The sequence below is a fragment of the Photobacterium piscicola genome, from assembly GCF_900166965.1.
GTDB classification, from domain to species: domain Bacteria; phylum Pseudomonadota; class Gammaproteobacteria; order Enterobacterales; family Vibrionaceae; genus Photobacterium; species Photobacterium piscicola.
In genome coordinates, this window is record NZ_FUZI01000002.1 from 1 (window position 1) to 57671 (window position 57671).

Annotated in this window: 58 protein-coding genes and 5 tRNA genes (1 of these 63 running past the window's edge); 29 read left to right on the forward strand and 34 right to left on the reverse strand. The window is 37.7% G+C overall.

What is annotated here, in order from left to right; genetic code table 11:
- Nucleotides 1–75: 75 nt before the first annotated feature.
- Both CZ809_RS21155 and dtpA read right to left on the reverse strand, forming a co-directional pair.
- The gene (locus tag CZ809_RS21155) at nt 76–231 is read right to left on the reverse strand and encodes a hypothetical protein (RefSeq protein WP_159447938.1); all 156 of its coding nucleotides are present in this window, start codon (nt 229–231) and stop codon (nt 76–78) included.
- An 86-nt stretch (nt 232–317) separates the two neighbouring features.
- Complete coding sequence (gene dtpA, locus CZ809_RS06235) at nt 318–1796, reverse strand: dipeptide/tripeptide permease DtpA (RefSeq protein WP_080156581.1); 1479 nt, start codon at nt 1794–1796, stop codon at nt 318–320.
- A 525-nt stretch (nt 1797–2321) separates the two neighbouring features.
- Between dtpA and CZ809_RS06240 the strand changes: the two genes are divergently transcribed.
- Nucleotides 2322–2633 (forward strand): high-potential iron-sulfur protein, encoded by a 312-nt coding sequence (locus CZ809_RS06240; protein ID WP_080156582.1) that lies wholly within the window; start codon nt 2322–2324, stop codon nt 2631–2633.
- 74 nt (nt 2634–2707) lie between these two features.
- Here the strand turns inward: CZ809_RS06240 and yegD are convergent, their stop codons facing one another.
- Nucleotides 2708–4060, reverse strand: a complete 1353-nt coding sequence (gene yegD, locus CZ809_RS06245; RefSeq protein ID WP_080156583.1) for a molecular chaperone — start codon at nt 4058–4060, stop codon at nt 2708–2710.
- Nucleotides 4061–4295: 235 nt separating this feature from the next.
- Between yegD and CZ809_RS06250 the strand changes: the two genes are divergently transcribed.
- Together CZ809_RS06250 and CZ809_RS06255 are read left to right on the forward strand one after the other, a co-directional pair.
- Nucleotides 4296–4919 (forward strand): thiol:disulfide interchange protein DsbA/DsbL, encoded by a 624-nt coding sequence (locus CZ809_RS06250; RefSeq protein ID WP_080156584.1) that lies wholly within the window; start codon nt 4296–4298, stop codon nt 4917–4919.
- A 296-nt stretch (nt 4920–5215) separates the two neighbouring features.
- Nucleotides 5216–6874, forward strand: a complete 1659-nt coding sequence (locus tag CZ809_RS06255) for a putative transporter (RefSeq protein WP_080156585.1) — start codon at nt 5216–5218, stop codon at nt 6872–6874.
- Between the two features lie 85 nt (nt 6875–6959).
- Here the strand turns inward: CZ809_RS06255 and btuD are convergent, their stop codons facing one another.
- The 6 genes from btuD to pheS form a co-directional block, all read right to left on the reverse strand.
- A complete protein-coding gene (gene btuD / locus CZ809_RS06260) occupies nt 6960–7721 on the reverse strand; it encodes a vitamin B12 ABC transporter ATP-binding protein BtuD (protein ID WP_080157167.1) in 762 nt (253 codons plus the stop codon).
- Between the two features lie 48 nt (nt 7722–7769).
- On the reverse strand, nt 7770–8762 hold the full coding sequence (gene btuC / locus CZ809_RS06265) for a vitamin B12 ABC transporter permease BtuC (RefSeq protein WP_080156586.1): 993 nt from the start codon (nt 8760–8762) through the stop codon (nt 7770–7772).
- 96 nt (nt 8763–8858) lie between these two features.
- A complete protein-coding gene (locus tag CZ809_RS06270) occupies nt 8859–9923 on the reverse strand; it encodes a succinylglutamate desuccinylase (RefSeq protein ID WP_080156587.1) in 1065 nt (354 codons plus the stop codon).
- Nucleotides 9924–10143: 220 nt separating this feature from the next.
- Complete coding sequence (gene ihfA / locus CZ809_RS06275; protein ID WP_036795089.1) at nt 10144–10440, reverse strand: integration host factor subunit alpha; 297 nt, start codon at nt 10438–10440, stop codon at nt 10144–10146.
- Between the two features lie 457 nt (nt 10441–10897).
- Nucleotides 10898–13297, reverse strand: a complete 2400-nt coding sequence (gene pheT, locus CZ809_RS06280; protein ID WP_080156588.1) for a phenylalanine--tRNA ligase subunit beta — start codon at nt 13295–13297, stop codon at nt 10898–10900.
- Between the two features lie 20 nt (nt 13298–13317).
- Nucleotides 13318–14301, reverse strand: coding sequence for a phenylalanine--tRNA ligase subunit alpha (gene pheS / locus CZ809_RS06285; RefSeq protein WP_080156589.1), 984 nt, complete (start codon nt 14299–14301; stop codon nt 13318–13320).
- A 294-nt stretch (nt 14302–14595) separates the two neighbouring features.
- Between pheS and CZ809_RS06290 the strand changes: the two genes are divergently transcribed.
- The 3 genes from CZ809_RS06290 to CZ809_RS06300 all read left to right on the forward strand — a co-directional run bounded on the left by CZ809_RS06290 (nt 14596) and on the right by CZ809_RS06300 (nt 15934).
- Nucleotides 14596–14868, forward strand: a complete 273-nt coding sequence (locus CZ809_RS06290) for a hypothetical protein (protein WP_080156590.1) — start codon at nt 14596–14598, stop codon at nt 14866–14868.
- A gap of 179 nt (nt 14869–15047) precedes the next feature.
- Nucleotides 15048–15299 (forward strand): phenylalanyl-tRNA synthetase subunit alpha, encoded by a 252-nt coding sequence (locus tag CZ809_RS06295; protein ID WP_080156591.1) that lies wholly within the window; start codon nt 15048–15050, stop codon nt 15297–15299.
- A gap of 152 nt (nt 15300–15451) precedes the next feature.
- Nucleotides 15452–15934, forward strand: coding sequence for a GNAT family N-acetyltransferase (locus tag CZ809_RS06300; protein ID WP_080156592.1), 483 nt, complete (start codon nt 15452–15454; stop codon nt 15932–15934).
- Between the two features lie 109 nt (nt 15935–16043).
- On the opposite strand, the gene rplT is transcribed toward CZ809_RS06300, so the two are convergent.
- The 5 genes from rplT to yqfB all read right to left on the reverse strand — a co-directional run bounded on the left by rplT (nt 16044) and on the right by yqfB (nt 19753).
- Nucleotides 16044–16397 carry a 50S ribosomal protein L20 gene (gene rplT, locus CZ809_RS06305; RefSeq protein WP_036795101.1) on the reverse strand — a complete coding sequence of 118 codons (354 nt, stop codon included), beginning with the start codon at nt 16395–16397 and terminating at the stop codon, nt 16044–16046.
- Between the two features lie 46 nt (nt 16398–16443).
- Nucleotides 16444–16638 (reverse strand): 50S ribosomal protein L35, encoded by a 195-nt coding sequence (gene rpmI / locus CZ809_RS06310; RefSeq protein WP_005367387.1) that lies wholly within the window; start codon nt 16636–16638, stop codon nt 16444–16446.
- 101 nt (nt 16639–16739) lie between these two features.
- On the reverse strand, nt 16740–17291 hold the full coding sequence (infC, locus tag CZ809_RS06315) for a translation initiation factor IF-3 (RefSeq protein WP_080156593.1): 552 nt from the start codon (nt 17289–17291) through the stop codon (nt 16740–16742).
- Between the two features lie 3 nt (nt 17292–17294).
- Nucleotides 17295–19226: a threonine--tRNA ligase gene (gene thrS / locus CZ809_RS06320; protein ID WP_080156594.1), complete on the reverse strand. Its 1932-nt coding sequence runs from the start codon at nt 19224–19226 to the stop codon at nt 17295–17297.
- A gap of 200 nt (nt 19227–19426) precedes the next feature.
- Nucleotides 19427–19753 (reverse strand): N(4)-acetylcytidine aminohydrolase, encoded by a 327-nt coding sequence (gene yqfB / locus CZ809_RS06325; RefSeq protein WP_080156595.1) that lies wholly within the window; start codon nt 19751–19753, stop codon nt 19427–19429.
- A gap of 284 nt (nt 19754–20037) precedes the next feature.
- On the opposite strand from yqfB, the gene CZ809_RS06330 reads away from it, so the two are divergent.
- Nucleotides 20038–20907: a fructosamine kinase family protein gene (locus tag CZ809_RS06330; RefSeq protein ID WP_080156596.1), complete on the forward strand. Its 870-nt coding sequence runs from the start codon at nt 20038–20040 to the stop codon at nt 20905–20907.
- Between the two features lie 182 nt (nt 20908–21089).
- Complete coding sequence (locus tag CZ809_RS06335; protein ID WP_080156597.1) at nt 21090–21293, forward strand: CPXCG motif-containing cysteine-rich protein; 204 nt, start codon at nt 21090–21092, stop codon at nt 21291–21293.
- Between the two features lie 5 nt (nt 21294–21298).
- Here the strand turns inward: CZ809_RS06335 and CZ809_RS06340 are convergent, their stop codons facing one another.
- Nucleotides 21299–21904 carry a riboflavin synthase subunit alpha gene (locus CZ809_RS06340; protein WP_080156598.1) on the reverse strand — a complete coding sequence of 202 codons (606 nt, stop codon included), beginning with the start codon at nt 21902–21904 and terminating at the stop codon, nt 21299–21301.
- Nucleotides 21905–22135: 231 nt separating this feature from the next.
- Between CZ809_RS06340 and CZ809_RS06345 the strand changes: the two genes are divergently transcribed.
- The 12 genes from CZ809_RS06345 (at nt 22136) to CZ809_RS06400 (ending at nt 29598) form a co-directional block, all read left to right on the forward strand.
- Complete coding sequence (locus CZ809_RS06345; RefSeq protein ID WP_080156599.1) at nt 22136–22786, forward strand: hypothetical protein; 651 nt, start codon at nt 22136–22138, stop codon at nt 22784–22786.
- Entirely contained in the window at nt 22783–23781 is a 999-nt protein-coding gene (locus CZ809_RS06350; protein ID WP_080156600.1) for a glycosyltransferase family 2 protein, read from the forward strand. Before CZ809_RS06345 ends, CZ809_RS06350 begins: the two co-directional genes overlap by 4 nt.
- 27 nt (nt 23782–23808) lie before the next feature.
- A complete protein-coding gene (locus tag CZ809_RS06355; RefSeq protein WP_080156601.1) occupies nt 23809–24189 on the forward strand; it encodes a GtrA family protein in 381 nt (126 codons plus the stop codon).
- Complete coding sequence (locus tag CZ809_RS06360) at nt 24186–25340, forward strand: hypothetical protein (RefSeq protein ID WP_080156602.1); 1155 nt, start codon at nt 24186–24188, stop codon at nt 25338–25340. Before CZ809_RS06355 ends, CZ809_RS06360 begins: the two co-directional genes overlap by 4 nt.
- Nucleotides 25341–25547: 207 nt before the next feature.
- A complete protein-coding gene (locus CZ809_RS06365; protein WP_080156603.1) occupies nt 25548–26918 on the forward strand; it encodes an MATE family efflux transporter in 1371 nt (456 codons plus the stop codon).
- A gap of 107 nt (nt 26919–27025) precedes the next feature.
- Nucleotides 27026–28084, forward strand: coding sequence for a DUF3080 family protein (locus tag CZ809_RS06370; protein WP_235865849.1), 1059 nt, complete (start codon nt 27026–27028; stop codon nt 28082–28084).
- A 93-nt stretch (nt 28085–28177) separates the two neighbouring features.
- Nucleotides 28178–28438, forward strand: a complete 261-nt coding sequence (locus CZ809_RS06375; protein WP_036795114.1) for a DUF5062 family protein — start codon at nt 28178–28180, stop codon at nt 28436–28438.
- Nucleotides 28439–28669: 231 nt separating this feature from the next.
- A tRNA-Val gene (locus tag CZ809_RS06380) sits at nt 28670–28746 on the forward strand.
- 45 nt (nt 28747–28791) lie between these two features.
- Nucleotides 28792–28868 (forward strand) — tRNA-Val (locus tag CZ809_RS06385).
- A gap of 44 nt (nt 28869–28912) precedes the next feature.
- Nucleotides 28913–28989, forward strand: a tRNA-Val gene (locus CZ809_RS06390).
- Between the two features lie 44 nt (nt 28990–29033).
- A tRNA-Val gene (locus tag CZ809_RS06395) sits at nt 29034–29110 on the forward strand.
- Nucleotides 29111–29253: 143 nt separating this feature from the next.
- Nucleotides 29254–29598, forward strand: coding sequence for a hypothetical protein (locus CZ809_RS06400; protein WP_045036162.1), 345 nt, complete (start codon nt 29254–29256; stop codon nt 29596–29598).
- A gap of 87 nt (nt 29599–29685) precedes the next feature.
- On the opposite strand, the gene CZ809_RS06405 is transcribed toward CZ809_RS06400, so the two are convergent.
- A complete protein-coding gene (locus tag CZ809_RS06405; RefSeq protein WP_080156605.1) occupies nt 29686–30747 on the reverse strand; it encodes an FAD:protein FMN transferase in 1062 nt (353 codons plus the stop codon).
- A gap of 293 nt (nt 30748–31040) precedes the next feature.
- On the opposite strand from CZ809_RS06405, the gene CZ809_RS06410 reads away from it, so the two are divergent.
- From CZ809_RS06410 to CZ809_RS06420, 3 genes are all read left to right on the forward strand, one after another.
- Nucleotides 31041–32585 carry an AbgT family transporter gene (locus CZ809_RS06410; protein WP_080156606.1) on the forward strand — a complete coding sequence of 515 codons (1545 nt, stop codon included), beginning with the start codon at nt 31041–31043 and terminating at the stop codon, nt 32583–32585.
- A 16-nt stretch (nt 32586–32601) separates the two neighbouring features.
- Nucleotides 32602–33822 carry a peptidase T gene (gene pepT, locus CZ809_RS06415; protein ID WP_080156607.1) on the forward strand — a complete coding sequence of 407 codons (1221 nt, stop codon included), beginning with the start codon at nt 32602–32604 and terminating at the stop codon, nt 33820–33822.
- Between the two features lie 164 nt (nt 33823–33986).
- The gene (locus CZ809_RS06420) at nt 33987–35564 is read left to right on the forward strand and encodes an alkaline phosphatase (protein ID WP_144396169.1); all 1578 of its coding nucleotides are present in this window, start codon (nt 33987–33989) and stop codon (nt 35562–35564) included.
- Nucleotides 35565–35661: 97 nt separating this feature from the next.
- Here the strand turns inward: CZ809_RS06420 and CZ809_RS06425 are convergent, their stop codons facing one another.
- Genes CZ809_RS06425 through CZ809_RS06440 form a run of 4 tightly spaced genes read right to left on the reverse strand, consistent with a single transcriptional unit; the run spans nt 35662 to nt 39348 of the window.
- Nucleotides 35662–36771: an ABC transporter permease gene (locus CZ809_RS06425; RefSeq protein ID WP_080156608.1), complete on the reverse strand. Its 1110-nt coding sequence runs from the start codon at nt 36769–36771 to the stop codon at nt 35662–35664.
- On the reverse strand, nt 36768–37694 hold the full coding sequence (locus CZ809_RS06430; RefSeq protein WP_080156609.1) for an ABC transporter ATP-binding protein: 927 nt from the start codon (nt 37692–37694) through the stop codon (nt 36768–36770). Before CZ809_RS06430 ends, CZ809_RS06425 begins: the two co-directional genes overlap by 4 nt.
- Nucleotides 37687–38649: an HlyD family secretion protein gene (locus tag CZ809_RS06435; RefSeq protein ID WP_080156610.1), complete on the reverse strand. Its 963-nt coding sequence runs from the start codon at nt 38647–38649 to the stop codon at nt 37687–37689. The genes CZ809_RS06430 and CZ809_RS06435 overlap by 8 nt, the downstream gene beginning before the upstream one ends.
- Nucleotides 38650–38691: 42 nt before the next feature.
- On the reverse strand, nt 38692–39348 hold the full coding sequence (locus tag CZ809_RS06440) for a TetR/AcrR family transcriptional regulator (RefSeq protein ID WP_080156611.1): 657 nt from the start codon (nt 39346–39348) through the stop codon (nt 38692–38694).
- Nucleotides 39349–39706: 358 nt separating this feature from the next.
- On the opposite strand from CZ809_RS06440, the gene CZ809_RS06445 reads away from it, so the two are divergent.
- A complete protein-coding gene (locus tag CZ809_RS06445) occupies nt 39707–41107 on the forward strand; it encodes an APC family permease (protein ID WP_080156612.1) in 1401 nt (466 codons plus the stop codon).
- Nucleotides 41108–41180: 73 nt separating this feature from the next.
- Here the strand turns inward: CZ809_RS06445 and CZ809_RS06450 are convergent, their stop codons facing one another.
- On the reverse strand, nt 41181–42470 hold the full coding sequence (locus CZ809_RS06450; RefSeq protein ID WP_080156613.1) for an L-cysteine desulfidase family protein: 1290 nt from the start codon (nt 42468–42470) through the stop codon (nt 41181–41183).
- A 50-nt stretch (nt 42471–42520) separates the two neighbouring features.
- Nucleotides 42521–42901 (reverse strand): Rid family detoxifying hydrolase, encoded by a 381-nt coding sequence (locus CZ809_RS06455; RefSeq protein WP_080156614.1) that lies wholly within the window; start codon nt 42899–42901, stop codon nt 42521–42523.
- A gap of 327 nt (nt 42902–43228) precedes the next feature.
- Here CZ809_RS06455 and CZ809_RS06460 point away from each other — a divergent pair, with 327 nt between their 5' ends.
- Both CZ809_RS06460 and CZ809_RS06465 read left to right on the forward strand, forming a co-directional pair.
- Nucleotides 43229–44014, forward strand: coding sequence for an AzlC family ABC transporter permease (locus tag CZ809_RS06460; RefSeq protein ID WP_080156615.1), 786 nt, complete (start codon nt 43229–43231; stop codon nt 44012–44014).
- 11 nt (nt 44015–44025) lie between these two features.
- Nucleotides 44026–44409 carry an AzlD domain-containing protein gene (locus CZ809_RS06465; protein ID WP_080156616.1) on the forward strand — a complete coding sequence of 128 codons (384 nt, stop codon included), beginning with the start codon at nt 44026–44028 and terminating at the stop codon, nt 44407–44409.
- Between the two features lie 68 nt (nt 44410–44477).
- On the opposite strand, the gene CZ809_RS06470 is transcribed toward CZ809_RS06465, so the two are convergent.
- Nucleotides 44478–45320 (reverse strand): DMT family transporter, encoded by an 843-nt coding sequence (locus tag CZ809_RS06470; protein ID WP_080156617.1) that lies wholly within the window; start codon nt 45318–45320, stop codon nt 44478–44480.
- A gap of 83 nt (nt 45321–45403) precedes the next feature.
- On the reverse strand, nt 45404–45832 hold the full coding sequence (locus tag CZ809_RS06475) for a lysozyme inhibitor LprI family protein (RefSeq protein WP_080156618.1): 429 nt from the start codon (nt 45830–45832) through the stop codon (nt 45404–45406).
- 254 nt (nt 45833–46086) lie between these two features.
- Between CZ809_RS06475 and CZ809_RS06480 the strand changes: the two genes are divergently transcribed.
- A complete protein-coding gene (locus tag CZ809_RS06480; RefSeq protein WP_080156619.1) occupies nt 46087–47397 on the forward strand; it encodes a hemolysin family protein in 1311 nt (436 codons plus the stop codon).
- A gap of 50 nt (nt 47398–47447) precedes the next feature.
- Here CZ809_RS06480 and CZ809_RS06485 read toward each other — a convergent pair whose 3' ends face one another.
- The gene (locus tag CZ809_RS06485; RefSeq protein ID WP_080156620.1) at nt 47448–47951 is read right to left on the reverse strand and encodes a carbohydrate-binding protein; all 504 of its coding nucleotides are present in this window, start codon (nt 47949–47951) and stop codon (nt 47448–47450) included.
- Nucleotides 47952–48075: 124 nt separating this feature from the next.
- A complete protein-coding gene (locus CZ809_RS06490) occupies nt 48076–48357 on the reverse strand; it encodes a hypothetical protein (protein WP_080156621.1) in 282 nt (93 codons plus the stop codon).
- Nucleotides 48358–48645: 288 nt separating this feature from the next.
- On the opposite strand from CZ809_RS06490, the gene CZ809_RS06495 reads away from it, so the two are divergent.
- Nucleotides 48646–49017 carry a hypothetical protein gene (locus CZ809_RS06495; RefSeq protein ID WP_080156622.1) on the forward strand — a complete coding sequence of 124 codons (372 nt, stop codon included), beginning with the start codon at nt 48646–48648 and terminating at the stop codon, nt 49015–49017.
- A gap of 451 nt (nt 49018–49468) precedes the next feature.
- On the opposite strand, the gene CZ809_RS06500 is transcribed toward CZ809_RS06495, so the two are convergent.
- From CZ809_RS06500 to htpX, 6 genes are all read right to left on the reverse strand, one after another.
- Nucleotides 49469–49559 (reverse strand) — tRNA-Ser (locus CZ809_RS06500).
- Nucleotides 49560–49639: 80 nt separating this feature from the next.
- A complete protein-coding gene (locus CZ809_RS06505) occupies nt 49640–50434 on the reverse strand; it encodes an ATP adenylyltransferase family protein (RefSeq protein WP_080156623.1) in 795 nt (264 codons plus the stop codon).
- A gap of 21 nt (nt 50435–50455) precedes the next feature.
- On the reverse strand, nt 50456–50845 hold the full coding sequence (locus CZ809_RS06510; RefSeq protein ID WP_080156624.1) for a hypothetical protein: 390 nt from the start codon (nt 50843–50845) through the stop codon (nt 50456–50458).
- Between the two features lie 109 nt (nt 50846–50954).
- Nucleotides 50955–51794 carry a TPR end-of-group domain-containing protein gene (locus tag CZ809_RS06515; protein WP_370738015.1) on the reverse strand — a complete coding sequence of 280 codons (840 nt, stop codon included), beginning with the start codon at nt 51792–51794 and terminating at the stop codon, nt 50955–50957.
- A gap of 537 nt (nt 51795–52331) precedes the next feature.
- Entirely contained in the window at nt 52332–53480 is a 1149-nt protein-coding gene (locus CZ809_RS06520) for a polysaccharide export protein (protein WP_080156626.1), read from the reverse strand.
- A gap of 1499 nt (nt 53481–54979) precedes the next feature.
- On the reverse strand, nt 54980–55864 hold the full coding sequence (htpX, locus tag CZ809_RS06525; protein WP_080156627.1) for a protease HtpX: 885 nt from the start codon (nt 55862–55864) through the stop codon (nt 54980–54982).
- Nucleotides 55865–56247: 383 nt separating this feature from the next.
- Between htpX and CZ809_RS21245 the strand changes: the two genes are divergently transcribed.
- The gene (locus CZ809_RS21245; RefSeq protein ID WP_162841594.1) at nt 56248–56412 is read left to right on the forward strand and encodes a hypothetical protein; all 165 of its coding nucleotides are present in this window, start codon (nt 56248–56250) and stop codon (nt 56410–56412) included.
- Between the two features lie 66 nt (nt 56413–56478).
- Here CZ809_RS21245 and bioD read toward each other — a convergent pair whose 3' ends face one another.
- The gene (bioD, locus tag CZ809_RS06530; RefSeq protein WP_080156628.1) at nt 56479–57156 is read right to left on the reverse strand and encodes a dethiobiotin synthase; all 678 of its coding nucleotides are present in this window, start codon (nt 57154–57156) and stop codon (nt 56479–56481) included.
- On the reverse strand, nt 57149–57671 hold the 3' portion of the coding sequence (gene bioC, locus CZ809_RS06535; protein ID WP_144396170.1) for a malonyl-ACP O-methyltransferase BioC. It continues 302 nt past the right edge of the window; 523 of the gene's 825 nt are visible here — the last part of the coding sequence; its start codon lies beyond the right edge, outside the window — the gene reads right to left on this strand; its stop codon occupies nt 57149–57151. Before bioC ends, bioD begins: the two co-directional genes overlap by 8 nt.

Sequence of the window (57671 nt, forward strand, 5' to 3'; positions counted from 1 at the left end):
ACCAACTTACACTCAACAATCTCGCTCAATCTAACTCTCCTACATCTACTTCACTTCTACACTAGTATCAATACACTACCCTTCCTGCTCTTCCTGCTCTTCATGCTCTTCCTGCTCTTCCTGCTCTTCCTGCTCTTCCTGCTCTTCCTGCTCTTCCTGCTCTTCCTGCTCTTCCTGCTCTTCCTGCTCTTCCTGCTCTTCCTGCTCTTCCTGCTCTTCCTGCTCTCGCATTATTAACAAAAAAAACGGATGCCAATGACTTTATCAGTCGGCATCCGTTTAATTTTATACTTTTAACTTATGAGATTAGCTTATGATTATGCTGCGGTTACTGCCGCTGGTGTATCTTCACCACGCATAACACGTGTTAGCTTAGGCGCAATAATCATAGTGAACAGAGCAATACCCGCAGTAGAGTAACCAATAATACCAAACACATGGCTATATAACATTAGTGTTTGATGCGGTTCAATAACGTTTGCAGGCGCTGCAGTTAGCGTCGCAACCCAACCAGCAACAACCGCAGCAGTTGCTGATGTTAGGAACCACATACCCATTGCAAAGCCCATCATACGTTGTGGTACAAGTTGAGCTACCATTGCTAAACCAAGACCAGATACGAATAACTCACCGATAGATTGGAATCCATAAGAAACAATAAGCCAGTTTGAATCAACAATACCATCGCTATTGGCAAAATGCGCACCAAGTACTAACACTAAGAATGACAAGCTACATAGCACCATGCCCAATGCAAATTTAAATGGCATAGAGAAACGATCGCCATATTTATTGTAAATCATCGCAAGTACTGGGCTGGCAATCATGATCCATAATGGATTAAGTGCTTGAAACTGTTCAGGCGCAACACTGATACCAAATAAGTCATGAGAAATATTATGGATAGCAAAAAAGTTCAGTGATGTCGGCATTTGGAAATAAAGAACAAAGAACACTACACCTTGTAGCATTAATATAAAGGCAACGAACATTTTTGCACGTTCAATACCTGATGTTGAGAATAGCTCTTTAAAGTACAAACCAACAATTGTACAACCAACAACAATTAAAATAGCATGTGCATAAAATAGGTGCTGTAATAATACTGAGCTAACAAAACTTAATACAATAGTACCGATAACAACGCCAAGGTAATATGTTTTGTTAACAGGCTTCATATCCGGCTTAGAACCGATAGTTTTAACAATATGACCACTAATAAAGAAGTTAATAAGAGTAATAACCAGGCCTGCAGCACTCACACCAAAAGCAAAGTCATAACCAAATCTCTCTGCGATCCATGGTGATAATAGCATTGAGAAAAACGAACCTAGGTTGATAGCCATATAGTACATTGTAAATGCACCATCCAGGCGGGGATCGTCTTTACCATAAACTTTTGCTAGTAAACTTGAAGGGTTTGCCTTAAATAAGCCATTACCCATGGTAATAAAGCCCATTGCTATATAGATAAGATCTGAACCACCATAACCACTGGTTGCAGATAAACCTAATAAAGCATAACCAACAACAAGCACCATCGCGCCTAATCTGATGGTTCTTTTTGTTCCGAGAACTTTATCCCCTACCCAGCCACCGATAGCAACAGAGCCATAAACTAATGCAGAAAAGGCACCAAATAAAGTAAAAGAAGCAGTTTCTGACATGCCAAGAATTTTAACCATATAAACAGTTAAAATTGCTTGCATACCGTAGAAACCAAAACGTTCCCAGAATTCAATTGAAAATATCAAATAGAACGGTTTTGGTTGTTTAAATACGTTCCCGTCAGACATATGCTGTTTCCTTGAAAGGTTTCAGGTAAAACTAATCTAAACACGTATATTTCTTAGTGTTATTTCGCCCCAATGTGAAATAACAAGAATAATGACGCTATACCGTTTTATTAGTAATGAATATAAAATAAAAAGCAGCTACAGATTATAGTTATGCATTTTCTTACATTAAGACTGAAATAAAACAATAAATAAAGACACCGAAAATGGAATATTAAATACCACCAATATGTTATTTTTATTAATTTCTTTGTAAACATACAATTACAGCATTAAAACATCGTTCGAATATTAATTTAATATATTATCATTTATTTAAATACAATTATTACAAATAACAATGATTATCATTTCCATTTAAGGTAATAGAAATAGACTCTTTTATAATCTTTTTTATCTCTTCCTATACTATTATTTAAAAACGAGAATATAGGTCATATTGTTAGATTAATTGCGTTACTTATTTTTACTCTTATTAAGTTTTACTCAATATAAATATTCAATATGAAGAATAAGGTAAGTATTATGCGAACTACATTATCACGGCGTCGTTTTATGCAATTTACTGCAAGTGGTATTATTGGATTAACCATGGGGAATAAATTTCTTATACGCCCAGCATATGCGGCGGATCTTCCTCATCTAGAAGAAAGTAACCCACAAGCTGTCGCACTAAAATATGTAAATCAATCGACGGTCAAGAACCAGCAATGCAAAAACTGCTTATTAATTCGCAATGGTATCAATAATAATCACTGGCAGCCTTGTGCTCTATTCCCAGGTAAAGCAGTCAATATCAATGGTTGGTGTTCAGCTTATGCACCCAAACCCGCATAAGTATTATTTCCCGTTATCATTTAAAAATGCCTGCGTCATAGCGCAGGCATTTTTATATTATTACCGTTATTCGTTTAGCGGTAACAACGCTCACCCCAACGCGCTAATCCCGCCGTTACAGAACCAAAGTAGCTCCCGCTTACGATAGGAATATTCGGTAACTGTTGCTCTATGCATTGGCGTAAAATAGGTGAACGTGCAGTACCACCGGTCATGAAGATAGCATCAGGCTTAATTTGACTTTGAGCCATCGCTTCAATGACAAGCTCTCGCATTTTCTCTTTCGGTGTTTCAATTGCTTCTGCTAACTGCTGTGCTGAAATATCCACATGAAATAAATCTTGCATCAATGCCATATTCACCGTGTGGTGAGCTTGGCTCGATAGTGCAATTTTCGCCTCTTCTGCATGGCGAATAATCTGATAACCAAGTGTCTCATGATACACATGAATCAATCGTGACAATAATTGTGGATCAGCTGCATCGTGACGCAACTTTTCTAGCGCACGTAAATTAGCATCACCGTAAAATTCAGTCTGTGCTGCAACATTATTAATCGCAATCGGGTTCCAAAACTGATTAAACGGCATATCAATACCACGTACCGTTTTGCTGCCTAAACCAAATTGAGGCATAAGTTGTTTAAACGCTAAATGGATATCAAGATCATTACCACCAATACGTTGACCACTATGCGCCAATAAACTTGAACTACGATCGGTTAAATGACGAAAACTAGGTCCCATCTGAATTAATGAGCAGTCAGTTGTACCACCACCGATATCAACCACCAGCACAGTTTTATCTGCGGTTAAGGTTGATTCATACTCAAGCCCAGCAGCAACAGGTTCAAATTGAAAGCACACATTTTTAAAGCCAGCTCGTTTTGCAGCCTGAGATAAAATCCCTTCTGCTTGTTGGTTAGCATTTTCGCCACCAATCCCTTGAAAGTTTACCGGACGTCCAATAACGGTACTGGTGATATCTTGTTGTAAACTTTGCTCGGCCGTACGTTTAATGTTGACCATCATTGCGCAAACAAGATCTTCAAAAAAACTAATTTGACCATCACGTAAGCCATTGGCACCCAAAAATGATTTTGGTGATTTTACATAATAGACTTCTTCGGGATCATCAAGATAAAGATCAAGTGCAGCCTGTCCAAACTGTACATCGCCAGCAACAACCTCAATATCTTCTTCTCGATTAAAAGCCATTGCGCGACGTAAAACTTGCTCACCAACACTGTTTGATGGTGAAACCCCCATAAAGCGATACAGATATTCAGACACAGCTTCTCGTGTCGGTGCACATAAGGTCGACGGAATATATTGATTATTGTTCTCTAACGGTAAAAGTTTAGGCTTACTATCTTCCATCACTGCAACCGAACAATTCGCGGTTCCATAATCAAATCCAATGTACATCGATTAACACTCACATGCGGCAAAAAAGCCGCTAATAATAGCTGATTATAAGGCGCAACACACGGAGATATTCACGCTTAATATTAGATAACCTCTCGGCACCTATAAACGTTTAACATTCGTACACAAATCAATTAAGTGGCACATTTTTTATGAGTTTTTATCATTTTATCGATGCATTTATCATAAATTATCGACATAATGGAATAATTCTTATTTATAAAAGTACCGAAACATGAAACGTATTTATCAAGCTTTTTTTGTTCTACTCTTTACTGTTTTTGCATTATCTGGCTGTTCTGATTCAAAAACACCACAAGAAGGTGATCAGTACTCAGTGATCCCAACACCTATGCCTGAAATGAAGGGCATCACCGAAATTTTTTCTCTTTCTTGCGGTCATTGCCGTAAAATGGAAAGCATTCTTCCAGAAATCAAAAAATTAACGAATAGCAATATTAAGCAAGTTCACGTTATTTTTAATGAAAGCGCTCAAAAAGCCGCCTTCATCTTCTATGCCGCAATGGTACAAACAGATAACAACCCAAGCCACGCATTAGTTGAGCAATTATTTGCGTTTGTGCAAGACTCACCAAAAGACATGACAGCAGATCAACGTAAAGCTGCTATTGATAAGATCTTCCATGATAACAAACTAAAAAGCCCTTATGAGTTAACAGAAGCTCAACAAAAAGAAGTCTTTAAGATGTTCCAACAGTCAGAAGATATTGTCCGTAATGCAGCGCTAGAGTCAGTACCTGCCTTCCTAATCAATGGCAAATATCTTGTAAATACCAGTGCTCATAAGAACCTACAAGATTTAGCAAACACCATTGATTATCTAAAGAACAAACAATAATCATTTAAATATTGTGTTATAAATACCTGCCATTGGCAGGTATTTTTTTATTCAAAAACAGAAGAATAACGAATAAAAACAGTGTGAAGTCATAAACCACTTACCCTAAGATTAATAATCTCGCCATCAATATTTTTTAAATATCACTCCATCATTCTATTTGCAGTTAATTCTTCATACCCCACCCCATTTTCATAAAAAAGCTATAACATTCACCCTTAATTTGTCGTACAAATATAGGTGCTTATTATAATAGGTATAAATGGATTTTTAACATTAACAAGGAGGTGCTTGTTATGAGTGATATTGCTTTATCTATCAGTATATTATCACTGGTAGCCGTACTCGGTTTATGGATGGGAAACTGGCGCATTAAAGGCGTTGGTCTAGGTATTGGTGGCGTATTATTTGGCGGAATTATTGTCGGACATTATACCGAAACAATGGGCATCACTTTAAATGCACATACTTTACATTTTATTCAAGAATTTGGTTTGATTTTATTTGTCTACACTATTGGTATTCAAGTTGGACCTGGCTTTTTTGCATCTTTACGTAGTTCTGGTTTAAAACTCAATGGTTTTGCAGCACTGGTCGTATTATTAGGTTGTGTCGTCGCAATCATGCTTTATATTGTTTTTGATGTACCACTCCCCATTTTATTGGGTATCTATTCTGGCGCTGTCACAAATACGCCAGCATTAGGTGCAGGACAACAAATTCTATCAGAGCTTGGTGTTTCTACTGATTTATTAGATATAACCGGTATGGGCTATGCCGTCGCTTATCCTTTTGGTATTTGTGGCATCCTCATCACAATGTGGCTATTACGATTAATATTTAAAGTTAATATTGATAAAGAAGCAATGGTTTACAACTCTAACAGTGGTGACAAAAAAGAAGGCTTACAAACGCTCAACGTTGCCGTTCGCAATCCTAATTTAAATGGCCTTACCTTTGTTCAAATTCCAGCGATCACCGAAGGCGCTATTATTTGTTCACGCTTAAAACGAGGTAATCAACTGTCGATACCTAAAGAATCAACCACGATTGAACTCAACGATGTATTACATTTAGTGGGTACAAAAGTGGCTCTTGAGAAAGCACGATTAGTGATTGGTGATATTGTTGATATCTCCCTTTCAACAAAAGGTACTGATTTACAAGTTGAACGTTTAGTGGTCACGAATGAAATTGTATTAGGCAAAAAAATTCGTGAATTGGAATTAAAAGAAAAATATGATGTGGTGATTTCTCGGCTTAACCGAGCCGGTGTTGAATTGGTGCCTAATAGCCAAACATCACTCCAATTTGGTGATATTCTTAACCTTGTTGGTAGTAAAGATGCTATTGCTGCCGTAAGCGGCATGGTGGGTAATGCCGAACAAAAACTCCAACACGTACAAATGCTACCTATCTTTATTGGTATCGGCTTAGGTATCTTATTAGGTTCAATTCCTTTGTATCTGCCAGGGTTTCCTGCCGCACTCAAGCTTGGTCTTGCCGGTGGTCCTTTAATTGTTGCCTTAATACTGGCTCGTATTGGTAGCATTGGTAAACTTTATTGGTTTATGCCACCTAGCGCTAACTTAGCATTACGTGAAATAGGGATTGTCTTATTCTTGGCTGTAGTGGGATTAAAATCAGGCAGTGGTTTCATTGACACTTTGGTCAATGGAGATGGTTTTAGTTGGATGGCTTATGGTGCCTTAATCACTTTCATTCCTTTAATCATTACAGGCTGTATTGCGCGTATATTTGGTGAACTTAACTACCTTTCTATGTGTGGCATGTTAGCCGGATCAATGACAGATCCACCAGCACTAGCATTTGCAAATGGACTGCATCCTAGTAATGGTGCTGCGGCACTTTCTTATGCTACCGTTTATCCACTCGTTATGTGTTTACGTATTTTATCACCGCAAATACTGGCTATCCTACTCTGGATTGGATAACAAAAAAACAGCCATTATCGTTAGTATTCAGACGATAATGGCTGTTACTTATTCCAGAAAAAATCACATCATTAAATAACTTCAGTTAATCAATAAACACCAGACATGGCCTTCCATTATGATCTATTTTATCAATACTGGTTTTAAACACTGCTTGTAAACTCTCAACAGTCATAACCTGCTCAACACTACCAAACGCAACACATCGTCCCTGATCTAGCAACATCACATTATCCGCTTCACGTAAGGTTCGATTGAGATCATGATTCACCATAACAACCGTAATACCCTGCTGTGACATTTTTCGAACTAATTGATACATCGCCGCTTCTTGACCAATATCTAAAGCGGCAGCTGGTTCATCAAGCAATAACAGCGTTGCTTGGGGGTTAATCGTTGGCCAAACTTGTAAACATGCAGCGGCAAGTCGTACTCGTTGCCATTCACCACCAGATAATTGTTGAATATTGCGTGATAACTTATCTTGAATATCTAGACGCTGACATATTTCATCTAATGCCAGTTGCAATTGCGTCATGTCAACATTCTGCAAAGCAGAAACCGCCAAAGATAAATATTGAAATACAGGAATAGAAAAACTGGGTTTATCTTGTTGTGATAAATAACTGCGAACATGTGCTAACGATGGCAAATCATAATCCGCCAAATCAATATTCAGTAATTTAATACGACCACTATAATCAAATAATCCTGATAAAATAGAGAGTACTGTACTCTTACCACTACCATTAGGCCCTATAACATGCGTGATTTGCCCAGAATAAAGAGTTAATGACAACGGTAACAACCGTGGCACAAAAGCGATATTTTGAGCAGTTAAAACGATAGTCATTAATGTCGAGCTCGCGTCATTATCCAATTTTGTTGCCATAATTTAATCCAACTGCGAACGCATCAGCATCCAAATAAACACGGGTGCGCCTAGTGACGTTGTCACCACTCCAATAGGTAAATCTGCGTCAGCTAATAATACTCGTGATAAGGTGTCAGCTAATACTAATAATATGCCGCCACAAATAGCAGAAAGAGGCAGTAAATACCGATTTTCAGTACCAAACTGTAACCGTAATAAGTGCGGGACAACTAAACCAACAAACCCAATCACCCCAGCAAGTGCCACCGAACAGCCCACCAATAACGAGATCATCAAAATCAATAACCATCGAATACGTCTAACATCGACGCCTAATTGCCGCGCAGTCACATCACCCAGCATCATCACATCCAATGATTTACCTTGCATACAAAGCACGATCAATACTGGCACAATCACAAATAAGAGTGACAATTGCTCCCAACTCACACCACCGACACTGCCCATCAACCAATACATCAATTGGCGCATACTTAAATCATCACTGAAATAAAACGCCCATGTCACCACTGCCCCTGATAAAATACCAAGCGCAACGCCAATTAATAATAAGCGCGCCATTGAGATTTTTTGGCGACGTGAAAAGCCAACGAGAATAAGAGTAAACAATAACGCGCCAGCCATCGCTGCCATCATGGTAATAAAAGGCGTTGGTGTAATAGCGGTCACAAAAAGTAATAGCACTACGGCCAGACTGGCACCACCCGAAATACCTAACACACCAGGTTCTGCTAATGGATTACCTAATAATACTTGTAATACCGCCCCTGAACTTGCCAATGCCGCACCAACAATTAAGGCGGCTAATACGCGTGGTATTCGTAATTGTAATAATAATTGTTGCTCAAGTGCGCCATTCGGAGCCCACGGTAAAATCCAGACTTCACCAACAGCAACAGCAAACACACAAATAACCACTAACAGCAGCGACGACACAATCAAACAGGTACGCCATCGTCGTTGCTGTCGGGATAATAATTCATTTAACAACATCAATACTTATTACGCTCAAAAAATAAGGCTAAATACCATACATAGCCGATATTATAATGTAAATAAATAGAGGAAAAAGAGAAGCATTAAAGGTAGTTATAAATATGATGTGTTAGCTATAGCACAAACTCGCACTTGCTCATCAAAGATCAAATTCGCTTTCTTAACCATCAATACAGCTCGCTGTCCAAGGATCACATGTTGGTTAGGAAAAACAACCGCCTCACCACCAGTAGCTGCGCTATAAGTTTGATCGCCTTCAATTGCAAAATCATCGCCTTCTGCAAAAAAAGTAAAATTAGCGACATCATCGTTAAAGGTAAAAAAGAAATCATCGTGACGCTTAATAATAGTGCGACTGACTTGATACACCGCAACTTCACTGGTCCAAATAATAGGTAAAGCCGCACCAGTAATTAACTGCAGCATCGCATCTTTAAATGGTGCTAATAACGTAAAATCATTATGCCCAATCTTACCCACTCGTCCAAGTTCTACTGTAAGTGCTTGTGCACCATGATATTCAGCACTGTACCAAGCAAAAGTCGGTGACGGTGTATTAGACAACAATACCGCATCAAGTTTTGCATGGTGAATAAAACTAAACAATTTATTACTGCGCGTCTGTTTATCCGTATAAGGGCTAATAGCAAAGGTGTCGTGTTGTGAGGGGCGAATAGCACAATGCAAGTCAAGATGCCATCGTTCTGGCCTTATGGCAATAGAAGCACCATAGAAGCTGTTGATGGCTAATTGCAGCGCATTAGCAATGCAGCATTCATTATTTCGTTCAGGATTTCTTACTTGGAACAAACGATTCATATTTTCAGTCATGAAACGTTGCTGATAATTAACAGCCTCAGGATGAGCAATAATTAATAATAATCGGTGCATGGGTTGAATATGGCCAAGTAAGATACTAGAGGCAACTTGCTGAATAAGTTCTATTGGTGATGTCTCATCACCGTGGATACCAGAAGACAACACAATATCTTTTGCATCACTCGATAGCTCCCTTGGCGTGATCTGTAATACGCCACGGTACAACAATTGACAATGCAACCCAGAATCTAATGTCCATTCTTCTGCTATAAATGGTTGCGAGAAATCACACGTCGCATCAAGGAATCGCCCTCGTTTGATCTGCTCAATTAATGTCATTTCACTACCTCCATGTTCATTATGTTAAACAATCCTTCGTCTTATCTTTGCTCTCTCTTTCATCCTTATAATAACCACCACTACTATTCTAATTATTCAATGTCCCTTTCTCTCAATATAGCCCTCCCATCAACACAATCGCAAAAATAAGATAATAAAAAACCCAAGCAAAAATACATTTACTTGGGTTTCGGTTCGGATCAGCAAACTTGTGAAAGATTTATTTATTAACTTCTAAACTTTCGACACGTGCCTTCAGCTTCTGACCAGGACGGAATGTAACGACACGGCGTGCTGAGATAGGAATATCTTCCCCTGTTTTAGGGTTTCTTCCAGGTCTCTCATTTTTGTCACGCAAATCAAAATTACCAAAACCAGATAATTTAACTTGCTCACCATTTTCTAGAGCCTTCCTAACTTCTTCAAAGAAGACTTCCACCGTATCCTTGGCGTCCCGTTTGCTTAATCCAACATTTTCAAACAGGTTCTCAGCCAAATCGGCTTTTGTGAGCGCCATAGATAACTCCCTCAAGACTATGTTGAATAGATAGTGTCCATACCTACAATATAAAAAGTATGCCACTGTGAATAAGGTATATGTTAATTAGAGATGTAATTTTAAACATTCAAAACTACGGGACTATATTATCCCTCTCACTATTAACTAGACTCAGTCTAAGCCAACTCGCTGATTTTCGCCAACTTTTTTACGTTAACTTCATGTCAAATAACGCCATTTTAGTTGCTAAATTTTACTATAACAATGCATCTAGTTGATCTTGTTTTTATACTCAACAGTGCTAAATCACTAAAAAACTAAAGATATATAGTTAAAAACTCTAATTCATAACGCTCAAATAGAAAATATAACTATTTATCAAACTGTTATTATTTTTTAGATCTAGATCAAAAAAAAGCAGCCCCTAAAGGCTGCTTTTCGAAAACAAAGACTTAAATTTAATTATGATGTTTTTTTAATCACGAAGTGATGCATCAAATTTTTCAGCCAATGCATTAACAATACTTTCTACTGCTGCTGCAATATCAGCTTCTTCTAATGTACGTTCAGTTGATTGCAACGTTAACGCAATTGCAAGACTCTTCTGACCGTCATCAACACCTTTGCCAGTGTAAACGTCAAACAGATTAACTGCTCTTAATAACTCGCCACCGTTATCACGACATGCTGCAATAATATCATTTGCAGCTACATCATTATTAACAACAACAGCAATATCACGACGGTTAGCAGGGAACTTAGACAGTGCTACTGCTTCTGGTAAGTCACGCTTATTAATAGCATCCCACTCAACTTCAAACGCAATAGTACGGCCATTAAGACCAAACTTACGCTCAAGCTCAGGATGAACAGTACCAATAAAGCCAACTTCACGCTCAGTTTCAAGACCGGCATCAACAACAATTGCTGCTGTTTGGCCAGGGTGAAGTGCTGGGTGTTTAGCGGCTTTAAAGCTATAGCTATCTTTTGCTGTTAGCTCAAGAACGGCTTCTAAATCACCTTTAAGATCAAAGAAATCAACAGTGTTAGTTTCAATGTCCCAATGTTCATCACTACGTGTACCAGCAATAACACCTGCAAGCATCATATCTTGACGCATACCGTTTTCAGCATTTTGCTCAGGTACAAAACGTAAACCAGCTTCAAATAAACGCACACGTGGCTGTTGACGCTTTTGGTTGAATACTACTGTATTTAGTAGGCCAGTCCATAAGCTCAAACGCATTGCTGACATATCCGCAGAAATTGGGAATGGCAGAATCAATGGTTCAATTTCAGGCACGATAAGTTTTTGTTGCTCAGGCTCTACAAAGCTGTAAGTAATAGCTTCTTGGAAACCACGGCCAACAAGCAAATCACGTACACGTTTAAGCGGTAAATTCGCTTCTTTATGTAAGTTCATGCTAAGTGCAGCAACAGGCGATTGATTAGGGATATTGTTGTAGCCGAAAATACGACCCACTTCTTCCACTAAATCTTCTTCAATTGCCATGTCAAAACGCCATGCAGGTGCCGTTGCTTTCCAGCCAGCATCTGTTGTTTCAACATCACAGCCAAGACGCGTTAGGATTTCTACTACTTCTTCAGAAGCAATTGAATGGCCTAATAGACGATCTAATTTAGAACGACGTAGTTCAATTGTTGCAGCTTTAGGTAAATCAGCTTCTGATTCAGCTTCAACGATTGGTGCTACTTCACCACCACAAATTTCAACAAGAAGTGCAGTTGCGCGCTCCATTGCTTTCATTTGTAGTGTTGCATCAACACCACGCTCAAAGCGGTGAGAAGAATCAGTATGTAGACCGTAGCTACGAGCACGGCCACGGATCGCATCAGGTGCAAAGAATGCACACTCAAGTAGTACGTCTTTAGTCTCAGCATTAACGCCAGAGAATTGACCACCGAAAATACCCGCAATCGCTAGTGCTTGCTTGTTATCAGCAATCACTAGTGTATTGTCGTTTAATTCCGCTTCGTTGCCGTCAAGAAGAGTCAGCTTTTCGCCCTGCTCTGCCATACGAACCACAATACCACCATCAATCTTAGCAAGATCGAAAGCGTGCATTGGCTGACCCATTTCAAGCAATACGTAGTTAGTGATATCTACGATTGCATCAATTGAGCGAGTACCACAGCGACGTAGTTTTTCTTGCATCCATAATGGTGTTTCAGCTTGCGCATTAACATTACGAACAATACGGCCAAGGTAACGTGGACATGCAACAGGTGCTTTAACTTCGATTGAAATCGTATCAGCCGCTGTTGGTGCGATAATATCAAACTGAGGCTCAGTCACTTCAGCGCGGTTCAATACGCCAACTTCACGAGCAAGACCAGCAATGCTTAGACAGTCAGCACGGTTAGCCGTTAGGTCTACATCGATAGTAACATCGTCAAGACCTAGGAACTCACGGAAATCAGTACCAAGAACAGCGTCTGCTGCTAATTCCATGATGCCATCTGATTCAATATCAATACCAAGTTCTGTGAAAGAACAAAGCATACCGTGAGAAGGTTGACCACGTAGTTTTGCCTTCTTGATTTTGAAATCACCAGGCAGAACAGCACCAACAGTTGCAACTGCAACCTTGATACCTTGACGACAGTTAGATGCGCCACAAACGATATCTAGCAACTCTTCAGCGCCAATATCAACTTTTGTTACGCGTAGTTTGTCAGCGTCTGGGTGTGGAGCACACTCAACAACCTGACCTACTTTAACGCCAGTGAATTCACCAGCAACTGCTTCAATACCGTCAACTTCCAAACCAGCCATTGTGATTTGGTGAGCTAGTTCTTCGCTGTTTACTGCAGGACTAACCCACTCGCGTAGCCAAGATTCAGAGAATTTCATAGTTTTCTAGCCCCTAGTGCTTACTTGAACTGTTTAAGGAAACGTAAATCGTTCTCAAAGAACGCACGTAAATCGTTAACACCGTAACGAAGCATAGTTAGACGCTCAACGCCCATACCAAATGCAAAGCCTGAATACTTCTCAGGATCGATGTTAACTGAACGTAAAACATTAGGGTGTACCATGCCACAGCCTAGTACTTCTAACCATTTACCGTTCTTACCTTTTACATCAACTTCAGCTGAAGGCTCAGTAAATGGGAAGAATGAAGGACGGAAACGCACTTCAACTTCTTCTTCAAAGAAATTGCAAAGGAAATCGTGAAGAATACCTTTAAGTTGCGCAAAGTTTACGTTCTCATCAACTAACATACCTTCCACTTGGTGGAACATTGGTGTGTGAGTTTGATCGTAGTCATTACGGTAAACACGACCTGGTGCGATGAAACGGAATGGTGGTTTACCCGCTTCCATCGTACGGATCTGAACACCAGAAGTATGCGTACGTAGCATTAGATCTGGGTTAAAGAAGAACGTATCGTGATCAGTACGTGCAGGGTGATCTTCTGCAATGTTTAGTGCATCGAAGTTGTGGAAAGCATCTTCAATTTCAGGACCCGCTTCAGTTGTAAAACCAAGCTCACCAAAGAAACTTTCAATACGTTCAATGGTACGTGTCACTGGGTGAAGACCACCATTTTCAATACGGCGACCAGGTAAAGAAACATCAACAGTCTCAGCGGCAAGCTTTGCTTCAAGCTCTGCACGCTGTAGACCATCTTTACGCTCAACAAGTAATGTTTGTACTACTTGTTTCGCTTTATTAATTTCTTGACCAGCAGTGCGACGCTCTTCTGGTGGTAATTTACCTAGGGCTTGTAGTTGAAGAGTTAAATGACCCTTCTTGCCTAAGAATTGAACTCGAACTTCGTCCAGAGCGACTGATGAATCAGCCTGCTCAATAGCTGCCGTTGCGTTGGCAATAATCTCGTCTAGATGTTGCATCGTATCCTCATCCACCCACAGGTGGCGTCCTTAAGGGAGATATAAAATCGCATAACGATACATACTAAAGAAAGCAGCGTCTAAATCCAAATTGAATCGTAATAAAACAGTAAGTTTGGACGAAAAAAAAACGTCTTTGCCCATTAAAATATGAAATTGTACTTTTTAAGCACACTGAAAATAATTTGGATTGACTATAAAACAGATTTCGCACACCTATATTCCATTTTTCTCTCTTTCTAAAACAAGCCAAAAAAAGTAAATTTCAGCTATATTTAATTTGGAATAATTAGCATGAACACCCAATCTTTTTCAGCCTTAATTAAAATGAGCACTTTTGCATCCTTACTCTGCTTTGGGCTGGTGATCCTCGGTAATTATGGCATGTTCTCAAGTATGCCAATTGAAATGAAAGATAACCTAAGTAATCAAACACACATCGATTTCATTCATATAATCTACTATGTAGGGTTTAATTTCATGTTTGTTGGTTTTCTTGCTTATTTGTTAGTTGGCCTTAAACATTCAAAACAACAAATGAAAGCTTATTTAGCTCAACACCAATAAACATCCACATTCAATACTCCCTTTTCTAAGCCATAACAAACCACGTTATTATTAAATATAAAAATATGGTTTGTTATGCGACCCAACTCACCTACATTTCAGATATTTTTTATCAATTTTGTTTTAAAATTACTCTTTTCAGTGTAAGTTATGATCAAAATCAATGTTAGGACTTCATAATGAATACTCAAGATCTTGCCGCTCTATCTAAAATCTCAACTATCGCAGCGATTCTTTGTACTGCCCTATTACTGCTTGGTAATTATGGCTTAGCATCAGCAATGCCGATTGCGCCAGAAGACGGCTTTAATTTTATTAATCTTGTGTTCTTTATGGGTTTCAATACGTTATTTGTTACTTTCCTAGCGTTCTTACTGAAAACGCTAGCAACAGCAAACAAAAAGCGTAATCAACGTTATGCGCGTGCATAACCGCTAACCACTCGATTCTATTTTAAAAGCCAGTCATTCTGCTATATAAATGACTGGCTTTTTTATGTCTTGTATTTCTGCATACGCAAAATATGAGTTTCAATATGGTTATAAAACACCAGCCCCATTAGTAATAACAGGAACCACCAGTCATGGATATTGATGTGATCGCTATCAACGCAGATTTTGATGTGGAACTCTGCAAAATAATTAAGCAAGTCGGCGCTGAGTTTGGAGCGGTAGGTGAAGGGTTTGGTCCATCAGATGCTGAAGTGTTAAATATGAGCCACTTTTATCACGATGATGTCAGTAGTTTATATTTAGTGGCTTTGGTTGATGGCAAGCTTGTCGGTGGCTGCGGTATTGCTCCTTTCAATAACAGTAAAACAACATGTGAATTAAAAAAACTGTTTCTGTTACCCGATGGGCGCAAACTTGGATTAGGCAAAAAACTTTCCCTTCAATGTTTAACATACGCACAAACAAAAGGCTTTACAGAATGTTATCTCGATACACTATCGAGCATGCAATCTGCAATACGCTTATATGAAGCTCTAGGCTTTACTCACCTTGATATGCCATTAACAGGCACTCAACATGGCGGTTGTGACGTCTGGATGTTAAAACAGCTCTAGAAAAAAGAAATATTTGTTTAGCGAATAGAGAAGAAGAAGAAAAAATAACATCATATACGAAAAAAGGAGAGCCGAGGCTCTCCTTTTAACATAAAACTAGACTGATAAATTACAGTGCAGCTTTTGCCTTTTCCACAAGAACAGTGAAAGTAGCTTTGTCAAATACAGCGATATCAGAAAGGATCTTACGATCGATTTCGATAGACGCTTTCTTAAGACCGTTGATTAGACGGCTGTAAGACATACCATTTTGACGTGCAGCAGCGTTGATACGAGCAATCCAAAGTTGACGGAAAGTACGTTTCTTCTGACGACGGTCACGGTAAGCATATTGACCAGCTTTAGTAACAGCTTGGAAAGCTACGCGGTAAACACGTGAACGTGCACCGTAGTAACCTTTAGCTTGTTTAAGAACTTTCTTGTGACGTGCACGCGCTTGTACACCACGTTTTACGCGAGGCATAGGAGACTCCTAACTAAAATTAAAAAAAATATAAAACTAAAAACGATTAAGCGAACGGAAGCATACGAGCAACTGCAGCCACTTCACACTTAGGAAGGATTGCATTTGGACGAAGCTGACGTTTGTTCTTAGTAGTACGTTTAGTCAGGATGTGACGCTTAGTAGCGTGCTTAAACTTAAAGCCACCAGCTGTTTTTTTGAAGCGCTTAGCAGCGCCACGATTTGTTTTCATCTTTGGCATGAGATGATAACTCCGCATTGTTGATAGTTAATAATCATAGTAATAGGGCGAACAAAAAGCGCTACTTAAAGCAGCGCTTTTTAGCTACTTGAATGCCGTTATTACTTCTTCTTTGGGGCAAGCATCATGGTCATTTGACGACCTTCTACACGATTAGGGAAACTTTCACAGACCGCAATCTCTTCAAGTTCTGCCTTAATACGATTAAGAAGCTCAATACCAATGCCTTGGTGGGCCATTTCACGACCACGGAAACGTAGTGTGACTTTGCCCTTGTTGCCCTCTTCTAAAAAGCGACTCAGGTTGCGTAGTTTTACCTGATAATCGCCTTCGTCTGTACCAGGTCGGAATTTAACTTCCTTGATCTGGATTTGTTTCTGATTCTTCTTTTGCTCTTTAGCAGCCTTGCTCTTCTCGAACAAGTACTTACCATAGTCCATCACACGACAGACTGGTGGCTCGGCATTAGGGCTAATTTCAACTAGATCCACACCAGCATCAAGAGCAACATTCATTGCTTCTTCAATAGAAACAACACCGACTGATTCGCCGTCAAGGCCAGTTAGACGAACTTCACGTACGCCACGAATTTCTTCATTCAGACGATGCGCGTTTTGCTTAACTGGTGCTTGGGTTCTTTTTCCGCCTTTAATACCTTATTCCTCCACAACATTGAGCTTACGATTGCTGATTTCTTCTTGCATAAATGCAATTAATTCATCAATCTTAAATTTACCCAGATCTTTACCCTTGCGAGTACGAACTGCTACTACGCCTGCTTCGACTTCTTTGTCACCACAAACGAGCATAAAAGGCACTCGCTTCAAAGTATGTTCGCGGATTTTAAAGCCAATCTTCTCATTTCTCAAGTCCGCATTGACTCTAATTCCACTTTTTTTCAATTTTTCTACAATTTCTTGCACATATTCTGCTTGAGAGTCAGTAATATTCATCACTACAGCTTGTTGAGGCGCCAACCATGTTGGGAAGAAGCCTGCGTAATCTTCGATAAGAATACCGATGAAGCGCTCTAATGAACCAAGAATTGCACGGTGAATCATAACCGGTGTATGGCGTTCGTTGTCTTCACCTACATATGTAGCGCCTAAACGCTCAGGTAATGCGAAGTCAAGCTGAACAGTACCACACTGCCATGCGCGATCAAGGCAATCGTGAAGTGTAAACTCGATCTTAGGACCGTAGAATGCACCCTCACCTTCTTGAATTTCAAATGGAATATCCATTGATTCAAGCGCGGTAACTAAATCGGCTTCAGCTTTGTCCCACATTGCATCAGAACCTACACGCTTTTCTGGGCGAGTCGATAATTTAACAACAATGTTATCAAAACCAAATGTCTTGTAAGTATCATACACCATTTCGATGCAAGATGTAACTTCTTGTTGTACTTGTGCTTCTGTACAAAAAATATGCGCATCATCTTGGGTGAAACCACGAACACGCATAATACCGTGAAGTGAACCAGAAGGCTCATTACGGTGACAAGAACCAAACTCAGCCATACGTAACGGTAAATCACGGTATGACTTAAGGCCTTGGTTAAAGATCTGTACGTGACCAGGACAGTTCATTGGCTTAATTGCGTATTCACGGTTCTCAGAACTTGTAGTGAACATTGCCTCTGCATACTTATCCCAGTGACCAGAACGCTCCCAAAGCACACGGTCCATCATTAATGGACCTTTTACTTCTTGGTAATCATATTCGTTCAATTTTTCACGAACAAATACTTCTAGCTCACGGAAGATAGTCCAACCGTTATGGTGCCAGAATACCATACCTGGTGCTTCTTGCTGCATGTGGAATAGATCAAGTTGCTTACCAATCTTACGGTGATCACGCTTTGCCGCTTCTTCCAAACGCGTTAGGTGCGCTTTCAGGGCTTTCTTATCGTGGAATGCAGTACCGTAGATACGTTGAAGCATCTTATTGTCGCTATTACCACGCCAGTAAGCACCAGCAACACTTAATAGTTTGAAGTTTTGACAGAAACCCATGTGTGGTACGTGTGGACCACGACACATGTCAATGTATTCTTCATGATGGTAAAGACCTGGACGATCGTCACGAGCAACGTTTTCATCTAGGATTTCAATCTTGTACGTTTCGCCACGTGCATCAAACGCATCACGCGCTTCTTGCCAGCTTACGTTTTTCTTCACTACTTGATATTTAGTTTTTGCTAATTCAAGCATACGCTTTTCAATAACATCAAGATCTTCTTGTGTTAAAGATTGCTCTAGATCGATATCGTAGTAAAAACCATTGTCAATCGTCGGACCGATCGCCATTTTTGCTTCAGGGTACAATTGTTTAATTGCATGGCCTAGCAAGTGTGCACATGAGTGACGAACGATTTCAAGACCATCAACATCATCTTTTACTGTAATGATTTCTAGGCTCGCATCGTTTTCGATAAGATCACATGCGTCAACACGAACACCATCAACACGTCCTGCAATGGTTGCTTTCGCAAGACCAGGACCGATTGAAAGTGCAACGTCCATAGTTGATACAGCGTCATCGAATTGACGTTGACTACCGTCTGGAAGAGTAATAACTGGCATTTAAATATCCTTAAACAGTGGTGCCACACACCAAGTAGCACATGTTGAGTTAATAAAGCTTTTAAGAGAAGCTTTCTATTAATAAAAATGTTTTTACTTTGATGCCGCAATACAGAGCTACATGCTAAGGTAAAAACAGGGGGACACTATACAAACGGTAACAAGATATTGCAAAGGATCACCCTACTTTTTTATATTTTCTATTTTACTAAGGCGTAATTCACAACATATAACTTTTCGATACCAGGATAAATATCATTAATCACTGCTTTTAACTCAGGTAACGTCATATTTTCTTGTTGTGAATGAAAATCATTAAGATCATTAAATGCGATTGGCTCAACGGTTAAAATATTTAAGCGGCAAAACCAACGCCCCTCTTCATATGTCGATACATCAACCGTCGTACCTGGAACATAATAGCTTTCCGCTTCATCACGAATAGTGATTGTTTTTTTTCCTGACAAGATGTCACTTTCAAAACGTGAGAAAAATGTCATTTCCGTCGGGATTATAGTCGAGCTCATTATGGTGTCCTTTATTACCTAATAAATTTCGGCATAGAGTAACCGCTTATGTTCAAAAGTAAACGAGCAATAGCAAAGCGAAAGAAAATAAACATTAAATTAACAGCAACAATACTAAACCTTTAATATTAAAAATAATATATCCTTTAATTTCATCAACCTATCCTTTATTAAATTGTTAATTCATTAAAATAGCATCGACTTCACAGATATATCTAAATAAAATGGACTAAGATGTTGATAGACAAGTTTTATCTAGTCCAATTTAACGCGTGGAGGATGCTATGTGGCAGGCTATTTCTCACCAGTTGTCAGAAGTACTTGGTCGACCGTTCAAAATTAATGAACGTGAGGCTATTCAAGGCGGCGATGTTAACCAATGCTATTGTATTGGTGATGACGAGCAACGTTTTTTTGTTAAACTCAATGATAAAGAACAACTTGCTGTCTTTAAAACAGAAGCCGAAAGTTTACGTATCCTCAACGAAGCTAATTGTGTTCAAGTGCCACAATATTTTCACCTCGGTACATGCCGAGACAAATCCTTTCTTATTCTAAATTACCTTCCAACCAAAACCATTGATGACGACGCGGGTTATAAACTCGGCCAACAACTGGCTCAATTGCACTTATGGGGTGAGCAAGTTGAATTTGGATTTGATTTTGATAACTATATTGGTTTAACACCCCAGCCTAATAAATGGCGTCGTCGCTGGGATAAATTTTTTGCAGAACAACGTATTGAATGGCAATTACAACTATGTGAAGAAAAAGGCCTCCACTTTGGTGATATTGACACAATAACAGCCAATGTCGCTCAACGTCTAAGTAATCATCAGCCAAAACCATCATTACTCCACGGTGACCTATGGCATGGCAATACGGCATTAACCGTCTCTGGCCCGATCATCTTTGATCCTGCGACTTACTGGGGAGATCGTGAATGTGATGTTGCAATGACAGAGTTATTTGGCGGTTTTCCTGCTAGTTTCTATGAAGGCTATCAATCTGTTTATCCATTAGACGAAGGGTATCAAGATCGTAAAGATCTTTATAATCTTTATCATATTCTTAACCACTGTAATCTGTTCGGAGGAGAATATATGGGGCAAGCGCAACATATTATTGCCAACCTTATGTTATGGGACGAATAGCCACAGTGATTTAATTGATAGCACACCAGCACTGTTGCCACTCAGTGTTGGTGTACCATACCGAAGCAATTCACAACCTGAATAACTCGCCGCGAAGCTAATTCACCACAAGGTTCTATAATAATAAACAACAACACCACTAATCCAACACGATCTCTGATTACTTATAATAAGGATCTGTTATGAACAAATACTCAACACAAAACGTTAACTGTCCCCACTGTGGCCATACAATCAGTATTCCTCTTGATGCCAGTGCTGGTAGTCAAAATTTTTATGATGATTGTTCTATTTGCTGTAATCCTATTCACTTAACAATGGAAGTTGATGAACTGCATAAGACGATTAATCTGTTTGTTGATGCTGATGATGAACAAATATTTTAAAATACTTATTTTGTTGCCATTACACGTTCAACCGTATCCACAATTGCTTGTGTCTGCGGATCAATTTCAATATTAATCACATCATTTACAGTACGATTTTTAAGATTTGTTCGGTGTAATGTTTCAGGGATAAGATTGACATTAAAGCAATTATTTTCAACTTCACCTATCGTTAAACTGATACCATCAATACCAATATACCCTTTAGCAAATATGTATTTCATTAATTGCGTTGGGGCAGAAAACCATACTTGATGATTATTTTCAGAGATATTTACGCGACTGACTGTGGCTGTTGCCGAAATATGGCCAGACATCGCATGACCACCAATTTCATCACCAAACTTTGCGGCACGTTCAATATTGACATAATCCCCTTCCGTGAGCAGACCTAAATTAGTCACATTTAAAGTTTCTTGCATTAAATCAAACGAGACTAATTGTTGTTCAATATGAGTAACAGTCAAACAACAACCATTGTGTGCAACAGATGCACCTAAGGTTAATCCTTGCATTAAATTTTCTGGTAACCGAATAACATGGGTCTGGAAATTCATTTTTTTATGAATTTTCACTACCGGTGCAATGCCTTGTATAATTCCAGTAAACATATCCATCCTTATGTCTAATTAACTTAATTGACCTATTATTAAGATCTTGGATCACCCAAAGATATTCCATCTTAGAGTTTTCATGCGTTTAATTATGCAACAATTTCGTCGCTATTTTTTTTTGTCATTTTCTATTTTTTTACATTAAAGTGACACTCTACAATACGATAAGCGTATTACTTGTATGACAATAATACCGCACCAGTAAATAATACGTATTAAAGGTACACTATGACCGCTAACGCCTCATCTACAGTTTCACCGTCTTTACAACAACCACAACCTATTTTACGAATACTGCTTATCGGGTTGTTAGTAGTGTTATCTGGGTATTATATTTGGGTACTTTATAAAGCAATAACACCCAATGTCAGCCTTGCTTATAAGGCTTATTATATAAAAAATCAGACATTATATTGGCAACCAAAGCAACCAAATTTAGCATTAGCCTTACCGACGACATTAGAAACAACAAGTAATATTCCTAATTTATCTCGTGCAGGTTGGAACATTGATGCCAATAATAATATGCGTGAGCTTACTCAACAAGGCGGCTTATATTTCACATTACCCACAGCGCCTACGGCTAATGTTACGATTACATTTACCTTAGCAAAAGCACCGTTGCAGTTAAAACCGATAGCATTCACTTTTAACCATTATCAAGGTTCATTGTTACCGCAAGATCAAGGCAAAACCTTAACAGCGCAATTACCAAAGCAGCAATTTTTATCTTCGCCACAACAATTACAATCTTTGATATTAACTGTCCCAACACCATTACAAGTAACATCAATTAACTTAACACCAATTGATACCAACACATTATCACTGCCACATAACACTGGCTCTATTAATCAAAACATTGGGAACTTAAAATGAATCAGAAACCAAACCCGCTTGATTATCGTTTATCGCTTATTGTGCCAGTTTACAATGAAGAAGTGGCTATCGAACCCTTCTTACATGCTATTAATGACAAGCTAAGTAGTATTCGATCACACATAGATATTGTGTTTATTAATGACGGCAGTAAAGACAATACTCAGCATGTTATTGATAAAATGATAGAACAAGATTCAAGTATCTCATTAATTAATTTTGCCCGTAACTTTGGTAAAGAAGCAGCCATGACGGCGGGCTTAGATTATGTTCAAGGTGATGCTGCCGTTATTATGGATGTTGATTTACAAGATCCACCTGAAGTGATCCTTGAGTTTGTCGAATTATGGCTTACTGGTGACTATGACACTGTCTATGGTGTGCGGGTTGATCGCTCACAAGACACTTATACCAAGCGATTAACTGCTGGCGGCTTCTACCGTTTCTTCAACTTCTTATCGGCTGAAACAACACTACCTGAAAATGCGGGTGACTTTAGACTGATTAATCGCTGTGTAATTGAAACTGTTAAACAATTGCCAGAACGTAATCGTTTTATGAAAGGCTTACTTGCATGGTCATCTTTACGCGCTACAGGCGTTAATTTCCAACGCCCTGAACGTCTTGTTGGTGATACAAAATTTAATTATTGGAAATTATGGAATTTTGCCATGGATGGCATTACCAGTTTTACCGCATGGCCGTTACGTGTCTGGGGCTTTGTTGGTTTTGGTATCTCCTTTTTATCTTTCATCTTTTTAATGTATATCGTTATTAGCGCGTTATGTTTTGGTGTTCATACTCCAGGTTATGCTTCTACTATCTCTGTGGTGCTATTTTTAGGTGGAATCCAATTAATCTCATTAGGGGTTATCGGTGGATATGTCAGTCGTATCTATACTGAACTTAAGCATCGCCCAATTTATTTAGTTGAAGATGTGTACGGTAACTATAGAAAAAAAACTGCACCGTCAAAATCTAAACCATCCCTTTAACCTCGTTGAACAAGTCTAGCAACCATTATGAATGAATCATTTCTAAAACATTTTTGGCAGCTTAATCGTTTTGCCATTGTTGGATTATTAGCCACTGCCGTACATTTGTCAGTGGTACGGTTATACTTTTTCCAAATAGCACATCCATCTGAATATATCGCTAATATCTTCGGGTTTAGTATCGCTTTTTTAGTGTCCTATTTTGGTCATCGGCATTTTACCTTTGCTCAAAAAGGCTCTTTCTTTAAATTTTTAGCGGTGTCTTTATTTGGTTTTTTAATCAATAACATTATTTTGGTGACACTGTTACAAACAGCCCATATAAAAGGTTGGATTGCCGTCACTATTTCAACCTTATGTGTACCAATTATTACTTTTATTTTATCGAAATTCTGGGTCTTTAAATGAATCCCCTATCACTTACAGATATCCGTCTTACTCGTAAAGACTGGTTAAATCTGATCTTTGCTGTCATCGTTAGTCGTGTTGTGATCTACGCTCTTGGTCTTTGGGGCGTAAATATGTTCATGACAGGACATTATGCAGAACAACCATTATTACAAACCATATGTCGTTTTGACTGTGTATGGTTTTACCGCATTATTGATAATGGTTATGATCTTGTTCCACAATGGTTAGGTCAAAAAAATGCCGCCAATTGGGCATTTATGCCATTACAGCCCTTGCTCGGGTGGGTATTCTCGCACTTAACCACCTTTGAAGATCCCATTAATAATTATCGCTTTGGGTTAGCATTTGCGTCTAACCTTGCGTTTTTATTTAGTATTCCAATGGTGTTAATGGTACTAAAACAACTAAAAATCAGTGCAGTAACACGCTCAGCAATGGTATGGATTGTTTGTTTCTCGCCTTACACTGTATATTCCTCTGCAGGTTATACAGAACCATTGTTTATTGCATTAGTAGCCGGAGTGTTCTTATTTAGCTATCGCCAACAATGGTTTTGGGTCGCTATTTTAGGCATGCTAGCCGCTGTTACGCGTAACTTGGGCGTATTTTTAGTTTTCCCTGTATTAATTATTGCGATTCAACACTACGGTATTCAAAGTTTCTTACGCTTTAAAACACCCGCACTAAAAGTATTAGCCGCTATTTGGGTGATCCCGATTGGCTTTTTTGGCTTTATGACTTATATGTATTTTCATGTTGGGGATGCTCTGGCATTTGGACATATTCAAATAGCGTGGGGGCGTCAGCTAACTAATCCATTCCATTGGATAATATTTGGTTTTGAAACAGGTGGGCCTAAATTATACCTCACCATTATGGCACTGCTGGCTTTTGCGCTTAATATTTACTTAGTTGTTCGTAAATATTATGCCGAAGCATTATTTATGTTTATTTGTTTAATATTGCCACTGTCTTCAAGCCTTAACGCAATGCCACGTTATGCTTTTGGGCTTTATCCAACTTTCCTTGGGTTAGCTTTGTTAATTGAACGTTACCCAAGCATAAAAACACCCATGTTATGTATTTTTAGTGCTGCAAGTACCTTTATTGCAATGGGGTTCTTTGGGCATCATTTCTTTACCGTTTAACACATTTCTTTACCAATTAACAAGTAACGTAACAGCTTCGATCTTTAATGTTCGAGGCTGTTTATTTTTATGTGCATTAAATGATAAATAATGTTTGGCTTTGTGGGTTTTGTTTATATAATCCAGCCCCATTTAGGATGCATTATATAGTGACTAACAACTATTGATTATTCCCCTCTTATTTCCTCATTTTTGGAGCCTTGCTGAGTGCAAAACTACAGAAAAGAAACAACGCAACTACTCAAACTTGCTATACCCGTTTTAATTGCCTCAGTTGCCCAAACATCAATGGGTTTTGTTGATACAGTAATGGCGGGTGGCGTAAGTGCAACAGATATGGCAGCGGTTGCAGTTGCAGCAAGCATTTGGTTACCCTCAATTCTATTTGGCGTTGGCTTGCTGATGGCGATAGTCCCTATCGTCGCTCAGCTCAGTGGTTCAGGAAAAAAAGACAAAATACCTTTTGAAATTCAAACTGCCTTTATTTTAGCGGTGCTAATCTCAATTCCAACTATGTTGATTCTTTACAATGCGGGCATATTAATCCACTACATGAATGTGGAACCCGTACTGGCAGAAAAGACAGTTGGTTACTTACATGCGGTATTATTTGCAGTACCTGCTTTTCTCTTTTTCCAAACACTGAAAAGCTTCTCTGAAGGCTTGTCGTTTACTATTCCAGGTATGGTGATTGGCTTTTTAGGATTATTACTCAATATTCCTCTCAACTGGATTTTTGTTTACGGTAAATTTGGCATGCCAGCGATGGGTGGTGTCGGTTGTGGTATCGCAACGGCTATCGTGTACTGGTTTATGTTCTTTGCCATGCTCGCATTCGTATTAATTAATAAACGACTTAATAGCCTTAATGTCTTTGGTACGATCTATCCGCCTAAATTTGCTGCTATTAGCCGTTTGTTTAAGTTAGGTTTTCCTGTTGCTGCCTCATTATTTTTTGAAGTCTCTTTATTTGCAGTCATTGCATTATTGATATCACCTCTAGGACCAATGAAAGTTGCATCACACCAGATTGCAATGAATTTTTCATCCTTAGTGTATATGTTACCAATGAGTATCGCTGCTGCGGTCAGTATTCGTGTTGGTCATAAAATGGGACAAAAAGACATTATTGGCGCTAAAATCGCAAGCCATTGTGGATTACTCGTTGGCATATCATTAGCATTTTGTACTGCAATTCTCACAGTGATTTTCCGTGAACAAATTGCATTACTGTATACAGATAACCCTGAAGTTATTATTTTTGCAAGCCAACTACTTCTATTAGCTGCTATTTACCAATGTAGTGATGCCGTACAGGTTGTTGCTGCCGGTGCACTACGTGGTTATAAAGATATGCGAGCCATCTTCTTCTGTACCTTTATCGCTTATTGGTTACTCGGATTACCGATTGGTTATATTCTAGGTATGACAGATTGGGTCGTTAACCCAATGGGACCGGAAGGGTTCTGGATTGGCTTTATTATTGGCTTAACATCTGCTGCGATAATGCTTGGTCTGCGTATGCGTTGGGTTCACAAACTTGATATGCAAAAACAAATTGAGATGTCATTACGCTAACCGTCAATGATATCTTATTAGAAAAGCGATCTTAGGATCGCTTTTTTTTTGTCTAAACTAACAAAGGCTGCATATGCTTAAACAACTATTAGTCATTGTAGAGTATGATGAAAAAATTATTGTTGCTCGCCATTATTGGTCTATTTTCCGTTATAGGTTGTAAAAAAAACACAACCGATACCTTACTCAACACCTACCAACAACGCCTTACAAATATATTAGACGTTGAGGCTGACACTATTCCTCCGCTAGATATACCCAGTTATCCTCGAACCCATGTCCTCAAACAACCTATTGCAGATATAACAATTGGACTATTAAATGCTTATGAATTACGCCAATGTGGTTTATTTCAATTAATTGCGGAGCGTAATTCAATATTAGGAAAAGTGCAGGATAAAACACGTCGACTACATTACGAGTTATTGTTGTTAAAACAAATTGAACATTGCCTAAATATTCTCAATAGTGCTGATCCATTACAGCTTCAACTTAAAAATATATATCATCAAAAACAACAACAATTACCGCAAGCCATATGGAATATGATATTTACGGGCCAAGAGTGGCGGCAACAATTTACTCTAGGGCATCAATTACTATCGTCTCAACAATTTGGCGGTTATATCGAAAATTTAGCGGCATTTGAGTATGTAGATACATTAACTACAACAATGTTATCGAGTCAGACCACTAAACATTCACTAACAACGAACAATATTGATCAACTACTCCACCATCAACAACAAATTCATAATACCCAATATATTGGCCAGCTGTTTTATTCTATTGCTCGCATTACAACAATAATGAACACCATTACAACGCAACTTATTACTCATGATCAAACTGTTATGTGTGGTAAAAATATCAATCAACAACAAGCGCAATATTTACGTAATGTTTTCTATAAATATTATATCAATGATATTCAGCCATATATCAGTAAATTACATTCTCAATACCAGCAATTACGCCCACATTTGAATAATATTTACGCCATGCTAGTTCAACAACAAATCACCCCACCAACAGCAATGGCAGTATATGCACGCTATTATTTTCAAGGAGAACTGCTCTATCAATTTCAACAAGCAACCCATGATCATGTTCGCTATTGGCAACGATTATTTAAGCGCTGCCAATTTAAGGTTGGACATCAATAAGTTGCTACTAACCTCAATTATCATTTTTGCTACTATGCGTTCATTTAGAGAATAGGTAAACTACACTACATTGTAGAGGTCAGGGAGATAAAAATGAAAAAGCATAAAAATGAAGCAAAACTATTAAAAAAAGCCTTAGAACTGGGTTTCGCCTTTGCAAAAAAACAAGGATTTAATGATTTAGATCGCGGAGTTGGTTCGACCGATCGCGTGGAATGTATTTATCGCTTATTAGTGCAATGTAAACAAATTACGCCATTAGCCGTTGATAAAGAAGATGGCGTCAATATGAAGCATAAATTGGTATTGTGGATTATTCGTCTATTACCGGAAAATCACGAACTGCTTCAATAACTCTTTTCACATAGCCACCAGTAAAATACTGGTGGTGTTCCTCACAAATAACATGCGCAATATCACATTCGTCTAATTAACCATCACCAAATTTAACCAAACTGGCTATTGTGCAAGCAAACGCACTGAATTTACTAAAAAAGTCTATTTAAACACTTGCCTAGAGGAAAGTGACTCGCTACTATGCTTGTCATTCGCTGATTACGATTTAATAGTAATGAAGCTGAATTTGCTCGCTTAGCTCAGTTGGTTAGAGTACTTGCATGACATGCAAGGTGTCACTGGTTCGAGTCCAGTAGCGAGCACCAATTTTAAAATAAATGGCTTAACAGCGATTTATAGCAGTACAATTTGCTCGCTTAGCTCAGTTGGTTAGAGTACTTGCATGACATGCAAGGTGTCACTGGTTCGAGTCCAGTAGCGAGCACCATTTTAAAATAAATGGCTTAATAGCGATTTATAGCAGTACAATTTGCTCGCTTAGCTCAGTTGGTTAGAGTACTTGCATGACATGCAAGGTGTCACTGGTTCGAGTCCAGTAGCGAGCACCATTTTAAAATAAATGGCTTAACAGCGATTTATAGCAGTACAATTTGCTCGCTTAGCTCAGTTGGTTAGAGTACTTGCATGACATGCAAGGTGTCACTGGTTCGAGTCCAGTAGCGAGCACCATATTTTAGATACAACCAAGCCTACTTTTTAGTAGGCTTTTTTGTATCTGGATCATAACAATGTTAATCAATACCGCAGTATGGCGACAACCGGTTGGTAATTAGGTAATATTTATATCAATTATAATAATTGACGATATAACAATGAAAATTACTGTTGATGGTGGCTCGTTTAAAGTATCTATTGATACTGAATTTGAAGGTTTATTGGCTGAAGCAACGGCTGTTTTTGATGAAACGTTAGTTCAAGCTAAATCAAACGACAAAGCTATCTTACGTTTTCTACAAATCATTCTTGAGCATCGTGACAGTGATGATGCTATTGGCTATGCCGTTTTAGGCTTACTGGGTTGGTATAACACTGCGATTAACCCCGTCACAGATAATGATATTGAATTAAACTTGCCTAAAATCGTACCACACCTACTTAATCCTGCTGGCGATATCAATGCCACCAGCGATAATGACACGACGACATTCAAGCACTAATGCAAAATGTCAGCGTCTGTATAAAATAAATAAAAAAGCCACTCGTTTGAGTGGCTTATCACTATCTCATATTCATTTAAAATATGCTTAACTTAACGTAATGCGCTGATAGTTTTTAAGAGACTCACTTTCAGAGCTCTCAAATGTTTTACCTTCACTTTGAATAAAGTACACCGGTAAGTCCTGCTCATTGGCAACAACTTTCCCTTCTACAGGCCCCAAACATAACATGGAGGTTGCCCACGCATCCCCAACAACAGGATCATGACCAAATACTGATGCTGATACCAAATTATGCGTTACAGGTGCACCTGTACGAGTATCTAAAATATGAGAATAATCTTTTTCACCATCCTTAAAGTTATGGTGATAGGTGCCCGATGTATTTAATGAAACACCATCGTCAGCATTAATATTAACAATAGTATAAGGACGAATACCGTCTTTTAATGCTATCGGCTGTTCAATCGCAACTCGCCACTTTTGCCCTTCCAGTTTGCGGCCTTTAATTTTCATATCGCCGCCAAACTCAACCAAATAATTATTAACACCATCGGCTTCTAAAATTTTACTTAGCTGACTAATGGCATAGCCTTCACCCATTGAGGATAAATCCACTTGTACTTGAGGAATGGTTTTTCTGATCCGTAAATGCACAGGATCTATTTCAATCTTATCAATCCCTATGTCTTTTTTAATCGATGCTATTTGCTGTGGTGTAGGGACATGCAAAGTATCCCCCTGAAAGCCCCATAATTTATATAATGGCTGAATTGTTGGGTCATAACATCCATGGCTATCTTTATTTAATTTTTTGGCTAACGACAACATATATATGAAATCTTTAGACGCAGGTTGCCATTGAGTCGATGTACTGTGGTTAAACTCAGAAATATACGAGTCATTCCGATAGGTAGAATATTCTTTATCAATCGCTGCCAACTTTTTATTAAATTGCTCTGTCACTTTCGCAACGGGTACATCCTGTTTTGACCAATATGTCACATGGTAAGTAGTACCTTCAGCAAAACCAGAGATCTTTTGTAACTTTGGCGCTTGGCTACAACCAGACAATACAACAATAGCTGATAACGACAACGCAGCAACATAGCTTCGCTTTAATAATAACTGTGGCGAACGGGTGAACATAAAAAGGCCTTACCTATCTAAACAATGCCCGCAGTCTAACAATAGCGCGGCAATAACTCTAGATGGTATTAGCATATAAGCACCCCCCAACAGTCCTAATGCAAATATCCTACATCAAATTATTTCAATAATACATGCACTGCAACAATTGTTAAATATTTGTTTTGTCATTGTTTCATTACTTAAAAACGAAAGCATAAAAACGTGACTATCAAGCTATTTAATATTTAGTCAATTACATTTCATACACATAATATATTGATTACTAAATATAGATAAACAAGGATGTTTGTATGACTACCAGTATTCAAAAGGTACCATCTCAAAAAAGTAACTGGCTTGATAATATAGAAAATGTAGGAAATAAAATTCCTGATATCACAATGCTCTTCTTTTGTGCGACCCTATTTTGTATTGCACTCTCTATGGTTCTATCGTGGTTCACTTTTGATTACATTCACCCTTTAACGAAAGAACCTATTCAAGTTATCAATTTACTCACACCAAATGAATTAATGGCTTTGTTTACATCAATGACCAAAAATTTCATTAATTTCCCTCCATTAGGGATTGTGATTGTTGCAACGCTCGGCATTGGTATCGCGGAAGGATCGGGTTACATATCAACAGCGTTAAAGAAGTTGTTATCTATTGTTCCTCTTTCAATTGTTACGCCTTCTGTTATTTTTATTGGTATTTTATCGCATGTTGCTTCTGATTCTGCGTATGTGATTTTAATGCCCGTTTCTGCTTATATTTTTTATAAGACAGGCAAACATCCTTTAGCAGGTATTGCGGCAGGATTTGCAGGCCTTGCGGGAGGATTTACAGCATCTTACACACCATCAATTATTGACCCTATTCTCGCTGGATTCACAGAAACAGGGGCTCAAGTTCTAGATCCTGAATATACGGTTAATGTTCTTTGTAATTTCTTCTATTCCTTTAGTTCAACATTTGCAGTCATCGGAAGCTGCTGGTATATCACTGACAAAATCGTTGAACCTCGGTTACATAAATCTATCCCTATTGATGTTGAACAAATTAATGATACCAATGAACAACCAACCGTTAATGAGCTAAAAGCATTCCGTATTGCAAATTATGCCTTACTTGGTTTAGTTATTTGCCTAATTGCCTTAATGGTACCCGATAACTCATTGTTTAGAGCACCGGATGGATCTCTAACAAGTCCACAAGCACCTGCTATGCAGACAATCGTACCTATGCTACTTATCTTTTTCGCATTACCTGGATTAGTTTACGGCTTTATCAGCAAAAAGTTCACATCAACCAAAGACGTAACCAAATCAATGGAGAGTATTACAGCATCACTGATTTCATTTATTGTTTTTGCCTTTTTCTGTGCTCAATTTTTATATTGTTTTAGTACATCAAATATTGGCAGTCTTATTGCCTTATCAGGTGCAGAGGCATTAAAAGCGATTAACATGCCAGGAAAGATCACTATTTTAGGTGTGATCATACTCACCGCCGGCTTAAATTTAATCATTACATCAGCATCCTCTAAATGGGCAATTCTCGCTCCCGTATTAGTGCCAATGCTAATGGCTGTCGGCTTATCGCCTGAATTAACTCAGGCTGCATTTCGTATTTCAGATAGTGCTATCAACGTAAGCACACCGATGTATGCTTTTTATCCTCTTATTATTTCTTACATGCAGCGTTACTGTTCACAATCAGGCATAGGTACTCTGGTATCAATGATGGTGCCCTATTCCATTGGTCTATTAATTACATTAACGGCAATGTTATATCTTTTCTGGGGATTAGATATCCCACTAGGTTTCAACAGTGGTTACACCTATGGAAACTAATAACAAAGGATTTATAATGAATATTGAACAAATTTTATGTGACCGCTTTCAGCGTTATGTTGCAATAAGTAGCCAATCTGATGCTAATAACCAGGAACTGCCTTCATCTTCAGGACAGTATCAACTTGCACAGTTACTTCATGACGAACTAAAGAATTTGGGCTATAACAATATAACGTTACACCCTAACAGTATTTTAATTGCCCATTTGCCAGGAAATAAACCCAATGCAAAGACATTGGGCTTTATTGCTCATTTAGACACTGTTGATGTTGGTTTAAGTCCAAATATTACTTCCCAATTACTCACTTATAATGGGAAACCTCTTTGTTTAAATGCTGATCAACAAATTTATATCAGCGAACAAACCCACCCAGAATTAGCTAAATACCATCATCAAGATATTTTCTTCTCTGATGGTACAAGTGTATTGGGCGCTGATGATAAAGCGGCTATTGCAGTATTAATGACTTTAGCTGAACAATTAATAACAACAAAGACACCCCATGGTGATATTTATCTAGCCTTTGTTCCAGATGAAGAAATTGGTTTACGTGGTGCAAAAGCATTAGATTTAAAAGACTTCCCAGTTGAGCATTGCTACACAATTGATTGTTGCGAACGTGGTGAGGTTATTTATGAAACCTTTAATGCAGGCAGCGCACAACTATCAATTACAGGTATAACTGCACATCCAATGAGTGCAAAAAATGTATTGGTTAACCCTAACTTAATTGCTGCTGATTTTATATCAATGCTTAATGATATGGGTAAACCAGAACAAACTGCGGAACGCGAAGGGTATTTTTGGGTAACAGATATTAATGGTAACCAAAATACTGCATCTGTATCTGTGGCTATACGTGATTTCGATCAAGAACATTATAATGCTCGAAAATCCTATCTAACAACACTCACTGCATTTTTACGACATAAACACCCCAAAGCGGATATTAATATTACATTAACCGATATTTATAATAATATTTCACAAGCGATGGGCAGTGATACTGAAGCTTTAACTCGATTATACCAAGCGCTCGAAAATACGAATATACCAGCAAAAACTATTGCTATGCGAGGCGGAACAGATGGCTCTGCACTTTCTGTAAAAGGATTATTTACCCCTAACTTTTTTACTGGCGCACATAACTTCCACAGCGCGTTTGAATTCTTACCTATCCCCTCTTTTGTTGATAGTTATCGAGTAGCAAAAACATTAGTAGATATGGCTTAATCACTCAAAGCGGTATAAGTTTCTTATATCGCTTTTCCACTTACACTAATCAGTTGTATTACATTTGTCTTCAAACCATCTTATTTCCACAGTAAAACTGCCATATTTTTGTCATCAAACCCTGTTGTAATTACGGAAAATTACTTGCATAACAAGGGTTAAACGTGACTACATTAATTAAATCTCTTACCACTATCGTTATTTCAGCAGCGCTCGTATCGCCAGTACAGGCAACCGAAATTAAGAATATTATTCTAATGATTGGTGACGGTATGGGTCCTCAACAGGTAGGTTTATTAGAAAGCTATGCCGACCTTGCTCCGCATTCTATTTATAACGGTCAGAAGACAGCTTTGTATAAATTAGCTCAGCAAGGTGTTATCGGCGCGTCACTCACCCACCCTAATGATGCCATTGTTGTCGATTCTGCATGTTCAGCCACAATGTTAGCAACGGGAGTTATGACAGGATCAGAGGTTATCGGTATCGATGCTGATGGTAATAGTGTTGAGACAGTATTAGAAAAAGCAAAGCGTATGGGTAAAGCGACAGGATTAGTTTCAGACACCCGTATCACTCACGCAACCCCAGCTGCTTTTGCTGCCCACCAGCCCCATCGTTCACTGGAAAATGAAATCGCTTCAGACTTATTATCTGCAAACGTTGATGTGATGCTATCGGGTGGATTACGTAATTGGTTACCACAATCAGTAGACGCTGCAGGTGCAATATCAAAACAGTTACCTTCGCTATCGGCTACTGATCTTTCTCTAAAGTCAAAACGTAAAGATGACCGTAATTTACTCTTAGAGGCTCAGCAACAAGGCTACGCTTTAGCTTTTAACAAAGAGATGTTACTACAATCAAAAACAGAGAAATTATTAGGTTTATTTGCAAGTTCAGGAATGAATGACGGTATTCAAAACAGTGCGACAGTAAATGATCCTCAACGTACGCAACCGACATTAAAAGAAATGACAGATAAGGCGCTAGATATTCTATCAAAAGACAAAGATGGCTTTTTCTTAATGGTTGAAGGTGGTCAAATTGATTGGGCTGGACACAGTAATGATGCAGGTACTATGCTGCATGAAATGATTAAATTTGATCAAGCGGTTGAATCTGTTTATCAATGGGCACAAGGCCGTGATGACACCTTAATTATTGTTACCGCAGATCATGAAACAGGCTCATTTGGCTTTAGTTACTCTGGTTACCAATTACCAAAGCCACAAAAACGCAGTGGTGAAGCATTTAAACAACAAGATTATGCTCCTAACTTTAATTTTGGTGCATTTACCGTACTCGATGATCTTTATAAACAAAAAATGAGTTATGCCAATATGTTAGCAACATTAAATACACTCAACAAAGATCAACAAACACCGCAAAACTTAGCTTCGATTATTAATAACAATAGCGAGTTTCCAATAACAGAAGCTCAAGCTAAAGCAATATTGACTGATAAAATCAACCCTTATCACAAAGATGATCACAGTTATTTATCCGCAACAGATATTCCTGCCATTCACGATTTTGATGCTTTCTACCCTTATAACGATCGCGCTAATCTGATTGCTCGTGCTCAAGCAACCCAACAAAATATTGTCTGGGGAACAGGTACTCACACCCATACTCCCGTTAATGTCTTTGCATGGGGACCTGCCGCTACCATTTTACCTGTGTCTAAAATCATGCATCACTCACAATTAGGTGAGTTCATTAAAAACCAAGTTAAGTAACTTATCTTATTTAACCCCCTCAATGACTTTGATTATACTCATTGTCATTGAGGGCTTATTGGCAATATAACCGGTATTCGTTCAATAAATAGAATCACTAATCTAACGTTTTCTTAAACCTAATTGACGCAATAATTAACCCAATAATCGTAAATATGACTAACCATAACGTATCTCGCCACAGATCAACCAAATCAGCCCCTCGCAACACAATACCGCGAATAATACGAATAAAGTGTGTCGTTGGTAATACCTCCGCAATCCATTGAGCAACAACAGGCATACCTTCATACGGAAACATAAATCCTGACAGCAAAATAGACGGCAATAATATAAATATTGTCATTTGCATGGCTTGTAACTGCGTTGTTGCCTTTGTTGATATCACTAAGCCGAGCGTTAAACTTGCCAGAATAAATAACACGGTTCCTAGAAAAATTTGTACTAACGAGCCATTGATTGGTACATCAAAAATGACATACCCTAATCCTAAAATAATGATTGATTGAATAATACCGATAAAAATATACGGTGTTATCTTAGCGAGCATTAATTCTAATGGTTGAATTGGCGTGGTAATCAATAACTCTAAATTGCCTTGCTCACGCTCTCTTACAATCGTTACAGAAGTAAATAGAATCATTGTCATGGTTAATATAATTCCAAGTAATCCAGGAATAATATTAATTGCAGACCGACGCTCAGGATTAAAATATAACGTTACTTCAAAATTATTTGGCTGTACTTTTCGTTGTGGAATAACTTCTGTTAATGGCATTTTTTGTAATTGCATAATGGTAGAACTAATCAATGCATCCGATCCATCAACAAGCCATTGCCCAATCACTTGCTGCTGGCCTATTCGACGTTGAAAATCAGACGGAAGCACTAATACCGCTTTTACTGTGCCATCCATAATCGCTTGTTGGCCTTGTTGCGGTGTCGCGTAACTTGCGATCACATCAACGACCTGCGTAGCTTTAATCGATTCCACCAACATCCGGCCAGTCGCTGAGTGGCTTTGATCGACTATCGCAGTAGGAACATTTCTAACATTAGTATTGATGGCATAACCAAATAATAACAATTGAATGAGCGGGATCATCACGATCATACCAAAGGTGATACGATCCCGACTTAGCTGCCGTAACTCTTTACTAACAATTGCATTGATCCGTAACAGACTCCACCATAAGCGAGTGATCATTGTCGTCTCTCCCCTGTGCAGGTTACAAAAACATCCTCAAGGCTTGGTCGACTGATAGTCATAACAGCTTGTGCTAATGTCGGTATTTGTAGTTGTAGCCAAGCGATGGGATCGTTAATATCTTTTGACACTAATACCCGTAATCGAATCCCTAATTGTGCAGCTGATCTCACCTGAGGAAGTTGTATCATTTGCGCTTTAAGTTGCCGTAATTGCTGCGCTTCTATCTCAACAACAGTTACCGCCATCGCATCCATTAGCGCGTAAGGTGATCCATTAGCACGTACCACACCAGCATCCATAATAGCTAAACCATGGCAACGTTCAGCTTCATCCATATAATGGGTTGTGACTAAAATGGTGGTACCTTGATCAGAAAGATCAAATAGTTGCTCCCAAAATTCACGGCGATTTTCAGGATCAACCGCCGAGGTAGGTTCATCTAGCAGTAGTAAATCTGGCTGGTGGATTGTTGCGGCGGCTAAAGAAAGTCGTTGTCGTTGACCACCACTTAACTCTCCTGCTCGGCGTTTTGCCCGTTGATCAAGCCCATATGTCATTAACTGTTGTTGAATTCGTCGCTTACGCTCCACTTTAGGTATACCAAAAATCTGCCCCATAAATTCAAGATTTTCTTGAACAGTTAAATCTTGGTATAGCGAAAATTTTTGTGTCATATAGCCAATGCGTAAACGTAATTGTTCTGCTTGACGTGGAATATCTAGCCCCAGTACATTTACAGAGCCTGTCGTTGGTGTTAATAGCCCAGTTAACATTCTTAATGTAGTAGATTTACCGCAGCCATTAGGGCCTAAAAAACCATAAATAGTCCCTTTGGGTACCGTTAGATTAAGTTTATCAACGGCAACAAAATCACCAAAATTACGGCTTAGATTGGTTGCAACAATAGCCTGTTCACTCATGAGGCATCTCCACTTGCACTGGAACGCCCGCAGGTAATTCACGACCACTATCAGGAAAAACAACCTCAGCCAAATACACTAATCGCGCTTTATCGCTGCCATTTAAGGTGTAATAAGGCGTAAAAGAAGGGATTGTCGCTACCCAACGTACAATGCCTTGATAAGAGCTCTTAATGCCATCAACATGAATGGTTAATTTTTTTCCCGCAGTTATATTGACTCGATAAGGCTCTGGAACATAAATACGTGCATAAGGGACAGTTTCGGTAGTGATAATTGCAACCGTCGCATCTTTAGCGACACGATCACCCACATGATAAGGTAAATGTTCTAAAATCCCATTACGGGTTGCGACAATAGTATAATCTTGAAGAATTTGTTGCTGAAGCTCGACTTCTGCCGCCGCCATCACCAATACCGCTTGTGCCTGTTTTATATCTTCAATACGCTCGCCATGCAGCAATTTATCTAATTCATTAATCGCTGCTTGTAATTCAGCGTGCGCAATATCCCGTTGCGTCTGTGCACTATCTCGTTCCGCCGTAGACACCATTTTCTTTAAAAATAGCCGCTTAATACGTAAATTATCAGTATTTTTATCTCTAAAATTAGCTTGGTATTGTTCTACTTGTGCTTGAGCTGCTGCAATATCTTCTGGGCGAGAGCCATTTGTTAAACGCTGTAAGTAAGCCAGTGCTTGCTGTTGTTGTGCTTGCGCTTTAGTGAGCCTCGTTTGCTGTTGTTGAGATTGTAATGTAACGACAACCTCTCCTTTTTTAACAACATGACCCTCCATAACAGGTTGTGTTGTAATAATTTCATTTGCTGTTGCCGTCAGTGCAACTTGATCACGCTCAGTAGAACCTAAAGCCAATGCATCTCGATGATCATTACAGCCAGAAATAACGAGCAAAAATGGAATAAAAATACAGTAGCTCGATAATAAACCTTTCATGGTCCACTCCATTGAAGTCAAATAATGTCCATTAAAATTACGTTATAGTGATTCTTTTAGCGGTAATAACAATCCACCTGTAATAACTTTTAAATTATGCTCAAGTAAATTTACGAAAAAAGCTTCATTTGTCTCAACACCTTGAATATTCAATATCGAAGGGGGTGCGATAAAAGGAAAAACCATTAAACTAATAAAAGAAATTTTGCATAGATGCGGATCTAAATCAGAGCGAATAATATTTTGTTGCGCTAACTGTTCAAAAATTCGATGTTGTAATGGCTGTGTTATTTCAGTAAATATTTTTTCCATCGATTGACGTTGACTGTTTGTATTGGGTAAATACATTAATTGAAAAATCAGTCGTGGAAAGCTGGGGTTAACCGTCATTACGCGATAATACGTTCGCATCAACTCACATAAACTGTTGGTATTTTTTTCGACCAATAATTGCTGTATCAATACTTGAATAGGTGCAAGAGTTTCCCGTACCATCGTTTCAAACAGTCCCTCTTTAGAATTAAAATAATAACGAATCATCGCTACATTTATTCCTGATTTTTGAGCGATCATACGTGTTGATACTTTGTCGTAAGTCATCACTGAAAATAATTCACGTGCATTATTAATTAATAACTGGCGAGTATTAAGATCAATAATTGGACGTCCACTACGTCGCTTATCTATTACACTGCTCATCCACACCTCGATAATTAATCATTTGTTTAATTATACGATCTATATTGTTCGCTTTATAAACAAATAATTACTCAAAGAGGTACAAATTGATTAATAATTAATTTTAAGAGTACCTAACAGCCATGATCTCGCTATTTTAACGATAAACACACACCAGTTTAATTCATAAAAATAAACCATAAAGCCGTTATCATTCACTATACTGAATGCTTATTACCATTTTTGATAATAAACATACCATTTTTGCCTATATACCCATGTGGGCTATAGGCTCTAAAATGCTGCTCTTTTTCTTTTTGAACACCGCATTGCTTGCTGTTTTATAACACATTTTGCGGACTTAACCTGAGGGCCTTTAATGGGCGATATCGCAAAATCTGTTGCAAAGTTAAGCGTTTTCTCGATAATCATGATTACGATAACCTCGGTCGATAGTATCCGTAATTTACCGGGAGCAGCACTCTTAGGCAGCCATGCTATTTCTTTTTTCGTCCTTGCTGGTTTATGCTTTTTTGTACCAACAGCATTAGTTTGTGCCGAAATGAGTACCACTTACCCGAAACAAGGCGGCGTTTACCTTTGGGGTAAAGAGACATTGGGACATAACTTTGGTTTTGTCACTGTGTGGTATCAATATGCTGAAAATATTGTTTATTATCCACCACTGATCTCATTTATCGTTGCGACAGGTACCTACCCATTTTTTCCACACCTAGCAGAAAATAATATTTTTATGTTAGTGATGATTAACGTTATCTTTTGGACGCTGACCTTAGTCAATATTTTTGGTCTACGTCTGTCATCACTAATTACGAATGTCTTTGGTATGATTGGTCTGATTTTTCCGATCTTACTTATCATTGCATTAGGCGGATATTGGACATATACCAACCCAGAAGCATCGCACATTTCATTACGCCATGTTTCAGATTGGCTACCTGACTTTTCACAAAGTGGTATTGGCGCGAGTTTTACTGCTGTTGTTTTATCCCTAACAGGCATTGAAATTACGACCGCTTATGCCAATGAAGTGAAAAACCCACAAAAAGCCTATCCTAAAGCATTACTCATTTCGACAGTGATGATTTTATTATCACTTACGGCTTGTTCACTATCCATTGCTGCTGTTGTTTCTCATAATAATTCAAGTTTAAGTGAAGGCATCATTCTCGCATTTAAAACCTTCTTTGAAGACATGAATTTACCATTCTTATTGCCTGTGATTGCACTTGCGATAGTATTTGGTAGCCTTGCCAGTTTAAATAATTGGATTATTGCACCAACAAAGAGTTTGCACGTAGCAGCAAAAGACAAGTTTATGCCAATACGGTTATCAAAAGAAAACCGTAATAAAGCCCCCGTTCCACTATTACTGTTACAAGGGGCTATCGTTAGCTTATTGTCATTAGTCTTTGTATTAGTACCTAACGTCAACCAAGGCATGTGGTTATTGAACATTCTTATGACGCAACTTTACATGGTAATGTACATTTGTATCTTTATCAGTTTCTTAGCATCACGTCGTAAGCATCAACATATTGATCGTCCATTCCGCGTTCCTGGTGGCAAAATCGGTATGGTTATAGCGTCAACGCTTGGATTAATCAGCTGTTTCATTACTATTTTTGTTTCTTTTGATGTACCAGCAAGCATTGATAAAAATACCGCAGCTATTGCCTTAATTTCTGGCTTTATTATCTTTAGCCTACCCGCTATCGCCGCCATTATGTACCGTAAAAAACAATTACAATACACTTAAATAGCAGCGTTATATCAAGCTTAGAAAAAAGCCGCAGCATTAAAAATGCTGCGGCTTTTCTTTAATTATCAAATTATACAGACATAATATTAATGATCGTTTTATCCGTATTCTTCATGCCTTCCGTCACCATACGCCCGATATTACGAATAGTCGTCTCAACATCATTAGCAACAATACCTTGTCCATGTGCCTCATGGTTATCAATTGCCATTAATGAACTTAAAGCTGCAGAGCTGGTTGAACTTTTTACTTTCATTGCACACGTCGACTTTGCGCCATCACAAAACATACCCACGGTATCACTCAGTGTATTTTGAATAGCAAAACAAATCTTTTCAAATGAACCACCTTGAAGGTAAGTCATCGCCATTGAAGCCGCTGAACTAGTGACAGCACAACCACAAAATGGCGATAATGGTGGATAGAAAGATTTCATATAAATCGCACCTAAGTGACTCATAATCAGTGCACGAGCAAGCTGTTCATCTGTTGATTTACAATGCTCAGCAAAAACAATTACCGGCATAGAAGCACAAATACCTTGATTACCACTGCCATAATTACTCATAGCTGGTAATGTCGCTCCTCCCATTCTAGCATCAGAGGCAGCAGCGGAACGCATAACGGCACGATGTGCTAAATCATCACTTAATACACCACTATCGATGTTCTTTTGATAAGTACGCCCAACCTGTAGACCGTATTTATTTTTTAAACCTTCATCAGATAAAGCAACCGTTAATTCACGTGCTTTTAGAATAAACTCAATATCTGCAAAATTAGCTTCAGTGGCAAACTTATAAATACCAGCAATAGAAATATCAATGTCATCACACACAGATGCCGTTGATTTTTGTTGTTGCTCACAGTCATTTAGAATTGTTGTATCATATACAACCTCGCCATTTAACGTTTTCTTAATAACTTGAGTGTGTCCACCACTAATTTCAACCGTTGCAATATTATGCCCAGCTTTTGCTTCTGCATAACAATAGATAAACTCTTCAACCTCTTTACGACCTACGTGTACTTTGCCAGCATCAATCAATTGCTGAGCTTTTTCTACATCATTTGACGTAATATTAACTAAAACTTCAAGGCCACCATCAGGGTTACCGCCGATAGCACCTACAGCAGAAGCAATGGACAAACCAATTTTACCCGTACCAGGTACAAACACACCCATTGAGTTCTTAAATAAGTTGTCTGAAACCTTTACCGTTAATTCTTCAACATCTTGCCCCAGTAATTGTGCAACCACTGCTGACGCATATGCTGCAGAAATAGGTTCAGTACAGCCAAATGCCGGCTTAACTACAGTATTAATGATTTTTGTATATTGCTTCCACTGTGCATTCATATTGGTGACCCTTAGTACTTCTAATTATTTTAGCTATTATTGTTGATATATTATTTACGGTATGCGATTGCCTCTATCTCTACCAATGCCCCCATTGGTAAATCTTTCACCGCGAAACAACTACGTGCAGGACATTCAGTTTTAAAGAACTGAGCATAAACTTCATTAAACGCGGCAAAGTCACTAATATTAGCTAAGTAACAGGTTGTTTTAACAACCGTATCCATATCACCACCACCAGCCTCAATAACTGAACGTAAGTTAACTAGAGACTGATATGATTGTTCCGCAACACCACCATCAACAATGCCACCTTTCTCTTTACATACAGGTAACTGACCTGAAGTAAAGATTAAATCACCAAATGCATTACCGTGAGAATAAGGACCAATTGCATCAGGAGCTGTTTTTGACGTAATTACTTTTGACATGTGTTTTATCTCTCATTACTTAAAATTCAAATTTATTTTAACAATCGAAATATGGAGCATGCAATTTTTTTTGCAAATTTAACTGGAATCATAAATTTCATATTTGAATATAAAATTACAACCTCTTATTAAATATAAGTTTAATTAGCCAAATGTTGCTATTAAACTAATTAAAGTTACAACACATGGCATCTCAACTTGTTTCATTAGTTTGCAAAACTAAAAATAATCAAATATATTTGCATTGGAAAAATAATATAAAAGTCGCACAGATTATTTTTTTGCAATTATTTTTGACTTATGACAATTATTAAAAGTAGGCCAGTAATGAAGAAACAATTAATACAAGCAGGGCTAAAAGCGATCTTCCCTCTCTGTGTGGGAGCCTTTCCTTTTTCCTTCATTGTTGGGGCTATCAGCATTAACGCTGGTATGTCAGTACTACAAAGTACTCTATGGTCATTGACTGTTTTTGCTGGATCGGCACAAATGGTTGCACTTGGTTTAATCCAATCATCAACAGAAATTATTGTTATTTTCATTACTACTTTTGTGATTAATTTACGTCATATCCTTTATAGCGCGTCACTATCTGAATACGTCAAAGAATACAGCATGCCAACACGAATACTGATGTCATACGGATTAACAGATGAGGTTTATGCCGCGACGATTGGCGAGATGAAACAAGAAAAACCAGGGCGACAATGGTTTTATCTAGCGGCAATGTTTGGTTTTTGGGTCAACTGGGTTATTGCTGATTTCTGTGGTGCCATGATTGGATCATCATTCCCCCACATTGCAGATTACGGCTTAGATTTTGCGATGGTTGCAGCATTTATCGCAATTGTAATACCACAAGTTAAAAGTCGAGAATGTATTGTGGCGGCCGTGGTAGCAACAATAACAGGGATCTTACTCTCAGGTTTACCTTATTCATTAGGTCTTGTTATTGCGGCAATTATTGGTGTTTATGCTGGCTACAAAATGGATATTTCAACAGAAAGGACGGATCACAAAATAAAAGCAGAAACAAAGAAAATACTGTTAAAAGAATTAGAAGAAGAGCAACAACGCCCTCTTTTATCAACGACTACCGTTAACCAAAAATAAGGACCATAACCATGCATACTCATCCACATTTTGCTTTAAACAATGATTATGTTCTTTATTTAACACTTGCAATGATTGCTGCAACTTTTATCATTCGTTTTGCAGTCATTGGTATGGCGGGACGTTTTACAATGTCTGAACGTTTTAAGAAAACATTACGTTTCGTTCCGGTTACTGTTTTACCCGCGATTATTGCTGTTGAAATTTTAGGAAAAGGTTCAAATTTTGCTTTCAATCTAGAAAACCCAAAAGTATTAGCTGCGATTGTTTGTACCATTATCAGTCTACGTTTTGGTCTTATTTGGGTAGTTATTGGTGGTCTAGTTTCATTAATTTTATTCCAAACATACCTTGATCCTATTGTACAATTTCTTCATCACCTCACATGTTGTTAATTTATAAAAATACCCCCTGATTAAACCGAGCATCATTTGCTCGGTTTTTTATTTTAATGTATCAATAATTATCGGTATTTTTTTAATGATGCAAATATTGCTGCGGTAATAATAAATAAAATACCGAACAATGTTGTCACTGTTGGCTTTTCAGCAAATAAAACCCATACAAACATAATGGCATAAACAGGCTCTAAAGTGATGATCATTGAAACTGTTTTTGCTTTTAACCCTTGTAATGAAAAAACCAATAATGTTTGTGCAATTGCCGTCGAAAACACTCCTAAAATAACCATCAAGAACATATCGATAGGCTGTAATGTGAACATTCCTGTCATACCAAAAGGTAATGATAATAAAAGACAGCCAAGACACTGAGCAAATGCTGATTGTAATGGATGAATTTTAAGGCTGATACTTCGATTAAAGATAATAAATAAGGCATTCGTAATCGCCGCTAAAATACCCCACACTAAACCAAGATTATTTATATCAAACGAGAAATGAGGAGTAATAATAATTAAACCAATTGCAATAAGAATACATATCAATATATCAATTGGACCAATCTTTTTCCCCATAAACACAGATTCAATTAATATGATAAATAAAGGGAAACAGGCAAACCCTAACGTTCCAACTGCTACGCCCCCTTTTTTTACACCCATAAAAAAACAAAACCAATGTATTGCGAGTAACGAACCATTTAAGATAAGTTTAAAAATGGCACTTTTTGTTGCAGTTGGAAAAAAAGATTGATGATCTAATTTCAATAAAATAATAAGAGTTAGTACTGCTAACAAACTGCGACCAAAAACAATGGTCATAACACTGACATTAAGTTGCTCACCAATCACTGCTGATAGCCCAAAAAGAATCGCGGTGATTTGTATAGATAAGTAATATTTCATAAGTTTAATCTTAAAATAGGGCAATGATTTTTGTATTTAACAAATGCGAAGTAAAAAATAGTCACGTTTGGCTAATTTATCTCTTACTCATTATCAACAATTGGCATCGGTAATACTGCCGTACTACTGTCCATTGGACGCAGATAGTTTTGCCATAATGTCAGTGTTCGTTGTTGAGTTATTGCTAATTGACAAGATAACGCCATCACTCCACGAATGGTTCCCTGTTGCCACTGTGTGTATACAGCATTACATTCTGTCTTGCGATATAGTAACCATTGTTTTTGTGCAATATTAATAGCATCAACCAATGCTTTATCTGCACTGTTTTGATGAATACTTTGTGCTAAATAAACTTGTAACTGCTGTTCAGCAAGAGCTAATTTATCTTCAGCGCATTGATTAATTTCAAGTGTCGAATACGCCTCATCACAATTAAGTGTTGCGGTTTGTGTTGATGCCATCACTGAACCAGAGATCACTAGCACACATATTGCCCATAATATTTTCATGTTGTCTTCTCTCTATTTTTCTAATTTTTATTTGTCTATTTTTAAGCTATCTCTTTATATTAATAAGGCTGATAACACTAAATCATGACACATTTGCAAAATTAATAAATTATTTAACTGAAATGTGGATTTTATATTTCCACATGCGAGTTATAATGATGGAGGAAGTGGCCTCATAGGCGATTCACCCTATTTGGCGGACTTATTTATCGATTCTCATCATAAATTCGCCTATTTTATTGCTAGGAGTTTTAATGAGTATCGCAATCCTTATTTTTTTGGTTATTCTAAATGGCTGGTTTGCCATGTCAGAAATAGCCCTTGTTACTTCACGTAAAAATCGTCTACAAGTACTTGCAGACGAAGGTAATACTGCAGCAATTACAGCATTAAAATTAGCCAATAAACCAACCACTTTTCTATCAACCATTCAAATTGGCATTACCATTATTGGTATTCTAAACGGTGTTATCGGTGAAGCAGCGCTTGCTGGACCTATTTCGTCATGGCTAACCTCTTTTGGTGTTCAAGCCCATACAGCATCAGTTTCCGCAACTATCATTGCTGTTATTATCATCACTTATTTCTCTATTGTTATTGGTGAACTAATACCGAAGCGTTATGCTCAAGTCAATGCAGAGCCATTAGCACTACGTGTTGCACGTCCCATTGCTTTTTTATCCAGCTTATCGCGTCCCTTTATTATCTTATTGGCGGGATCTACTGAGTTATTTTTACGTATATTTAGTAAAAGCACCACCAACAGTACTCATTTAACAGAAGAAGATATCAAAGCCATTATAACTGAAGGCTCTCAAACCGGTATTATTCACCAGCAAGAACATACTATGGTGCGTAATGTGTTCCATTTTGATGATCGTAAAATTTCATCAATGATGACACCTAGAAACGCGATTAGTTACCTTGATCTTGACCATACCGTAGAAAGTTATCAGCAAAAATTACTGGCGAGTCCTTTCTCATGTTTACCCGTTTGCAGCCACACAATCGACGATATTAAAGGCACGATCACAGCTAAACAATTACTACAATTTGAACTCGACAACAGTAAAGACACACCTAAAAATATTATTGATTATGTTACTCAACCACTCTTTATACCTGAAACATGGACAGGTACAGACCTGCTAGATATGTTCCAAGATTCTGGTGCTGAAATTGCATTTGTCGTCGATGAATACGGCGATATTCAAGGAATAGTCACACCACGAGATATACTTGAAGCACTGACAGGCAAATTTAACTCGCAAGATCCTACTGACGTGTGGTCGAAAAAAATAGCTGATAATAATTGGCATCTCGATGGATTAATTCCAATCACAGTTGTAAAAGACTTATTAGATTTAAAAAAATTACCCGATGAAGATCAAAATGGCTATCAAACATTAAATGGCATGTTAATGTGGATTAAAGGTGGATTACCTAAAAATGGTGACATCATTAATTGGCAACGATGGCGTTTTGAAATCCTTGTCATTGAACACAACCGCATTGAAAAAGTGAATGTATCTCTACGTCCATCAACAAAACAACCTCACAAATAAAAGCTATCAATGAGTATCTGCTTGCACAGCAGATACTCAGTACAATAGTCTTACTTTACTCGAGACCACGCATCACGCCAGTGTTGTGTTTTACCAGGAGCATACCCTGCCAACTCACACCATGGTGTTGCAGGCCAATCACGGCAACGGTACACATTACCATTTGGCATACGTACTCTATCGCCCGCACTGTATTTAAAGCCTTCACGATAACGCGTCACTTTAAAACTATTGGGCTTAGTATAATCATTATCATTGTAGTCATTATCGTCATAATTATTATCATTGCCATTAAGACGAATTAACTTCCATGGGCCAGATTCATTATTACGCTGAGGACGATCACCTTGCGTCCACCATTTAGCGACCCACAGTCGTCCAACATAACGTACGCTATCACCTTTGTTATATACAGACTCTTTATTCCATGTCTGCAATCCTGATTGTCCACTCGGTAAGATCGTTGGACGATCATTTGCAAGTGCTACCGATGAAACAGTAGTCAGTGATAATGTGCTTAATACACACATAACAAGCAATGCGCTTTTTTTCATAATAATAGTGATCCCTACTTACAATAAAAATATGGTGAAATAACCACCACTCGTATTTTATAAATTATAACTGATACCAATAGATAATCAGCAAACAATATTGTAAGTAAGCGTATCTAAACGATTAGTAACCACCCGTTTTACTGTATTCCTCTTCAGCAAATTTCTTTCCATCCGCAGCGGCTGCTTGGCAAGCTTGAGGATCAACATCACCACGGTTAACTACATAATGAGTTAATTGCTGTGCTTTTTGAGTACGATTAAAAAACTCATGATAACCAATATTTCTGCATAATTCCCAAGATGACACGCCAGCTGCATTATCAACGGTATAACTATTTGATGGTGTTCCTGCACATCCTACTACTGTAATTGCTATAGCTGCTGCTATTATTATCTTTTTCATACTTATCCCCTTACGCCATCCATCTACGACAATATTATCTCTATGATGCTAATAGCTATTTTTTATATGCTGTTATCTTAGTCTACAGAGCAACACTATAACAACTGAATCTATTATCATCTCTCTTGTGCCAATAAAATCTGACAATAAAAACACGCTATAAGGTATATTTTAAGATTGGATATAATTGCTCATATTGGAATAAAAATTTCACTTTTACGCTAGTAATTAAGCGTAAATTAGCATAAGTTGCGAAGCAATATTAATACCGTGATCAGGATACTTTCCATGAACAATTTTCAGAGCTATTCTCAGCTCCTTCCTTGCTTTGATTGTCGTAAAAATACTGCTGAAGCTGATTTAGGTTGGTTAACACCAACAATGCACGATAGCATTCAACAACAAATTACAGCAATTATCACGGGTAATGCCGCATTTGGTGATGATCTTACAGTGGTTATAACTTGTAGCCCAGAAGAGGCACGTGACTACCTATTGTTAAATGCATTTGGTTACACTGAAGATGAGTTAACATCCAGCGGCATTGATGCTGATGATCTTAAAGATATTGAACAAGAAATCGCGGCGAGTACCACAGCATTGGGCCAAGTGACTTTAGAGCATGAAATCGCTCTACAAGCTTGTAGTGCTTGTGAGTAACTATCGGTTATAGCGCCAAACAATAAAGCTGTTAGACTTACTAGCAGCTTTTTTTATATCGTAATCATTATCACAAAGAATGACACGGATAATCATCTACAATCTATTCACCGCACGTTTGAGCATTAGAGACATCATTAAAAAATTAGCTGAAATATCAAGCCAAACAATAACACTACGACATGCTAATAGTAGATTCCCTATCTCGTTCGTAATCTCACTGTAGGGAATGACGCGTGGTTAGTTTGGATATTCAATGTATAAACATAGTTCTTAATGTTGTGGCGGAGCCGCTGAAGTGGCATTAGAGGATTTGAACCCGCTTTTATGTAAACGAAAAAAAGCCGCTAATAAATAGCGGCTTTTTAATGTGTGGCGGAGAGATAGGGATTTGAACCCGCTTTTATGTAAACGAAAAAAAGCCGCTAATAAATAGCGGCTTTTTAATGTGTGGCGGAGAGATAGGGATTTGAACCCTAGATACGCTATAAACGTATGCTGGTTTTCAAGACCAGTGCTTTCAACCGCTCAGCCATCTCTCCATGGCCGCTATAGTAATAATAACCTTATCAATTGTAAAGTCTTTATAGCGTAACCGCTTAAATATCAGGCAATTATGCGGTTATTTTTTTTCAAAACCACAATCAGTTAAAAATCGCATAAAGCCATAGTTTTCTAGCCATGCTAATTGCTGTTCAGAGCTGACTAAAAAACGACCACTAAAGTTAACACCATGACCCGACAAGGTTTCTACTTGGTTCTTAACCCGTGGAATAATCAACATCCAACGTTCAGTCAGTAAAATATTATAAGGTAGACATTCAGCGAGTCCATTCACTAACTTAGTGGTATTTAACTGTAGAGATTCCATTGCAACTAAATAATCAGCATAGAGTTGTTTTGGATTCAGATCTGTATAGACAAACACCACATGTTTAAACGGCAACAATCCATTTACTATCTGAGATTCTAAAGGAATAGCTGTTCTCACAAGCTGCATGTGGCGATGCATTTGGCTAGAACCAGCATCATGCCCTGCATTAAAGAAACCCAGCACATCACTGCGAGTGATACCTTTAGCCCACGCCGTAAAATCAGCTAAAGTTAGCACCGATGTTTGTGGTATATAATCTTTGGCACAAACCAATAAGTGAGGAACTACGATTGGAAAACGATTTAATAAACACACATAATCCTTATCCATATCCGTTATATAATCACAATGGGTATATGGTGCAACAAAAGGATCTTGTGCCGAAACAGCAGGAGAATGTTTAATTTTCATATTATCAGTAAGTAAATTAACAATATAGTTAACTCCTTGTTGCTGATAAATAATATCGTCGCTCGTTAAAGGTAATAAATCACCACAACCAAGCGCTACCTTCGTTTTTTCCTCACAAGCATTCCAAAGCATTATCTTATTCCTACTTTTACATTACGCGTCACTTTCTTGAAAACAATCGTCACAATTTTGCAGTTCTATTTCATGATTAAAAACAACGACACCTTCAGCTGTCATGTGCTCTGATATTTGATCATCAATATCAGCAATCACCGTTGATTTAATCTTGCCGTGATTAATTTCAGGCTCAGAATAGTTATAATAATTTAAAAGTAGGTAATCTTTCGCTTCATCTGCTGTACAAATAACCTGTACGGTAAAATAGGGTTTGTAATCACTACTACGTTGCTTCAGCATTACATCAATTTGATCAACAATATCAGCCTTCATGCTTGGCGTTAACCAACCAAGATCAGTTTTAGCCTGATGTACGTGACAGTTAAAACAAGGCAGTTCATAAGTGTAAAACTGGAAGTTAGTCATATTCGTTTTCCTTAAATTCCATTCTACTTATAAAATTATGCTTATTTACTTGTTTTTACTAGCATTAAAAATGCAATGTTGAGTTGTAATTACCGATACCCATCTATTATTAATCTTCAGTACCCACGAGTAATAACTCAAACCGTTCATTGCCTCGTAAATTTTCAAAATCATCTTCATCAGCGGCCAATTCCCGTAATGATGTACTATCTTTAATCGCACGTTCAAGATCTGATATGGCTTGTTCTTCCACGCCTAAACAGGCATAGGCACAAGCTCGTTGATATAAAGCATGGGCATTTGTATCATCAACTTCTAAGACTCGATTACACATACTTAATGCCCAGTGAAACTCTCGCATTTCCATTGTGGCGTCAGCTTTATAAGTTAATGCTTCTAAATCACCAGGGCGAACTTTTAATATTTCGTCATAGATTTCTAATTTTTGCTCTGGTGTTTGAGAGCTTTGCGCTCGAAGCCATAAATTATGTACTTCGTTGATTTTTTCTATTTCACGGTTATTTTCACTAATAATGCGCGTTTTACGCTTTAAATCCCGTTCTAGCGCTTTAAATTTTTGCTCATAACTTTCAGAAATATCTTTTAATTGTACTTCTGCCATGCGTTTAGTATTTTCTTTTATTTCACGCATTGATTGCCAGCCAATAAGCGCGATGAGAGAAGCAACACCTGCAATAATATAGAAAAAGTAAGTGACAGTAACATTTGCGTAATTCATTGATTTATCAGCAACAGATAGTTCTCTATCCGTTATATCTCGCGTAATTCGTCGTTCAAGATCTTGCTGATCCATTCGAAGAGACTTCAATTCATCAAGCACATACCGTTCAATCATTGGCTTTTCATAAATACTCTGTTCGGAATAAGGTTTTGCTTCATCTCCATTAGCTGCATGAACAATCGACACAGGAAGCATAAAACAAAACATTACAATTCCTAACAGCATTTTAAACATAAGTGGCAACCTTTCACTAATAAACAAGCATGACAATAAAATGATAAATAAACATAACATCTTTCATTTTTCACATTGTCATATTTAGATTTAAAATCAATAAAGCACGAAAAAACATCATATTTTAAAAAAAATTAGCAGCAAAATCTCGTTTTAGCAAAAAAGTATCAAGGATTGATGATTAATTACTATCAAATGAAAAATACGTTCTAGGCTTATTAATACTAACAATTAACCTTTTAGATATGGATATACAGGAGAGTATATGAAGAATAAAACGGATAAATCATTATGGTTAATTCCAGTGAGCATTAGCTTATTAATCGCACTTTTAGGCTCTATTATACTAATTCCTATGATGTAACGTCATCATTAGAGACTTTTCTGTTTCTTTTTTTATTATCGACTATATACAGACTCAATAATGACATCCGCTCTCTTTCAATACATAAAAAAAGGGATGCTATCTAAGCATCCCTTTTTATATATCATTAACTATTTCGTACTAACCTATTTAAGGTTGGTGTAATAGTTAAGACCTTCTGATAGATTGTTAAAGCCATCAATAGTAGGAACAATCTGACGAATAACACGGTTCCAACGTGCGATTGGTGCTGCTGTTACATATACAATATCGTATGGCTGCAATTCAAACTCAGTACCAATAACCAAGGCTGTTGCATCTTTAATATTTAATTGGTAAATATCTGCAATAGTCTTATCTTTCGCATTGGTCTTAGCTGCGTTACGAGTTGAACGAATAACGAAGATACCAGTAGCATCAGCTTCAAGCTCATTAATACCACCAACGTTACTTAATGCTTCTGTTAAGCTCATACCTGCACGGTCAATCTTCAGTAACTTAGGCTGATTAACTTCGCCCATCACAAAGACTTTTTGATCATCATTACGTGGTACATGGATGATATCGCCATTTTTCAATAAGCGGTTTTCAAGTAAATCACCACGTTGCATTAACGCGTATAGTGAAATTCTCTGGTCTTTACCATCACGTGTTAATGTCACATTACGCCAATCAGCATCAGCAGCTAAACCACCTGACTTATCGATCGCATCAAGTAATGTAAGAGGTACATTGCTAATAGGTTGTTGCCCTGGTGTTTTAACTTCACCAGTAACATATGCTTTTTGAGATCGGAAAGATGCCACGTTCACATCTACTTGAGGACTTTCAATATAAGCTGATAAGCGATTAGAAATGATCTTACGCACTTCAGAAACTGTTTTACCTTCTACATATACTTTACCAATATATGGATAGAAGATAGTTCCATCAGCATGCACCCAGTTACCCGCTTCACTTGCACTACGATATGCACCAGCAGGAATAGTTAATTCAGGGTGATCCCAAATAGTAACGTTTAAAATATCGCCAGGGCCAATATGGTATTCATAATTTGCTAACTCAGCTTCCAAACGTGGATTTTGCTCAGCTTTTACCTTTGGAAGGCGATACTGGTTTACAGTATTAGCCGTCAGAGGATAAACATTTACACGATCAGATAAATCAGTGCTATCACCATCAGCAACAGCCACAACATGCTTACCATCAAGCGATAAGTTTGAACCCGGAACAGTACACCCAGCTAACGTCGATGAGATTAATGCCGCTATTAGAATTTTCTTTGTTAAATCCATTATAAATTCACATATGTTGTTAAAATAAACTATCGTAATCCACTTCTATGTGAATAATTATTCAGCAATAGCAGTATGACTACAATAACTATAGATCAATTATTGATTACGATGATTAATACCTAAAGTTTTATTCTTATCAAATTGTAATATGATTTCAATTTCGAAAAAACCTGGGGATCCAGCTACATTACTGAATAGATATCCCCATTAAGCTTATGCTAGGTAAATTAGTGTTCGTTATAAATCATATAAAAATGAGCAAATAACCAAACCCATATTCTATCTTTTTTATACCGACACTCATACCTTAATGGATCAACATTTAAATATCAAAATAGCAATCCGTAATAACTTTGTATTATTAAAATTCAAACTCATGCATTATAAAACATTTACTATGTAAACATGTCACCTCATAACAACAATTAAACTAATTTACTGTAATTATAAGTTAAACAAATACACTCTCTTAATGTGTACCAGCAATGTTGTAAAATACTTTTTAAATCTGAGCCTAATAATATTATATTAGTTAAAAAACAGCCATTAAATTAAAATATTAAATTAAAATAAAATAAAAAGCACATTTATCACAATCAAAAAAATAAATAAAAACATATAGTTAACGCAATATTCAATATAAAAAAGGAAAAACACACCCCAATAACACTTAATCCCTATCATCCCAATTTTTCTGATTTTCAGATTAAATCAGGCTTAATACATTACAAAATCAAATCCAATCATAACTACCAATAATTACCAATGATATAATGGTTATTGTTATATCTGTTATAAAAACACAACGCCTATATTTTATACACCCGTCGATGACCCATATATTCTAAAATACACCTTAAATTTAAATATATACGATAAAAACAAAGTCATTTATAGCTTGCTATAACAGAATAGTAATTATGTATATAAATAATTCCAAATTACCATTGCCTATCAATTTGAAATTTTTGTTTACAAATTACGACCTTGTTACATAAGCCAATAACAACTTAGTTTTATACTTCCTATTTATTCTACTTATTATTTTTTGAGTGTTTTCGATATGCTTTAACTTTTATATTATACAAAAACACTCATCATAATTAGGTGCTAACATCTAACTCAGCCAACACATCAACCATCATTTATTTGAATGTCTTTGTCAGTATTAAACGTGAATTCAAATAATCAATACAACATATTTTTGTAGGTAATAGCTTGACGAAGTAAACCGATAACTTGGCAAAAAACAGGCACAGATATGCTCTTGCCGGCGTTTTATGACGGCTTATTGTCTTTATTAAAGCAACTTTAATCATTGCTGTTGTTCAATACTTATTCAAATTATAAGAAGTTATTCAACTTAATTTCTGGTATGTAGGAAGCCAAGAAATGAGTAAGTAATAAACATAAAAAGCCCTCAGTTAAAATACTTTCAGCGAGAAAATGTTTTAACTGAGGGCTTTTTGTTGAGCGATAGTTAAATCAATGAATAATTACTTTACGTACTCACCACGACGTAACGCATCAATACGTTTTTCTAACGGCGGATGGGTCATAAATAGTTCAGATAATGACTTCTTACCATTAATACCAAATGCCATCATTGAACCTTCTAAATGTGGCTCTTGGCTCACTTTTAAACGCTCAAGTGCTGCAATCATTTTGTCACGACCCACTAACTTTGCAGAACCCGCATCAGCATAAAACTCACGATGACGGCTATACCACATTGTCAGAATACTCGCGAGGAAACCAAACAACACTTCCATAATTGAAGATACGATAAAGTAGGTCATATAACTACCACCACCCTCACCATCTTCACTATTACTATTAACACCACTAATAGCACCAGCAACAAGACGAGAAACAAAGATGACAAAGGTATTTACCACACCTTGCATTAAGGTCATCGTTACCATATCACCATTAGCAACGTGACTGATTTCGTGGGCTAATACAGCTTCAGCCTCATCACGTGTCATGCTATGCAGTAAACCTGTTGATACAGCAACTAACGAATCATCACGTTTTGCTCCAGTTGCAAAAGCGTTAATATCTGGCGCATCATAAATAGCCACGGTAGGCATACCAATACCCGCTTGTTCTGCTTGACGAGCAACAGTATTGATTAGCCAATGTTCAGTCTCATTACGCGGGTGTTCAATTACAACACCACCTACTGAGCGTAAAGCCATCGACTTTGACATCATTAAAGAAATTAATGAACCACCGAAACCAAACAAAGCCGCCATTACTAACAATCCAGAAAGGCTGCCTGGTTGCATTCCTGTTACCGCATAAACAATGTTAAGTACAATACTGAACACCAACATTACGGCAAGGTTTGTTGCTAGAAACAACGCAATACGTTTCATATCTATCATCTACTCCATTTGAAAGGATATTATTTGTTTGGATTTATACCTTATAAGACTCTGTTTTCTCATCGTCTTGGTACATTCAAGCAACTATTACCTACTATATTCGAATAATATGGCTGTAAATTAAAGTGTTAAATTGTTACTAATTCTTATTAAATTCGAATTTATCTTATATAGCGACAAAATAAGTATAAAATATAGCTAGTAACCATTAAAAACTAACAATTAAATTACACTTAATCTTTTTAGATCCACATAATTATTAAAATAAAGGTTGATTAGACTTTGGTCGTATTGCTTTCATAGCATAAGTCGATTATTGTTGATGTATTGTTATGAAACAGCACACACAAAGAAAAATGAAACAGGGAGGGTTCATGGTTAATAATGAAAGTTATCAAGTTGCTATAGATATTTTACGTTGCCATCTTGGAATGTCCATGGATGAAGCACGTAAAGAACTAGGCCTTGATCAAGCGGCGAATCCAACGCCAACAACAGAAACACCAGAAATACTGATTGGGCTTAATTCACCTAATTAGTTTATCTCTATCAATTAAAACAAAAGGCACATAACGTGCCTTTTGTTGTTTTTATTATCGCTATTTTTAGCTCAATGTTGCCAAATCAATATATACACCTAGATTTACCGCTTGATTATCAGGTAAGTAAGGAATTTCAGCTATTTTCTTACCTGGTAACTGTTGCTCTAACCACATTATCATCGCTGTATAATTATCCGTTTTAGGTTCGGTACAATTTGCAATCCATCCTACGATTGTTAGTCCATCAGCTTGAATTGCTTCTGCTGTTAATAACGCATGGTTTAAGCAACCAAGTTTGATACCTACCACTATAATCACAGGTAACTGCTCTTGCTTTACCCACGACGACAAATAATCGGTGTTATTTACAGGTACTCGCCACCCTCCCGCTCCTTCAATCAGCACACAATCAGATTTAGTTTTAAGGTGTACTAAACCTTGCGATAATATTTTAAACTCAATGATTTTGCGTTCTTCTGCTGCTGCAATATGAGGAGATACAGGGCGATAAAAACGGTAAGGATTAACTTCATCATAAGTCACGCTAACCGATGATGCTTGTTGCAGTAATAAAGCATCACTATTTCGTAATCCTTGTGGTGTTCTATCACAACCAGAAGCAATGGGTTTATACCCTACCATCGCGATACCTGCCTGCTCCGCAGCATTCAAAATGGCACAACTGCAAACAGTTTTACCGACATCGGTATCTGTTCCTGTCACAAAATACGCTTTATGCATTTTTTAATACTCCAAAACACACCTGATAGGTTGCAGGCAATAATCCGTTATCTAATCGAAAATAATCGTAGGCATGCTCTAACTCAATGAACGTTTGTCGCCCAATTAACCCCGCTTGACGCTGTTGCTGTAAATGGGTAGCACCAATACCTTTTAAATCTCGCATCAATTTCATTGCGGAGGAGTAATATACTGTTACTGAGTTACATTCTAATGTTTCAATCATTAAGCCCGATTGTGCAATTTCAGCTTCAATGCGCTGTTGTGTCTTAAACCTATTAACATGTGGCTTATCATCAATCTGTGACCATGCGTGTTTAAGCTCATTTAATGAACCTTCAATTAATGTGGTAAAGAAAATAGCACCATCTGATTTAACAACTCGTTGTAACTCTCGTAACGGCACACTTAAATCATCACACCATTGTAATGCTAAATTACTAAATGCGTAATCATAGCTATCATTTGCCATCACAATATTTTCAGCATCGGTATATAAATACTGGCAATGAACG

Coding starts and splice junctions, on each gene's coding strand:
- CZ809_RS21155 (WP_159447938.1), bottom strand. CDS start 231: ATGCGAGAGCAGGAAGAGCAGGAAGAGCAGGAAGAGCAGGAAGAGCAG.
- dtpA (WP_080156581.1), bottom strand. CDS start 1,796: ATGTCTGACGGGAACGTATTTAAACAACCAAAACCGTTCTATTTGATA.
- CZ809_RS06240 (WP_080156582.1), top strand. CDS start 2,322: ATGCGAACTACATTATCACGGCGTCGTTTTATGCAATTTACTGCAAGT.
- yegD (WP_080156583.1), bottom strand. CDS start 4,060: ATGTACATTGGATTTGATTATGGAACCGCGAATTGTTCGGTTGCAGTG.
- CZ809_RS06250 (WP_080156584.1), top strand. CDS start 4,296: ATGAAACGTATTTATCAAGCTTTTTTTGTTCTACTCTTTACTGTTTTT.
- CZ809_RS06255 (WP_080156585.1), top strand. CDS start 5,216: ATGAGTGATATTGCTTTATCTATCAGTATATTATCACTGGTAGCCGTA.
- btuC (WP_080156586.1), bottom strand. CDS start 8,762: ATGTTGTTAAATGAATTATTATCCCGACAGCAACGACGATGGCGTACC.
- CZ809_RS06270 (WP_080156587.1), bottom strand. CDS start 9,923: ATGACATTAATTGAGCAGATCAAACGAGGGCGATTCCTTGATGCGACG.
- ihfA (WP_036795089.1), bottom strand. CDS start 10,440: ATGGCGCTCACAAAAGCCGATTTGGCTGAGAACCTGTTTGAAAATGTT.
- pheT (WP_080156588.1), bottom strand. CDS start 13,297: ATGAAATTCTCTGAATCTTGGCTACGCGAGTGGGTTAGTCCTGCAGTA.
- pheS (WP_080156589.1), bottom strand. CDS start 14,301: ATGCAACATCTAGACGAGATTATTGCCAACGCAACGGCAGCTATTGAG.
- CZ809_RS06290 (WP_080156590.1), top strand. CDS start 14,596: ATGAACACCCAATCTTTTTCAGCCTTAATTAAAATGAGCACTTTTGCA.
- CZ809_RS06295 (WP_080156591.1), top strand. CDS start 15,048: ATGAATACTCAAGATCTTGCCGCTCTATCTAAAATCTCAACTATCGCA.
- CZ809_RS06300 (WP_080156592.1), top strand. CDS start 15,452: ATGGATATTGATGTGATCGCTATCAACGCAGATTTTGATGTGGAACTC.
- rplT (WP_036795101.1), bottom strand. CDS start 16,397: ATGCCTCGCGTAAAACGTGGTGTACAAGCGCGTGCACGTCACAAGAAA.
- rpmI (WP_005367387.1), bottom strand. CDS start 16,638: ATGCCAAAGATGAAAACAAATCGTGGCGCTGCTAAGCGCTTCAAAAAA.
- thrS (WP_080156594.1), bottom strand. CDS start 19,226: ATGCCAGTTATTACTCTTCCAGACGGTAGTCAACGTCAATTCGATGAC.
- yqfB (WP_080156595.1), bottom strand. CDS start 19,753: ATGAGCTCGACTATAATCCCGACGGAAATGACATTTTTCTCACGTTTT.
- CZ809_RS06330 (WP_080156596.1), top strand. CDS start 20,038: ATGTGGCAGGCTATTTCTCACCAGTTGTCAGAAGTACTTGGTCGACCG.
- CZ809_RS06335 (WP_080156597.1), top strand. CDS start 21,090: ATGAACAAATACTCAACACAAAACGTTAACTGTCCCCACTGTGGCCAT.
- CZ809_RS06340 (WP_080156598.1), bottom strand. CDS start 21,904: ATGTTTACTGGAATTATACAAGGCATTGCACCGGTAGTGAAAATTCAT.
- CZ809_RS06345 (WP_080156599.1), top strand. CDS start 22,136: ATGACCGCTAACGCCTCATCTACAGTTTCACCGTCTTTACAACAACCA.
- CZ809_RS06350 (WP_080156600.1), top strand. CDS start 22,783: ATGAATCAGAAACCAAACCCGCTTGATTATCGTTTATCGCTTATTGTG.
- CZ809_RS06355 (WP_080156601.1), top strand. CDS start 23,809: ATGAATGAATCATTTCTAAAACATTTTTGGCAGCTTAATCGTTTTGCC.
- CZ809_RS06360 (WP_080156602.1), top strand. CDS start 24,186: ATGAATCCCCTATCACTTACAGATATCCGTCTTACTCGTAAAGACTGG.
- CZ809_RS06370 (WP_235865849.1), top strand. CDS start 27,026: ATGAAAAAATTATTGTTGCTCGCCATTATTGGTCTATTTTCCGTTATA.
- CZ809_RS06375 (WP_036795114.1), top strand. CDS start 28,178: ATGAAAAAGCATAAAAATGAAGCAAAACTATTAAAAAAAGCCTTAGAA.
- CZ809_RS06400 (WP_045036162.1), top strand. CDS start 29,254: ATGAAAATTACTGTTGATGGTGGCTCGTTTAAAGTATCTATTGATACT.
- CZ809_RS06405 (WP_080156605.1), bottom strand. CDS start 30,747: ATGTTCACCCGTTCGCCACAGTTATTATTAAAGCGAAGCTATGTTGCT.
- CZ809_RS06410 (WP_080156606.1), top strand. CDS start 31,041: ATGACTACCAGTATTCAAAAGGTACCATCTCAAAAAAGTAACTGGCTT.
- pepT (WP_080156607.1), top strand. CDS start 32,602: ATGAATATTGAACAAATTTTATGTGACCGCTTTCAGCGTTATGTTGCA.
- CZ809_RS06425 (WP_080156608.1), bottom strand. CDS start 36,771: ATGATCACTCGCTTATGGTGGAGTCTGTTACGGATCAATGCAATTGTT.
- CZ809_RS06430 (WP_080156609.1), bottom strand. CDS start 37,694: ATGAGTGAACAGGCTATTGTTGCAACCAATCTAAGCCGTAATTTTGGT.
- CZ809_RS06435 (WP_080156610.1), bottom strand. CDS start 38,649: ATGAAAGGTTTATTATCGAGCTACTGTATTTTTATTCCATTTTTGCTC.
- CZ809_RS06440 (WP_080156611.1), bottom strand. CDS start 39,348: ATGAGCAGTGTAATAGATAAGCGACGTAGTGGACGTCCAATTATTGAT.
- CZ809_RS06445 (WP_080156612.1), top strand. CDS start 39,707: ATGGGCGATATCGCAAAATCTGTTGCAAAGTTAAGCGTTTTCTCGATA.
- CZ809_RS06450 (WP_080156613.1), bottom strand. CDS start 42,470: ATGAATGCACAGTGGAAGCAATATACAAAAATCATTAATACTGTAGTT.
- CZ809_RS06455 (WP_080156614.1), bottom strand. CDS start 42,901: ATGTCAAAAGTAATTACGTCAAAAACAGCTCCTGATGCAATTGGTCCT.
- CZ809_RS06460 (WP_080156615.1), top strand. CDS start 43,229: ATGAAGAAACAATTAATACAAGCAGGGCTAAAAGCGATCTTCCCTCTC.
- CZ809_RS06465 (WP_080156616.1), top strand. CDS start 44,026: ATGCATACTCATCCACATTTTGCTTTAAACAATGATTATGTTCTTTAT.
- CZ809_RS06470 (WP_080156617.1), bottom strand. CDS start 45,320: ATGAAATATTACTTATCTATACAAATCACCGCGATTCTTTTTGGGCTA.
- CZ809_RS06475 (WP_080156618.1), bottom strand. CDS start 45,832: ATGAAAATATTATGGGCAATATGTGTGCTAGTGATCTCTGGTTCAGTG.
- CZ809_RS06480 (WP_080156619.1), top strand. CDS start 46,087: ATGAGTATCGCAATCCTTATTTTTTTGGTTATTCTAAATGGCTGGTTT.
- CZ809_RS06485 (WP_080156620.1), bottom strand. CDS start 47,951: ATGAAAAAAAGCGCATTGCTTGTTATGTGTGTATTAAGCACATTATCA.
- CZ809_RS06490 (WP_080156621.1), bottom strand. CDS start 48,357: ATGAAAAAGATAATAATAGCAGCAGCTATAGCAATTACAGTAGTAGGA.
- CZ809_RS06495 (WP_080156622.1), top strand. CDS start 48,646: ATGAACAATTTTCAGAGCTATTCTCAGCTCCTTCCTTGCTTTGATTGT.
- CZ809_RS06505 (WP_080156623.1), bottom strand. CDS start 50,434: ATGCTTTGGAATGCTTGTGAGGAAAAAACGAAGGTAGCGCTTGGTTGT.
- CZ809_RS06510 (WP_080156624.1), bottom strand. CDS start 50,845: ATGACTAACTTCCAGTTTTACACTTATGAACTGCCTTGTTTTAACTGT.
- CZ809_RS06515 (WP_370738015.1), bottom strand. CDS start 51,794: ATGTTTTGTTTTATGCTTCCTGTGTCGATTGTTCATGCAGCTAATGGA.
- CZ809_RS06520 (WP_080156626.1), bottom strand. CDS start 53,480: ATGGATTTAACAAAGAAAATTCTAATAGCGGCATTAATCTCATCGACG.
- htpX (WP_080156627.1), bottom strand. CDS start 55,864: ATGAAACGTATTGCGTTGTTTCTAGCAACAAACCTTGCCGTAATGTTG.
- CZ809_RS21245 (WP_162841594.1), top strand. CDS start 56,248: ATGGTTAATAATGAAAGTTATCAAGTTGCTATAGATATTTTACGTTGC.
- bioD (WP_080156628.1), bottom strand. CDS start 57,156: ATGCATAAAGCGTATTTTGTGACAGGAACAGATACCGATGTCGGTAAA.